The 57,671-nt window shown below is 72.0% G+C and carries 44 protein-coding genes (1 of these 44 running past the window's edge); 9 read left to right on the forward strand and 35 right to left on the reverse strand.

What is annotated here, in order from left to right; translation table 11 throughout:
- A partial coding sequence (locus AB0B66_RS19755; protein ID WP_360531430.1) for a family 43 glycosylhydrolase occupies positions 1-1,344 on the forward strand: 1,344 nt, incomplete at its 5' end.
- 71 nt (positions 1,345-1,415) lie between these two features.
- Here AB0B66_RS19755 and AB0B66_RS19760 read toward each other — a convergent pair.
- Entirely contained in the window at positions 1,416-2,009 is a 594-nt protein-coding gene (locus tag AB0B66_RS19760) for a pentapeptide repeat-containing protein (protein ID WP_360531433.1), read from the reverse strand.
- A 9-nt stretch (positions 2,010-2,018) separates the two neighbouring features.
- Entirely contained in the window at positions 2,019-3,284 is a 1,266-nt protein-coding gene (locus AB0B66_RS19765) for an MFS transporter (protein ID WP_360531436.1), read from the reverse strand.
- A 143-nt stretch (positions 3,285-3,427) separates the two neighbouring features.
- On the opposite strand from AB0B66_RS19765, the gene AB0B66_RS19770 reads away from it, so the two are divergent.
- Positions 3,428-3,994 carry a DUF4352 domain-containing protein gene (locus tag AB0B66_RS19770; protein ID WP_360531439.1) on the forward strand — a complete coding sequence of 189 codons (567 nt, stop codon included), beginning with the start codon at positions 3,428-3,430 and terminating at the stop codon, positions 3,992-3,994.
- Here AB0B66_RS19770 and AB0B66_RS19775 read toward each other — a convergent pair.
- Both AB0B66_RS19775 and AB0B66_RS19780 read right to left on the reverse strand, forming a co-directional pair.
- Positions 3,979-4,509 carry a pyridoxamine 5'-phosphate oxidase family protein gene (locus tag AB0B66_RS19775; protein WP_360531442.1) on the reverse strand — a complete coding sequence of 177 codons (531 nt, stop codon included), beginning with the start codon at positions 4,507-4,509 and terminating at the stop codon, positions 3,979-3,981. The genes AB0B66_RS19770 and AB0B66_RS19775 overlap by 16 nt on opposite strands.
- Positions 4,510-4,726: 217 nt before the next feature.
- Positions 4,727-5,326, reverse strand: coding sequence for a cadmium resistance transporter (locus tag AB0B66_RS19780; RefSeq protein WP_360531445.1), 600 nt, complete (start codon positions 5,324-5,326; stop codon positions 4,727-4,729).
- A gap of 174 nt (positions 5,327-5,500) precedes the next feature.
- Here AB0B66_RS19780 and AB0B66_RS19785 point away from each other — a divergent pair, with 174 nt between their 5' ends.
- The gene (locus tag AB0B66_RS19785) at positions 5,501-7,417 is read left to right on the forward strand and encodes a proprotein convertase P-domain-containing protein (RefSeq protein WP_360531882.1); all 1,917 of its coding nucleotides are present in this window, start codon (positions 5,501-5,503) and stop codon (positions 7,415-7,417) included.
- A 175-nt stretch (positions 7,418-7,592) separates the two neighbouring features.
- On the opposite strand, the gene AB0B66_RS19790 is transcribed toward AB0B66_RS19785, so the two are convergent.
- The 5 genes from AB0B66_RS19790 to AB0B66_RS19810 all read right to left on the reverse strand — a co-directional run bounded on the left by AB0B66_RS19790 (position 7,593) and on the right by AB0B66_RS19810 (position 13,129).
- Positions 7,593-8,180 carry an ATP/GTP-binding protein gene (locus AB0B66_RS19790; protein ID WP_360531448.1) on the reverse strand — a complete coding sequence of 196 codons (588 nt, stop codon included), beginning with the start codon at positions 8,178-8,180 and terminating at the stop codon, positions 7,593-7,595.
- A complete protein-coding gene (locus AB0B66_RS19795) occupies positions 8,161-8,568 on the reverse strand; it encodes a DUF742 domain-containing protein (RefSeq protein WP_360531450.1) in 408 nt (135 codons plus the stop codon). Before AB0B66_RS19795 ends, AB0B66_RS19790 begins: the two co-directional genes overlap by 20 nt.
- Positions 8,565-8,972, reverse strand: a complete 408-nt coding sequence (locus AB0B66_RS19800) for a roadblock/LC7 domain-containing protein (RefSeq protein WP_203692483.1) — start codon at positions 8,970-8,972, stop codon at positions 8,565-8,567. Before AB0B66_RS19800 ends, AB0B66_RS19795 begins: the two co-directional genes overlap by 4 nt.
- A gap of 2 nt (positions 8,973-8,974) precedes the next feature.
- Positions 8,975-11,722 (reverse strand): nitrate- and nitrite sensing domain-containing protein, encoded by a 2,748-nt coding sequence (locus AB0B66_RS19805; RefSeq protein ID WP_360531453.1) that lies wholly within the window; start codon positions 11,720-11,722, stop codon positions 8,975-8,977.
- A gap of 171 nt (positions 11,723-11,893) precedes the next feature.
- Complete coding sequence (locus tag AB0B66_RS19810; protein ID WP_360531456.1) at positions 11,894-13,129, reverse strand: M20 family metallopeptidase; 1,236 nt, start codon at positions 13,127-13,129, stop codon at positions 11,894-11,896.
- Positions 13,130-13,324: 195 nt separating this feature from the next.
- Here AB0B66_RS19810 and AB0B66_RS19815 point away from each other — a divergent pair, with 195 nt between their 5' ends.
- Together AB0B66_RS19815 and AB0B66_RS19820 are read left to right on the forward strand one after the other, a co-directional pair.
- Positions 13,325-13,807, forward strand: coding sequence for a cation:proton antiporter regulatory subunit (locus AB0B66_RS19815; RefSeq protein ID WP_360531459.1), 483 nt, complete (start codon positions 13,325-13,327; stop codon positions 13,805-13,807).
- A gap of 5 nt (positions 13,808-13,812) precedes the next feature.
- Entirely contained in the window at positions 13,813-15,063 is a 1,251-nt protein-coding gene (locus AB0B66_RS19820; RefSeq protein WP_360531462.1) for a cation:proton antiporter, read from the forward strand.
- Between the two features lie 161 nt (positions 15,064-15,224).
- On the opposite strand, the gene AB0B66_RS19825 is transcribed toward AB0B66_RS19820, so the two are convergent.
- The 4 genes from AB0B66_RS19825 to AB0B66_RS19840 form a co-directional block, all read right to left on the reverse strand.
- Positions 15,225-15,740, reverse strand: a complete 516-nt coding sequence (locus AB0B66_RS19825) for a DinB family protein (RefSeq protein WP_360531465.1) — start codon at positions 15,738-15,740, stop codon at positions 15,225-15,227.
- A gap of 220 nt (positions 15,741-15,960) precedes the next feature.
- Positions 15,961-16,176, reverse strand: a complete 216-nt coding sequence (locus tag AB0B66_RS19830) for a hypothetical protein (RefSeq protein ID WP_360531468.1) — start codon at positions 16,174-16,176, stop codon at positions 15,961-15,963.
- Positions 16,176-16,493: a helix-turn-helix domain-containing protein gene (locus tag AB0B66_RS19835; RefSeq protein ID WP_360531885.1), complete on the reverse strand. Its 318-nt coding sequence runs from the start codon at positions 16,491-16,493 to the stop codon at positions 16,176-16,178. The genes AB0B66_RS19830 and AB0B66_RS19835 overlap by 1 nt, the downstream gene beginning before the upstream one ends.
- Before the next feature lie 110 nt (positions 16,494-16,603).
- On the reverse strand, positions 16,604-17,404 hold the full coding sequence (locus AB0B66_RS19840) for a helix-turn-helix domain-containing protein (RefSeq protein WP_360531471.1): 801 nt from the start codon (positions 17,402-17,404) through the stop codon (positions 16,604-16,606).
- A gap of 105 nt (positions 17,405-17,509) precedes the next feature.
- On the opposite strand from AB0B66_RS19840, the gene AB0B66_RS19845 reads away from it, so the two are divergent.
- Together AB0B66_RS19845 and AB0B66_RS19850 are read left to right on the forward strand one after the other, a co-directional pair.
- On the forward strand, positions 17,510-18,775 hold the full coding sequence (locus AB0B66_RS19845) for an alpha-L-fucosidase (RefSeq protein WP_360531888.1): 1,266 nt from the start codon (positions 17,510-17,512) through the stop codon (positions 18,773-18,775).
- 165 nt (positions 18,776-18,940) lie between these two features.
- Positions 18,941-19,567, forward strand: a complete 627-nt coding sequence (locus tag AB0B66_RS19850) for an aspartate/glutamate racemase family protein (protein WP_360531474.1) — start codon at positions 18,941-18,943, stop codon at positions 19,565-19,567.
- Between the two features lie 35 nt (positions 19,568-19,602).
- Here AB0B66_RS19850 and AB0B66_RS19855 read toward each other — a convergent pair whose 3' ends face one another.
- The gene (locus AB0B66_RS19855; RefSeq protein ID WP_360531477.1) at positions 19,603-20,409 is read right to left on the reverse strand and encodes a TIGR02452 family protein; all 807 of its coding nucleotides are present in this window, start codon (positions 20,407-20,409) and stop codon (positions 19,603-19,605) included.
- A 209-nt stretch (positions 20,410-20,618) separates the two neighbouring features.
- On the reverse strand, positions 20,619-21,617 hold the full coding sequence (locus tag AB0B66_RS19860) for an aldo/keto reductase (protein WP_360531480.1): 999 nt from the start codon (positions 21,615-21,617) through the stop codon (positions 20,619-20,621).
- A 52-nt stretch (positions 21,618-21,669) separates the two neighbouring features.
- Between AB0B66_RS19860 and AB0B66_RS19865 the strand changes: the two genes are divergently transcribed.
- Positions 21,670-22,041, forward strand: coding sequence for a MerR family transcriptional regulator (locus tag AB0B66_RS19865; protein WP_360531483.1), 372 nt, complete (start codon positions 21,670-21,672; stop codon positions 22,039-22,041).
- A 3-nt stretch (positions 22,042-22,044) separates the two neighbouring features.
- On the opposite strand, the gene AB0B66_RS19870 is transcribed toward AB0B66_RS19865, so the two are convergent.
- The 8 genes from AB0B66_RS19870 to AB0B66_RS19905 form a co-directional block, all read right to left on the reverse strand.
- The gene (locus AB0B66_RS19870; RefSeq protein ID WP_360531486.1) at positions 22,045-22,791 is read right to left on the reverse strand and encodes a GntR family transcriptional regulator; all 747 of its coding nucleotides are present in this window, start codon (positions 22,789-22,791) and stop codon (positions 22,045-22,047) included.
- A gap of 63 nt (positions 22,792-22,854) precedes the next feature.
- Positions 22,855-23,670: a tryptophan synthase subunit alpha gene (gene trpA / locus AB0B66_RS19875; protein WP_360531489.1), complete on the reverse strand. Its 816-nt coding sequence runs from the start codon at positions 23,668-23,670 to the stop codon at positions 22,855-22,857.
- The gene (gene trpB, locus AB0B66_RS19880) at positions 23,667-24,824 is read right to left on the reverse strand and encodes a tryptophan synthase subunit beta (protein WP_360531891.1); all 1,158 of its coding nucleotides are present in this window, start codon (positions 24,822-24,824) and stop codon (positions 23,667-23,669) included. The genes trpA and trpB overlap by 4 nt, the downstream gene beginning before the upstream one ends.
- A 143-nt stretch (positions 24,825-24,967) precedes the next feature.
- Positions 24,968-28,207, reverse strand: a complete 3,240-nt coding sequence (locus AB0B66_RS19885; RefSeq protein ID WP_360531492.1) for a DUF87 domain-containing protein — start codon at positions 28,205-28,207, stop codon at positions 24,968-24,970.
- Positions 28,204-28,863: a hypothetical protein gene (locus tag AB0B66_RS19890; RefSeq protein ID WP_360531495.1), complete on the reverse strand. Its 660-nt coding sequence runs from the start codon at positions 28,861-28,863 to the stop codon at positions 28,204-28,206. Before AB0B66_RS19890 ends, AB0B66_RS19885 begins: the two co-directional genes overlap by 4 nt.
- Entirely contained in the window at positions 28,860-29,927 is a 1,068-nt protein-coding gene (locus tag AB0B66_RS19895; RefSeq protein WP_360531498.1) for a DUF559 domain-containing protein, read from the reverse strand. The genes AB0B66_RS19890 and AB0B66_RS19895 overlap by 4 nt, the downstream gene beginning before the upstream one ends.
- A 141-nt stretch (positions 29,928-30,068) precedes the next feature.
- Complete coding sequence (locus tag AB0B66_RS19900; protein WP_360531501.1) at positions 30,069-33,722, reverse strand: hypothetical protein; 3,654 nt, start codon at positions 33,720-33,722, stop codon at positions 30,069-30,071.
- A 31-nt stretch (positions 33,723-33,753) separates the two neighbouring features.
- Entirely contained in the window at positions 33,754-34,452 is a 699-nt protein-coding gene (locus tag AB0B66_RS19905) for a M23 family metallopeptidase (RefSeq protein ID WP_360531504.1), read from the reverse strand.
- A gap of 555 nt (positions 34,453-35,007) precedes the next feature.
- On the opposite strand from AB0B66_RS19905, the gene AB0B66_RS19910 reads away from it, so the two are divergent.
- Entirely contained in the window at positions 35,008-35,379 is a 372-nt protein-coding gene (locus AB0B66_RS19910; protein ID WP_360531507.1) for a TraR/DksA C4-type zinc finger protein, read from the forward strand.
- 63 nt (positions 35,380-35,442) lie between these two features.
- On the opposite strand, the gene AB0B66_RS19915 is transcribed toward AB0B66_RS19910, so the two are convergent.
- The 12 genes from AB0B66_RS19915 to eboE form a co-directional block, all read right to left on the reverse strand.
- Entirely contained in the window at positions 35,443-36,948 is a 1,506-nt protein-coding gene (locus AB0B66_RS19915; protein ID WP_360531510.1) for a sugar ABC transporter ATP-binding protein, read from the reverse strand.
- Positions 36,948-37,964: an ABC transporter permease gene (locus AB0B66_RS19920; RefSeq protein WP_360531513.1), complete on the reverse strand. Its 1,017-nt coding sequence runs from the start codon at positions 37,962-37,964 to the stop codon at positions 36,948-36,950. The genes AB0B66_RS19915 and AB0B66_RS19920 overlap by 1 nt, the downstream gene beginning before the upstream one ends.
- Positions 37,961-39,004: an ABC transporter permease gene (locus tag AB0B66_RS19925; RefSeq protein WP_360531516.1), complete on the reverse strand. Its 1,044-nt coding sequence runs from the start codon at positions 39,002-39,004 to the stop codon at positions 37,961-37,963. Before AB0B66_RS19925 ends, AB0B66_RS19920 begins: the two co-directional genes overlap by 4 nt.
- A 115-nt stretch (positions 39,005-39,119) precedes the next feature.
- Positions 39,120-40,169, reverse strand: a complete 1,050-nt coding sequence (locus AB0B66_RS19930; RefSeq protein ID WP_360531519.1) for a substrate-binding domain-containing protein — start codon at positions 40,167-40,169, stop codon at positions 39,120-39,122.
- A gap of 238 nt (positions 40,170-40,407) precedes the next feature.
- On the reverse strand, positions 40,408-41,901 hold the full coding sequence (locus AB0B66_RS19935) for a glycoside hydrolase family 99 protein (protein ID WP_360531522.1): 1,494 nt from the start codon (positions 41,899-41,901) through the stop codon (positions 40,408-40,410).
- Between the two features lie 27 nt (positions 41,902-41,928).
- Complete coding sequence (locus tag AB0B66_RS19940; RefSeq protein ID WP_360531525.1) at positions 41,929-44,763, reverse strand: PQQ-dependent sugar dehydrogenase; 2,835 nt, start codon at positions 44,761-44,763, stop codon at positions 41,929-41,931.
- An 80-nt stretch (positions 44,764-44,843) separates the two neighbouring features.
- On the reverse strand, positions 44,844-46,958 hold the full coding sequence (locus tag AB0B66_RS19945) for a ThuA domain-containing protein (protein ID WP_360531528.1): 2,115 nt from the start codon (positions 46,956-46,958) through the stop codon (positions 44,844-44,846).
- A gap of 60 nt (positions 46,959-47,018) precedes the next feature.
- A complete protein-coding gene (locus tag AB0B66_RS19950; RefSeq protein WP_360531531.1) occupies positions 47,019-50,294 on the reverse strand; it encodes a discoidin domain-containing protein in 3,276 nt (1,091 codons plus the stop codon).
- Positions 50,295-50,613: 319 nt separating this feature from the next.
- Positions 50,614-53,748: a carbohydrate-binding protein gene (locus AB0B66_RS19955; protein WP_360531534.1), complete on the reverse strand. Its 3,135-nt coding sequence runs from the start codon at positions 53,746-53,748 to the stop codon at positions 50,614-50,616.
- A gap of 156 nt (positions 53,749-53,904) precedes the next feature.
- Positions 53,905-54,987, reverse strand: a complete 1,083-nt coding sequence (locus tag AB0B66_RS19960; RefSeq protein WP_360531537.1) for a polyprenyl synthetase family protein — start codon at positions 54,985-54,987, stop codon at positions 53,905-53,907.
- Positions 54,988-55,264: 277 nt separating this feature from the next.
- The gene (locus AB0B66_RS19965; RefSeq protein ID WP_360531539.1) at positions 55,265-56,638 is read right to left on the reverse strand and encodes a nucleotide pyrophosphatase/phosphodiesterase family protein; all 1,374 of its coding nucleotides are present in this window, start codon (positions 56,636-56,638) and stop codon (positions 55,265-55,267) included.
- A protein-coding gene (eboE, locus tag AB0B66_RS19970; RefSeq protein WP_360531542.1) for a metabolite traffic protein EboE crosses the window boundary here: on the reverse strand, positions 56,635-57,671 show its 3' portion. Its footprint extends 82 nt past the window's final position; the window shows 1,037 of its 1,119 coding nt (coding positions 83-1,119); its start codon lies beyond the right edge, outside the window; it ends in the stop codon at positions 56,635-56,637. Before eboE ends, AB0B66_RS19965 begins: the two co-directional genes overlap by 4 nt.

Below are 57,671 nucleotides of genomic sequence, written 5' to 3' on the forward strand. Positions count from 1 at the left end.
CTCTTCCACCTCGTCTACAGCGACGTCGCCAGCTTCGCCAGCGGCTACTGGGACCCCCAGAACTACCTGATCACCGCCCCCGACATCACCGGCCCCTGGTCCGACCCCGTTCGGCTGCACGCCCACGGGTTCGACGCGTCGCTGTTCCACGACGAGGACGGCACGACCTGGCTGCTCAACATGAGCGCCGACTGGCGGCCGGGCCGCAATCGCTTCGGCGGCATCGAGATCCAGCAGTACGACCGCGAGCAGCGCCGGTTGGTCGGCGAGCGGCGCATCATCTTCACCGGCACTCCGGCCGGTCTGACCGAGGGCCCGCACCTGTACCGCCACGACGGCTGGTACTGGCTGGTCACCGCCGAGGGCGGCACCAGTTGGGACCACCAGGTGACGGTGGCGCGTTCGCGGGACCTGTTCGGTCCGTACGAGGTGGATCCGGTCGGGCCGCTGCTGACCTCGGTCGGACGGCCCGACCTCACGCTGCAGAAGGCCGGACACGGCAGCCTGGTGCAGACCCAGCACGGCGACTGGTACCTCGCCCACCTGGCCGCCCGCCCGTACACCCCGCTCGGCAACTGCGTGCTCGGCCGCGAGACCGCCATCCAGAAAGTCGACTGGACCCCCGGCGGCTGGCCGAGCATCCCCGGCGGCATCCCCGCCGACGAGATCACCGCGCCGGGCCTGCCGGAGCACCCGTGGCCCGCCGAACCCGCCACCGACCACTTCGACACGACCGAACTCGGCACCGCCTGGTCGACGCTGCGCCGTCCGGCCACGCCGGACTGGTTGGACCTGCACTCGCGGCCCTCGCACCTGCGCGTGTACGGCGGGCAGTCGCCGGTCGGCAAGCAGACCCCCAGCCTGGTCGCCCGCCGCGTCGGCGCGACCCGGTGCTCCCTGGAGACCGTCGTCGAGTTCGACCCCGCCGATCACCGGCAGCTCGCCGGGATCACCGGCTACTACAACACCCAGAACTGGTACTACGCGTACCTGACCCGGGCCGACGACGGCCGCCGTCTGCTGGAGGTGCTCAGCTCGAACAGCGGCAAGCGCACCGCCCACCCGGAGCTGGCCGTCGACGTGACCGGGGTGGAGCGGGTCGGCCTGCGGGTGGTGTTCGACGGTCCCGCGCTGCGGTTCGCGTACCACACGGGGGTCGGCTGGCAGGAGATCCCGGCGACGTTCGACGCGACGATCCTGTCCGACGAGCACGCCGCCCGCGAGGTCGACGGCGAACCCGCCGCCTGGGGCTTCACCGGCGCGTTCCTCGGCCTCTGGGTCCAGGACCTCGGCGCCGACGGTGCCTACGCCGACTACGACCACGCCAGCTACCTGGAGCACTGACCGCTCCCCCACCCGCAGGCGAAGGAAGGGCACCTTCATAACGGACGTCCGTGTAGAAGGTGCCCTTCCTATCAGCCGATGCGGAGGCCGAGGGTTTGGGCGAGGGTGATGGCCTGCGGGGCGTCGATGACGGCGTCGCGGAGTTCGACCTCGTTGGGGTGCAGGGCGGTGAGGTCGCTGCCGCGCAGGTCGCAGCGGTTGAGCTTGGCCTTGGCCAGGTGCGCGCCGGACAGGTCCACGGCGGTGATCGTCGCGCCGTCGCACTGGGCGGAGGTCAGGTCGGCTTCGCGCATGCGTACGCCGGAGAAGGTGACCCCGCGCAGGTCGGCGTCGGACAGGTTGACGAACGACCAGTCGCCGCCGGTCACCCGCAGCGGCCGCAGCGTGCACTGCTCGAACACGCTGCCGGTCAGCTTGCACCCGGTGAACTCGGCCTCGAACAGGTTGCAGCGCAGGAACTGGCAGCGCAGGAACGCGCTGTCGGCGTGCCGGGAGGCGTTGAACTTGACGTTGCCGAACACGCACTCCTCGAACACGGTGTTCTGGCTGGACAGCTCGGTCATGTCGACGTCGCGGAAGGTGCAGCGCACGAAGTGCCGCTCCACCAGCTCGTCGCCGTACCAGTCCTCGCCGGAGAAGCTCGCGTCCTCTGTCACCTCAGCCATCCGGCCAGCCTATGCCGCTACGGGAGCCGGCGGCACGACGGCCTGCGGAACCGGTTCCGGGGCGCGCATGCGGCGAACCGCCGGGACGGCGAGCAGGGCCAGCGCGGCGAGCACGCCCACCAGCGTCATGGTGTACAGGGTCGGGCGCAGGCCGAACTGCTGCGCGACCGGACCGGCGACGGCCAGCCCCAGCGGCATCAGGCCCGCGGTCAGCAGGTAGTCGTAGGAGCTGACCCGCGACAGCGCCGCCTGCGGCACGTTGGCCTGCAGCGACGTCTCCCACATCGTGAACGCCAACGACACCGCGACACCGGTGACGGCCTCCAGCGCGGCGATCACGGGGATGGTCGGACCGGCCCCGATGATCAGCGCCTGGCAGGACGCGACGGCCAGCGCCGCCGCGGCGACGACCAGCGGGCGGCTGATCCGCACCCGCAACGCGATGACGTCCCCGACGATCGAGCCGACGCCGAACGCCGCCACCACGACCGACCAGGCCGCCGCGCCGCCGAACTGCTGCTCGGACAGCACCGGGCCGAGCACGAACACCGACGGCAGCACTACCACGTGGTACACCGACAGCGTGGCGAGCATCGACCAGACCCAGGTCCGCGACACGACCTCGGTGAAGCCCTCGCGCAGCTGGGCGAAGAAGCCGCCCTGCGGCGCGTCCGCGGGGTCGGCGGCGCGCGGCGTGAGCCGGGCCAGGAACGCGGCGCTGACCGCGAAACTCAGCGCGTCGAGGGCGATCGCCCCGCCCGGACCGACCAGGAAGATCAGGCCGCCGGCCAGCGCCGGTCCGGCCACCAGCCCGGTCGACATCACCAGGCCGCGCAGCGCGTTGGCCTCCTGCAGCCGCTCCGGACCGACGATCAGCGGCATCAGGCCGCCGGCCGCCGGCGCGAAGAAGGCGTCGGCGGTGCCGAACACCGCCATCAGCACGACCAGGTGCCAGATCTGCGCGGTCCCGGCCAGCAGCAGCGCCGCGACCAGCGCCTGGCTCACGAAGCGGACCAGGTCGGAGACGAGCATCACCCGCTGCCGGGGCAGCCGGTCCGCCCATACGCCACCGGCCAGCGCGAACACCAGGAACGGGACGAGCGTGGCCGCGCTGACCAGGCCCACGTCGGCCGCGCCCGCGCCGTCGATGGACAGCACGGCGAACGGCATGATGACGAAGCTGATCCGGTCGCCGACCATGGACAGCGCCTGGCCGTAGAAGTAGCGGGCGAACTGGCGTTCCTCGCGCAGCACGGCCGGAAGCAGCGACCTCATGACTACCCTCTTCTCAGCTTTCGAGGACGGGCGGAAGCGGCCGCGTTCCTGCTGGTGACAGCCCAGGCTAGGAGGCCGGGCGGTCGCCCGGCAACGCATTTCCGCCGGTCGACCCCGGCCGGTGCGCGGTCTACGATGCGACGATGCCGCCCACTCGACCTGCCCCGCGCCGCCCGGTGCTCAGCGTCACGCTGGTCCTCGCCGCCGCCGTCGGCCTGGCCTGCGGGGTCAAGCCGCAGCAGTCGAACGTCACCGGTGCGGGCACGCCGGCCGCATCCGCGCCGACTGCCTCGGCGGAGTCCGCGCCGACCGCGAAACTCGGGCAGAGCATCGAGACCAGCGGCGGGCTGGGCGACAACCGGGTGGCGTACACGGTCAGCAAGCTGACCCGGCACACCGTCGCGCCGGACAGCGCGCTGGTGCGGCCGAAGAAGGGCGTGTTCGTCGCGATCACGGTCGAGGTGAAGGTGAGCGCGGGCAAGACGTACGCCTGCTTCTGCGACTTCGCGCTGGTCGCCGCGGACGGCACGCTGTTCGAGCCGGTGCTGCCGTTCGGCTTCGACACCGGCATGCAGTCGGTCACCCTCAACACCGGCGAGAAGGCGGGCGGGGTGGTCGTGTTCGACGTGCCCAAGGACGCCGCCGACGGGCTGCGGGTGCAGTTGCGGCCCGACATCACCAACGACGTCCGCGGTTACTGGACGGTCTGATCGACTTTGCGCCGCCAGAACTGGCGCGGGGCGTAGCCGTCGCGGCGCAGCCAGTGCTCGGTGTACACGATGCGCTCCGCCTCGACGACCACCAGCGGACCCGCCGGCGGCTCGGCCAGCGGGCGGGACCGCTCGACGTGGTCGCTCTGCCAGCGGAACGCCTCCCAGTGGTGGTCGAACTCCGGGTCGCCGGGCTCGAGCGTCCGCGCCCTGCCGAACAGCTGCGCGCCCCGGCTGCTGGCCTGCCCGACCAGCGGCGCGAACACGCCGACGGAGATCCGGGGGTCGGCGGCGAGGTTGCGCATCTTCGGCGAGGTCGCCACGGCGGTGAACATCACCGCGAAGTCGAGGTGGTAGTAGCGCACCGGGGTGGCCAGCGGGCCGTCCGGGCCGGTGGTGGCGAGCACGCACATGTTCTGCGCGGACAGCAGGTTGAGGATGCGCTCTTCGAGCCGTTCGCGCGGCAGCCGCCGGGTCGGCGACGGCCCGGCCAGCCAGGGGTTCGTCACAGCCATGATCGAGTCTCGCACGGCCGCGTGCGGTGGCAGGACATGGGTGCGGCCGCATTTGCTCTGCACCCAAAAGCTTGCTCTGCACCCGCGGACGCAACAGCACCGACCCGTTGCGCCGATGGGTGCAGAGCAAGGGAATGGGTGCAGAGCAAATGCGCTGCGGGAGGTATCCCCTTCGGCCGCGCCGCGGCGGCCGGGTCGTACCGCGCCAGGAATCGAGTCAGACGCCGGAGAACAATGGCGACTCCAGGATGATCAGCAGGCCGATGGTGATGAAGACGGCCGGAACCAGCCAGTGGCCATAGCGCTCGATGAAGGCCACGACGCGGGGGTGCGCGCCGAGCCAGGCCGCGGCGGCGCACCAGACAGCGACGAGGACCAGGAAGACGGCGATGGTGACGAGGCTGTCGGTGACGCCGATGGTGCGGAACACGGGTGTGTAGACGGCGATGTTGTCGGCGCCGTTGGCGACGGTGAGCCCGGCGACGGCCGGCGCGGTGGTGGCCACAGCCGGCGGCGGGCCGCCGTCGCCGCGGGAGCGCAGCGTCTGGATAAGGGCGCGTACGCCGAGCAGCAGTGGGATGAGGCCGAGCAGCCCGATCCAGTGGTCGGGCACCACGGTCAGGCCGGCGGCGGCCAGCGCGGATGCGCCGACCAGGGCGGCGATGCCAGCGTACTGGCCGGTCCAGATCTCCCAGCGGCGCGGGCGGCCGGTGGTGCGGCTGCTCAGGAACAGCACGGTGAGCACGATCAGGTCGTCGACGTTGGTGCCCGCGAACAGCGCGACGGCGGCGGCGACGGTTCCGGCCAGGTGATCCACGACCGGCAGCCTACGGCGACCGGCGCGCCCGGCCCCAGCGTGTCGTGTTCCACCTATTCAAATCTATCTACTTGACGTTCTATCCTCCTCAGGACCGGCAACCCCGGCGCACTCGACCCCGAGGAGTACGGCGTGAGAAGAAACCCCATCATCCGCGGCATTCTCGTCTTGTCCATGGCACTGGCCGGAGCCGTGGCCATTCCGGCCGCCCCGGCGCTCGCCCTGGCCCCGCCCGACATCTCGCTCACCGACATCCGCACCCACCTGCAGCAGTTCCAGACGATCGCGAGCAGCAACGGCGGCAACCGCCGTTCCAACACCGCGGGCTACACCGCGTCGGTGAACTACGTGTTCAACGCGCTGACCGCGGCCGGGTACAGCGTCGTCAAGCAGAACTGCACCTCGGGCTGCACCAGCGGCGCCGGGCCGAACATCATCGCGGACTGGCCAGGCGGCGACACCAACCAGGTGCTGATGCTGGGCGCGCACCTCGACGGCGTGTCCGCCGGACCGGGCATCAACGACAACGCCTCGGGCTCGTCGATGCTGCTGGAGCTGGCCCTGACGCTGGCCGAGCAGAACCCGACCATGGTCAAGCACGTGCGCTTCGGCTGGTGGACCGACGAGGAGCAGGGCCTCAACGGGTCCGAGTTCTACGTCAACTCGCTGTCGTCGGCCGACCGCGCGAAGATCACCGGTTACCTGAACTTCGACATGATCGCCTCCACCAACGGCGGCTACTTCATCAACCGCATCACGTCCAGCCTCGGCCAGACCATCAAGGCCTATTACGACGCCAACTTCCCGGGCCTGGCCCCGGAGGAGAACGTCGAGGGCGCGGGACGGTCCGACGACGCGTCGTTCAACTCCGCGGGCATCCAGACCAGCGGCATCGCGGCCGGCGCGAGCGCCAACAAGACCTCGTCGCAGGTCGCCAAGTGGGGCGGCACGACCGGGGACTACGACCCCTGCTACCACGCCTCGTGCGACACGTTCCCGAGCAACATCAACGACACGGTGCTGAACCGGGCGGCCGACGCGGCCGCGTACGCGCTGTGGACGCTGGCCGTGGGCACGCCCGCGGGCAACGACTTCTCGATGGCCGCCAGCCCCGCCTCGGGCAGCACCACCGCCGGCGGTTCGGTGACCTCCACCATCGGCACCACGGTCACCAACGGCAGCGCGCAGTCGGTCGCCCTGTCAGCGTCCGGCCTGCCCAGCGGCGCGACCGCGACGTTCAGCCCGTCGACGATCACCTCGGGCGGCTCGTCGACGCTGACGATCGCGACCAGTGCGAGCACGCCGGTCGGCACGTACACGGTGACCGTCACCGGCACCGGCAGCGCCGCGACCCGGACCACGACGTTCTCGCTCACGATCGCCGGGCCGCCCGGCTGTTCGGCCACCAACCCGACCGATGTGACCATCATCGACCAGGGCACCGTGGAGTCGTCGATCGCGATCACCGGCTGCACCGGCAACGCGGGTTCGGCCAGCACGGTCGAGGTGCACATCGTGCACACGTACGTCGGTGACCTGATCGTGAGCCTGGTCGCGCCCGACGGCACGCTCTACACGCTGCGCAACAAGACCGGCGGCAGCGCGGACAACATCGACCAGACGTTCACCGTCAACCTGTCGAGCGAGGTCGCCAACGGCACCTGGAAGCTGCGGGTGCAGGACGCGGGCCCGTCGGACGTCGGATACATCAACAGCTGGACGCTGAACCTGGGCGGGGCGCTCCCGCCGGGCTGCGGCGGCACCAACGCCACCGACGTGACCATCGTGGACCTCGGCACCGTCAACAGCCCGATCACCGTCTCGGGCTGCACCGGCAACGCCTCGTCGACGTCGACCGCCGAGGTGCACATCGTGCACACGTACAAGGGCGACCTGGTGGTGACCTTGGTGGCCCCGGACGGCAGCACCTACGTGCTGCACAACCGGAGCGGCGGCAGCACCGACAACATCGACCAGACGTACACCGTCAACCTGTCGACCGAGGTGCGCAACGGCACCTGGAACCTGCGGGTCCAGGACGCCGCATCGGGCGACGTCGGTTACGTCAACAGCTGGACGCTGACCCTGTGACCGGCTGACCGGAACTCCGCTGCCCCGGGCCCGCACCGCCCGGGGCAGCGGCGCCCTCCGACGGGGAACGGCGTCACCCCCCAGGCGTCGCCGTCCCCCGTCACCGCGGGCGTCACGGGTGTCTGCCCGGCGCGCCGCCCCTCCTGCGGCACGGCGGGCAGCTCCCCGCGCCGTCCTAGCCCACGGCGTGTGCCCCCTGTGCCATCACCTGCTCCAGCAGGGTGACCAGGACTTCCTTGACCGACTCGCGGCGTCGCGCGTCGCACAGCCGCACCGGAACGTGCGGGTCGAGGTTGAGCGCCTGCTCGACCTCCTGCGCCTGGTAGACCCGCGCCCCGTCGAAGCAGTTGACCGCCACCACGAACGGGGTGCCGCGCTGCTCGAAGTAGTCGATGGAGCCGAACGCGTCCTCCAGCCGCCGGGTGTCGGCCAGCACCACCGCGCCGATCGCGCCGTACGCCAGCTCGTCCCAGACGAACATGAACCGCTCCTGCCCGGGGGTGCCGAACAGGTAGAGCACCATGTCGTCGTTGATGGTGATCCGGCCGAAGTCGAGCGCGACCGTGGTGGTGGACTTGGTCTCCACGCCGGCGGTGTCGTCCACGCCGATGCTCTCGTCGGTGAGCAGCTCCTCGGTGAGCAGCGGCGAGATCTCGCTGACCGCACCGACCAGCGTGGTCTTGCCTACGCCGAACCCGCCCGCGACCAGGATCTTGAAGGCGGCCGGGATGCCGCCCTCGTCGTCATAGGGCTCGGATGCCATCGATGACCGCCTTGAGAATGTCCGCGCTGGGGAGCTGGTTGACGTTGACGGGGGCGCGCCGCCGGACGAGTCGGCGTTCGAGCAGGTCGCTGAGCAGCACGCGCACCGTGCCGGCGGGCAGCCGCAGGTACGAGGCGATCTCCGCGACCGACACGGGGCGCTGGCACACCGCCATGATCTCGGCGTACACCGAGCCCAGGCCCCCGTCGGAGGGCAGTGTGGGCCGGGTGGCCACGACGACCGCGATCAGGTCGAGGTCGCCGTGGCGCGGGCGGGTCCGGCCGGAGGTCATCGCATACGGGCGGATCAGCGGCCCGGCCTCCTCGTCGACCCACAGCAGCCCGTCGCCGGGCAAGCCGTCGGACGGCAACGGCTGTGCCACGTTCACGGGTGGCTGCCGCGGGCCGGTGCGGTCAGGTACTGGCCCACCCGCACCACGAGCATCGCCATCTCGTATGCCACCAGGCCCGCGTCGGCGTCCTTGCCCGCGACCACCGCCAGGCAGGCGCCGTTGCCCGCGGCCGTGACGAACAGGAAACCGCTGTCCATCTCGATGATCGCCTGGCGGGCCTTGCCCTTGCCGAAGCGCCGTCCCGCCCCGCGGGCCAGTCCGAACAGGCTCGCCGCGACGGCGGCGAGGTGCTCGGCGTCCTCCCTGCTCAACTCCGCGGACGCGGCCATGAGCAGGCCGTCGGCGGACAGCACGATGGCCTTCTGGGCCTGCGCCACCCGTTCGACGAAATCGTCGGCGAGCCAGGCCAGGTCGGACGCTGCTCTCGTCTTCTGCTCCACGGTCATTCCCCTCCGCCTTGCCCTTCCTCGTGCCGCGGCGCTGTGCGCGGGCTCGGCCATCGCGGCAGTGCGGGCCGGTCCTCGGGCTCCGGCTCGGGCTCGCCCAGGCCGGGTTCGGTGGCGATCTGTTCGGCGGCGAGCCGGCCCCGCCGGCTGCCCTGCTGGTATGCCGCGATCAGGCTGTAGACCTGGGACGCAGGGCGCTCGCCGGGTCCCGCGACGACGTCGCCGGACACCGGTTGCTGCGGTGCTCCCGCGGTCAGCCGTAACTCGACTCCCGGCGGCGATTCCGGCGAATCCACCTCCACCCGTAGGGCCTCGGCCCGCTGCTCCGCCAGGGGCACCGCGGGCACCGCCGGGCGGGCCCGCACCGGCAGGCCCGACGGGGTGTAGACGGTGCCCTCGACCGGGCCGCGCGGGGCGGGCACCACGCTGTCGACGGCCAGGGCGGCGTCCGAGGTGGAGCCGTTGACCCGGGCGGCGATGACGGTGGCGGCGGGGGTGGTGGCGGCTGCGGGCGCGGCGACGGCGGGCGCGGGAACGGCGGTCGGGCCGGTCGCGGGCGGCGCGGTCTCGCCCACGTCCACCGGGTCCGCGGGAGATTTCCCCGCGGGTGCCGCGGAAACCGGCACGCTGGGCGGCGCGGCCGTGGCCGGCTCGCCCGCGGCAGGGACGGCCGCCACCGGCTCGCGCTGCGACCGCTCGGCCGCAGGGCGGGGCGTGCGCACCGGCAGCGCGCCCGCGGGCTGCGCCGATAGGGAGGCGCGGCGGTCGTCGTTGTCGTCGGCGCTGACCGCGAGGTCGGCCACCGGCTGCGGCGACGTGCCGGTGATGAGGCGGTGCTCGCCGCTGTCGTGACCGGGCACGGGCGTCCAGGCGTCCGAGACCAGGCTCGACGGCAGCAGCACGATCGCCGTCGTGCCGCCGCCCGGTGAGGGCTGCAGCCGGACCTTGACGTGGTGGCGCTCTGCGAGTCGGCCGACGACGTACAGGCCGAGTCGCGGCGTGCCGGTGAGCAGGAACTCGGCGGGTTCGTGCAGCTGCGCATTGGCCTGTTCCAGGTCGGCGGCGGTCATCCCCAGGCCGTGGTCCTCGATCTCGATCACGTATCCGGCGCCCACCGCGGAACCGCCGACGTTGACCAGGGTGTGCCGGGGCGAGAACGCCAGCGCGTTCTCCATCAGCTCGGCCAGCAGGTGCACCACGTCGCCGACGGCGTGCCCGGCGAGCCCGGCGGCCTCGCTGGACAGCACGTTGACCCGCGGATACTCCTCCACCTCGGCGACCGCGGCGCGGATCACGTCGACGACGGGGATGGTGCGCCGCCAGCCGCGTCCGGGCACCGCCCCGGCGAGCACGATCAGGTTCTCCGCGTTGCGGCGCATGCGGGTGGCCAGGTGGTCGACCCGGAACAGCTCGTCGAGTTCGGCGGCGTCGGTGGCCCGGCGCTCCATCGCGTCGAGCATGGTGAGCTGGCGGTGCACCAGGGTCTGGCTGCGCCGGGCCAGGCTCAGGAACAGGTCGCGCACGCTGCGGCGCAGCTCGGCCTGCTCGACGGTGGCCCGGATCGCGGTCTCCTGCACGGCGTTGAACGCCTGGCCGACCTGGCCGATCTCGTCGTCGCCGAAGGCCAGCGGGGGCGCTTCGGCGATGACGTCGACCTCCTCACCCGCCCGCAGCCGCTGCACCACCCGGGGCAGCCGCTGCCCGGCCAGCTCGTCGGCGGCGTCGCGCAGCCGCCGCAGCTGGGTCACGATGGCCCGCGCGGTCGTGATCGACAGCACGATGGAGGCGACGACGGCGATGAGGCCGAGGCCGGCGGCCAGCACCAGCCGCACGATGACCAGGATGGTCGGGCCTTTCGCGCGGGCGATGGTCGCCTCGGCGAGGTCGATGTCGAGCTGTGCGAGCGCGGTCAGCGCCGGGTCGAACGCGGTCCGCCAGTCGGCGGCGGTGACCGGCGGCGCCTCGTTCGGCCGGGCGCGGGCGACGATCAGGTCCTCGATCTCGGTCAGCCGGGTCAGCGCGGGGCCTTCCAGCACGGGGTGGTAGATCGCCGTGTCGTCGGGCAGGCCCTCCAGTCCGGTGGCGCGGATGTTGCGCTGCGCGCCGACGAGCTGGGCGAACTCGGCCGCGTCACCGGCGGAGAAGCGGCCCGCGGCGAGCACGCCCGACATCAGCGCGTCCTCCTGCGACAGCAGCTCCCGGCCCCGGGACATGATCAGCAGGTGGCTGAGCTGGTCGTTGATGGCCTGGTCGTCGAAGCTGGCGATGGTCGCGAAGATGCGGTATCCGGCGCCGATGGTCTCGGTGTAGTAGGCCACCGCGGCACTGCGCTCGCCGATGCGCTGGTCGACGTCGGCGCGCACGGGGCCGAGGCCGTCGAGCATCCGGCCCAGGTCGGCGATGTTCCGCTCGGCGATGGGCGTGGCGGCCCAGCCGGCGGTGGTGCCCCGTACCGATTCGCGGAAGCGCGCCGCGGCGGCGTCGGTGGCGGCGCGGGAGGTGGCCAGCTCGGCGCGGTGGGCGGTGTCGTCGGCGGCCAGCACGACGGCGGAGATGCGGCGCTCGGCCTGCAGCGCGGCGACCAGCGAGTCGGTGGGGCGGCCCACCTCCTGGTCGAGCGTGCTGATCCAGAAGAGGTTGAGGCCCTCGCGCATGGTCACGAACGCGGCGAAGGCCCACAGCGCGGCGAGGGAGGCGAGCAGAAAGGCGATCTTCGCCCGCAGGTTCGAGGTCCGGGAGCTCATCACTTTCCCACCGACGCTAGAGGGCCGACCGCGACGGTCCGCGCCTGTCGGTGCTTTGACCGCCACGCAAGGTGACTGACATCCTGCACTCAACACGACGCGGCCGCCTCGGCGTCGCACCCCCTGTGCGACACGTCCGGACAGGTGCGCAAACCTCCTATGCGGAGCGTCCTAACGCGACAGCCGCCGCCAGGCGAGCTCGGCGAGCAGCACCGCCCCGTCGGGCACCACCGCGTCGTCGTAGCGGGCCTCGGGCGCGTGGTTGAGCGGCGCGGTCATCGGGTCGAGGCCGGGCGGGCAGGCGCCGAGGTAGACGAACGCGCCGGGCACCCGCTCCAGCACGTACGACATGTCCTCGGCGCCGGCCACCGGGTTGGCCGTCCACGCGAAGCGGTCCTCGCCGAACAGCTCCGCGGCGGTGCGCGCGGCGAATTCGGCCTCGCCGCCGTCGTTCATCGTCACCGGGTAGCCGGGCACGTAGTCGGCGTCGGCGGTCAGGCCGTGCGCGGCGGCGATGCCGTGCACCACGTCCAGCACGCCCTGGCGCACCCGTTCGCGGGTGGCCGGTGAGAACGAGCGCAGCGTCGCGCCGAACTCGGCCTGCGCGGGGATGACGTTCTCGACGGTGCCCGCGTGGAAGGTGCCGACCGTGATGACGGCGGGATCGAAGATGTCGATGCCGCGGGTGACGAAGGTCTGCAACGCGGTCACCATCTCGCACGCGGCGGGGATGGGGTCCTTGGCGAACTGGGGCGCTGACCCGTGGCCGCCCGCGCCGCGCACGGTCACCTTCAGCGTGTCCGCGGCCGCCAGCATCGGCCCGCGCCGGGTGGAGAAGCGCCCGAACGGTTCGAGCGCCGACAGCACGTGCAGGCAGTACGCCGCGATCGGGTGCTCGCCCGCGGCCTCCAGCAGGCCCTCGGCGATCATCGGCTCGGCGCCGCCGGGCCCCTCCTCGCCGGGCTGGAACATGAACACCACGCTGCCGGGCAGCCGGTCGCGTTTCCCGCACAGCAGCCGGGCCGCGCCGGCGAGCATCGCCACGTGCAGGTCGTGCCCGCAGGCGTGCATGGCGCCGTCGATCTCGGAGGCGTATTCCAGCCCGGTCAGCTCGGTGACCGGCAGCGCGTCCATGTCGGCGCGCAGCAGCACCACCGGCCCGGGAAGCCCGCCCTGCAGCACCGCGACCACCGAACTGAGCGAGTGCCCCGTGGTGATCTCCAGTGGGAGCCCGTCGAGTGCCTGGAGCACGGCGGCCTGGGTGTGCGGCAGGTGCAGCCCGATCTCGGGGTGGCGGTGCACGGCCTGGCGGAGCGCGATCAGGTCCGCGGCGTGGTCCCGCACCGCGGCTTGGAATCCGGAGTCGGGGGCGGCGTCGGCGGTGGCGGGCGAGGCGAGGGTCGACATGGCGGCACGTTATCCGAACCGGGCGGCCTGCGACAGACCTCACACCCGGTCACCCGTCAAGCGGGCTTGAAGTAGACATGAACTGACCTGCGGCTATGCCGACCTCGACCTGGTAACGGGCTAACCGCTAGTAGACCGGTTACCTATCAGTTCGGTAGGGTTACCTCAGTCGATCACGCACAGGAGGTTTGAGCCTTGGACGTCGAGAAGACCGCGTTGCCGGGCATCGGGCTGCGGCACGAGTTCCAGACCCAACGGGGACAGCACGCGGCCGTGGTGTCGCACGTCTCGGGACGGCGGGACATCGTGATCTACCACCCTGATGATCCGGATACCGCCGTCGCGACGTTGTCGCTCAACACCGACGAGGCCAACGGCATAGCCGAGCTGCTGGGCACCTCCCGCATCGTGGAGCGGCTGGCCGATCTGCGCCGCCAGGTCGTCGGCCTGCTGACCGTGCAGGTGCCGGTCATCGCCGGTTCGCCGTTCGACGGGCGCAGCCTCGGCGACACCCAGGCCCGCACCCGGACCGGCGCGTCCATCGTCGCGGTCATCCGCGGCGGCGAGATCCTCGCCAGCCCCCGCCCCGACTTCGTGTTCCAGCCCGGCGACCTCGCCGTCGCGGTGGGCACGGCCGAGGGCACCGCCGCCGTCACCGACATCCTCAACAACGGCTGACGCGTATGCACGGAGCCCTCGTACTGATCGAAATCGGCGCGGTCATCCTCGCCCTGGGCCTGCTCGGCGCGGTGTCGCTGCGGGTCGGCATCTCCCCCATCCCCCTGTACCTGCTCGCCGGTCTCGCCTTCGGCAAGGGCGGCCTGCTGCCCATCGACGAGGCGGGCGAGTTCGCCGCGACCGGCGCCGAGATCGGCGTCATCCTGCTGCTGTTCACCATGGGCCTGGAGTACACCGCGCCCGAACTGGTCAGCACGCTGCGCCACAACGCCCCCGCGGGTCTGGTCGACCTGGTGCTGAACTCGGCGCCCGGCGTCATCGTCGCGCTGATCCTGGGCTGGGGCCCGGTGGCGGCCGTCGCCCTGGGCGGCATCACGTACGTCACCTCGTCCGGCATCACCGCGAAGGTCCTGTCCGACCTGAACTGGCTGGGCAACCGCGAAGTGCCCATCGTGCTGTCGCTGCTGGTCTTCGAAGACCTGACCATGGCGATGTACCTGCCGATCCTGACCGCGATGCTGGCCGGCGCGAGCTTCGCCACCGGCCTGACCACGCTGGGCATCGCGGGCCTCACCATCACGGTCATCCTCGTCGTCGCGCTGAAGTTCGGCCGGTATGTGGAGAAGTTCGTCGCCTCGCCCAGCTCCGAGGTGCTGCTGCTCAAGGTGCTGGGCCTGACCGTGCTGGTCGCGGGCATCGCCCAGGAGCTGCAGGTCTCCGCCGCGGTGGGCGCGTTCCTGGTCGGCATCGCGCTGTCCGGGCCGCTCGCGCACACCGCCCGGGAACTGCTCACGCCCCTGCGGGACGTGTTCGCGGCGGTGTTCTTCGTCTTCTTCGGCCTGCAGACCGACCCGACGGCGCTGCCGCCGGTCGCCGGCATCGCCATCCTGCTGGCGCTGGCGGGCATCGCGACGAAGATGGCCACCGGCTGGTGGGCCGCCAAACGGGCGCACATCAGCGTCGCGGGCCGGCTGCGCGCGGGCGTGGCGCTGCTGCCGCGCGGGGAGTTCAACATCGTCATCGCCGGGCTGGCCGTCGCGGCGGGCATCGAACCGCAGCTCGGCCCGCTGGCCGCGGCGTACGTGCTGATGCTGGCCGTGCTCGGCCCGCTCACCGCCCGCGGCGTCGAGCCGCTGATCAACCGGATCAGCCGCCGTCGCCGCATCACCGAACCGGCCGTCGCCGCGCACCCCGACCGCGTCGAACTCCCCTCCCAGCGGGGCCCCGACCCCGACGCCTCCCCCGCCCAGGCCTGACCGCCCCGGCGACCCGGCGGCGCGACCCGCCTTCTCACAGACGTTGGCCTATCTCATCGACTCAGAACCCGGATTCTTCGATGAGATAGGCCAACGTCGTTCTCAAGCACGGCACGGCACGGCAAGACGCGGCGCGGCTGGGCGGGACGAGGCAGGGGCGGTCACTCCCAGAGGTAGGCGTGCCAGGGGCCGACCTCGGTGGTGTAGCGGGTGGCCAGGGCCTGGGTGACCTGGCCCAGGTGGACGTGGTCGTGGGTGGTCCAGGTGGCCAGGAGTTGGCCGAGGGTGACCGGGCCGAACGCCGGGTGGGTGCCCTCCCGGTCGAGGTCGTCGGCGGTCAGTTCGAAGCCGCGCAGCACGGCGAGGTTCTCCGCGCGCAGGGTGCGGAACAGGTCGAGCAGCTCGGCGGTGGAGCGGTCGGCCGCGATCGCGACGTGGCCGTCGCGGTCGAACGGGGTGAACGGCACCGACGTGCCGTGGTCGAGGATGATGCGGGCCCGCGGGATCCAGTCGGTGCGCTCGCCGTGGATGAAATGGCTGAGCACATCGTGCGCGCTCCACTCGCCCTCGGCCGGCCGCTGCCGCGTCCATCCGTCGTCCAGATCACCGAGCAGGGCGTCGAGCACATCGGGCGTACGGCTCAGCGCGGCGATCGCGTCAGGCAGCTGGAACGTCATGGTGATCAGACTAGGGCGATCGAACCCGGTCCCGCAGTTCTGCCCGGTAGGCAGGTGCGGCCGCCGCCCCGCCCTCCACTGCCCCCGGGTCTCCCCGCCGAGCAGGGCGTGACACGCGCCAAGACCACTCGACTTGCCAGGCACATGGGCGAATGCGCGCTCAAGATACGCACAGGTGCCCGGCAAGTCGGACGATCATGGGCGGTTGCCGCCAGCGGCGTCAGTCGACCGAGGCCAGCACCTTCTCGATCTTCGCGACGCGGGCCTGGAGGTCGGTCAGCTGGGCGGCGATCGCGGTCAGCTGGTCTGCGCCCGGCGACAGTGCCGCCTTGGCCTTCGCGTTCTGCTGGCGGTGCCAGAGCACCATGCCGATCACCGCGATGACCAGCATGCCGACGGTCCAGATCGTGCCCATGCTCATGGCGTACGAGTCCATCAGCTGTCTCCTTCCACGGTGGTGAGCGTGCGCGCGGCGAGCGCGATGCTCTGCGGGGTGAGCGTCACGGTGAACGGCACCGTGTCGTAGTACTTCATGGCCTTGCCGTCGGCGGACAGCTCGAACGCGGCGGTCACCAGGCCCGCCGCCTCCAGCTTGGCCAGGTGCAGCTGCAGCAGCGGCCGGCTGATGCCCAGCTCGCGGGCCAGCGCGCTCACGTAGTTGCGCCCATGCGCCAGTGCGGCGATGACGCGCATGCGGTGCGGGTTGGCCAGTGTCGCCAGGATCCGTGCCAGTTCGTCGCCACTGTGCGACATCTCCATCGGTCCTCCTAGCTCCAACTTTCACCTGCAAGAAAAAACTAGCACGTGCCCGCAAGAGCTGTCGATCGCTTTCCTGACGGAGCAGCAGACGATCTTGGGGGAGATCAGCGCGCGGCGCGTAGCGCTCGCGGGGACAGGCCGAACTCGCGGCGGCAGGCCTTGTTGAACGCCTGCAGGTCGGCGATGCCGACGGAGGCGGCGACGGCGGGGATCGACAGCGTCGAGCGGCGCAGCAGGTGCTCGGCCCGGGCCAGTCGGCGGCGGCGCAGGTACGCCACCACGGTGTCGCCGGTCTCTGCCCGGAACAGCCTGGTCAGGTGGTTGTGCGACACGCCCGCATGCCGGGCGGCGTCGGGCACCGACACCGGCTCGGCCAGCCGCGCCTCGAGGTAGGCCATCGCCGCGGCTACCGCAGGGTGCGGCACGCCGGATCGCCCGTCGGGTTCGGCGCGCGGGAGCTGGGCGACCCGCCACAGCACCGCCCACACCTCCGCCGCCGCCTGCGCGGGCCGGCGCGGCGCGGCCGCCACCGCCAGGCGCAGCATCGCCGACAGCGCCGCGGTCTGCGGCCCCGCGTCCTGCATGACCGGCACCGGCACCGGTGTCCCGGCACGCGGCAACCGCAGGTGGGCGTACAGGTGCTCGGAGCGGCCCCGGTAGTCGAACCGCACCTCGACCCCCGGCGGGACCAGGCTGACGTGCCCGGGACGGATCGGGTGGGCGACCCCGCCGACCGTGAGCTCGCCCTGGTAGCCGTATAGGTGCAACTGCCACAGCTCGGGCAGCAGGAACGACTCGCGGGCCACCGTGGTGCCGTGCACGCCCACCCCGATGTTCGCCACCTGCGGCGGGCCGTCCAGGCGCACGCGCACGCTCCGGCCGCCGGGCTCCGGCAACGCCGTCATGGTGAAAACGTACCAGCGATGGTGAGCAGAACCCACGCGCTGCCAGGCGATCCGGCCCTAGCCTTACCCACCGTCGACCAGAAAGACAGGAGCACCACCGTGGCCATGCAGCCGTGGTTCGCCGAGGCCAAGCTCGGCATCTTCCTCCACTGGGGGATCTACGCCGTCGACGGCACCCTGGAGTCGTGGGCCTTCTACGCCGGCGAGGTCCCGCACGAGCGGTACATGCGCCAGCAGGCCGGTTTCGCGGGCGAGAACTACGACCCGAAGGCGTGGGCGGAGCTGTTCGCCAGGGTCGGCGCCCGCTACGCGGTGCTCACCGCCCGCCACCACGACGGCATCGCGCTCTGGGACTCCACCCAGGGCGGCCGCAACGTCGTCGAGCACACCCCGGCCGGGCGCGACCTGATCGGCCCGTACGCGCAGGCGCTGCGCGAGCGCGGTCTCAAGGTGGGCCTCTACTACTCGCACTCGGACTGGAACCACCCCGACTACGCCTCGGTGCGCAGCCAGGGCGAGGCCCAGCACGTCAACGACAGCGAGTGGGTCGCGCCGCAGGACGGCAGGCCCGACGACGAGCGGGCCTGGGCCCGCTACCTGTCCTACCGCGACGGACAGGTCGGCGAGCTGATCGACCGCTACCGCCCGGACCTGCTCTGGTTCGACGGCGAGTGGGAGCGCAGCGAGCAGCAGTGGCGGATGCGGGAGCTGTCCGAGCAGATCCTGGCCGCCGAGCCGGGCACCGTCCTCAACGCGCGGATGATGTCCTACGGCGACTACGCCACCCCGGAGCAGGGCATCCCGATGCGGGCGCCGGACGGGCCGTGGGAGCTGTGCCTGACCGTCAACGACTCGTGGGGCTACCGCCACGGCGACACCAACCACAAGTCCGTGGCCCAGCTGGTGCGCTACTTCACCGAGACCATCGGCATGGGCGGCAACCTGCTGCTCGACGTCGGCCCGCGAGCCGACGGCACCATTCCCGCCGAGCAGGTCGAGCGGCTGGAAGGTCTCGGCACGTGGATCGCGCGACATGAGTCGGCCGTGTTCGGCACCGTCGCGGGCCTGCCCGCGGGCCACCACTACGGCCCGAGCACCCTGTCCCCCGACCGCCGCACCGTGCACCTGGTGGTGTTCGGCGCACCGGGCGAGCACATCGCGGTCAAGGGCCTGCGCACTCCGGTCAAGCGGGCGTACGTGCTGGGCACGGGCACGGAGCTCGGCCACCGGGTGACCGGCGGGCTCGGCGAGGTGCCCGGCGTGACCTGGATCGACGGGCCGAGCACGGCCGACCTCGACCCGCACGCCACGGTCGTCACCGTCGAACTCGACGGCGAGCTGGACCTCTATCGCGGCACCGGTCGCGACTGAGCGACGGCGTACGCGGCCGTGCCGGTGTCAGTCGCGCCGGTAGGGCCGCGTCACCCGCCGGGCCGGGTGGGGTGTGATGGCTGTCTCGCGGGGGGCCGGGCGGGACTCATCCGGTGCTACGGTGATCCGCCCTCGAATGTCCGACTCGCACGGAAACGAACGACGATGCTGGCTCTCCTGCACACCTCGCAGGCCCACATGCTCACCTTCGACCGGCTCCGCAACGAGGAGGCGCCGGCGCTGACGCTGTACCACATCGTCGCCGAACACCTGCTGGACGACGCCCGCCGCCACGGCGTGCCGGCGGTCGCCGACCAGGTGGCTCAGCAGATCGGCCTCGCCGCGGAAGCCGGTGCGCGGGCCGTGCTGTGCACCTGCTCCACCATCGGCGCACTCGCCGAGCAGGCCGCCGACCGGGCGGGCATCCCGGTGCTGCGTGTCGACCGGCCGATGGCAGCCGCGGCCGTGGCCGCCGGACCGCGGATCACGGTGCTGGCCGCGCTCGCCACCACCCTCGCGCCCACCACGGCGCTGATCGAGGAGGAGGCCGCTCGGGCGGGCCGCTCCGTCACGGTGTCCGCACGGATGATCTGCGGTGCGTGGGACCGGTTCGAGGCCGGGGACCTCGACGGTTACCTCGACCGGGTCGCCGCCGCACTGGCCGGGGTCACCGACGCCGACGTCGTCGTGCTCGCCCAGGCGTCGATGGCGCCGGTCACCGAGCGCCGCGTGACCGACATCCCCGTGCTGGCCTCGCCACGCCTTGGCCTACGCGCCGCCGCGGCGCTCTGAGGCGGCCCCGTTCGCCTCGCAGGACTGAGCACCTGTCAGCCGGCGGTGCCGAACACCCGCGCGAAGGTCGCGTGCACCGGGGTGCCGGACAGGTTGTCGTAGATCGCGAAGATGACCCGGTCGAAGCGGTCCACGGTGCGCAGCGCGTCGGCGAAGGCCTGCGCGACCACGGCCGGGTCGTTGCGGAACACCCCGCAGCCCCACGCGCCGAGCACCAGCGTGCGGTGCCCGTGCGCGGCCGCCACGGTGAGCACCCGGGTCGCCCGGCGCAGCAGCACCGCGGGCACGTCCGGCAGGTCCGCGGGCTGGTTGCGGGCGATCGCGCCCAGGTTGGGCGCGGCCGAGGTCAGGAACGAGGTCTGGTACGCCTCGTCGAGCAGGTTGCCCTTGTCGTCCCGGAACACCGGCACGCCCGGCGAGTAGATCACCCGGTCGCTGTAGCGCAGGTCGTGCTGCGCCCGGTGGTAGGCGTAGAAGTCCGGCGCGGCCAGCAGGCTCGGGTAGAGGGCCGACGCCCGGGCGATGCTCTCCTCCTGCGCCTTCGCCCCGCCGAGGAAGCCGCCGCCCGGGTTCTTGGCCGAGGCGAACACCAGGCAGGCCGCGGCCGGACCGGCCCGCCGCGCGGCGACGAGCGTCGACTCCCGGGTCACCTCGATCTCCGGCTGAGGATTCCGCTGCCCCGCCGGGCTCAGCTGCTCGTCCGGCTCGTAGTGCCGGGTGCCCGCAACGGCGGCCCGTACCGCCGCTCCGATCTCCACCCGCGCGCCGGCCGTGTTGCGGTAGTCGCCGCGCTCGGCGATCTCGACCGTCTGCCGTGCGATCTCCCGCAGCCGCCCGCTCACATTCCCACCCCGTCCGTCTTTCCCACGACGGCAACGGTGACAGGCGCATCCATGCGCGGCAACCGCATTGTCCGCGCCTCGCACCGGCGGTGCCGCCCAGCCGAGGAGGTGACCGGGTGGGTTTACATCTTTTTTGATGTGGCCACATCAAAAAAGATGTAAACCCACGGACACCGCCATGCCGCCGCGGACGCCGCGCCCGGCGTGTGTCAGCCGCGCAGGTCGGCCAGCAGGGACTCGACCTCGGCGAAGGCGTCGGCGGGCAGCGGGGTGCGGGCGAGCGGGGCGAAGTTCTCCTCGGCCTGGGCGACGGTGCGGCAGCCGGGGATCGGCACGTTGTGCGGGCTGCGGGCGAGCAGCCAGCCCAGCGCGCCCTGGGTGAGGGTGCGGCCGTCGGCGGTGAGCGCCTCGCGGACCCGGTCGACCCGCGCCGCCCACTCCGGCGTGGGCACGCCGTCGGTGAACCAGCGCAGCCACTCCGGGCTCTTGCCGCGTACGTCGTCGCCGCCCAGCGCGCCGACGGCGCCGTGGTACTTGCCGGTGAGCAGGCCCATGGCGAGCGGGCCGCGGTTGAGCCCGGCCAGGTTCCAGGTGGCCAGCACGTCGACCATGGCGGCGTTGTCGTTGAGCACCGAGGTGTCGTACTGCACCGCCGCGCAGTGCGCCCCGGCCTTGGCGAACGCGGCGGCGCGCTCGGCGTCGTCCGTGCTCCAGCCGTACGCGCGGATGCGGCCCTGGGCGACCAGGCCTTCGAGGGTCTCCACCAGGTCGAGCGCCTGGTTGACCGGCAGGTGGCCCAGGTGCAGCTGATAGAGGTCGAGGTGATCGGTGCCGAGGCGGTCGAGGATGCCGTCGAGGCAGCTCACCGCGTACGCGGCGGACGAGTCCTCGCCGGTGGCCAGCCGGGTCCGCTCCTCGACCGTGAAGCCGAACTTGCTGGCGAGGACCGCGCTGTCCCGCCGCCCGGCCAGGGCCCGGCCGAGCACCCGCTCGCTGTGGCCCGCGCCGTAGTTGCTGGAGGTGTCGAACAGGGTGATGCCGTGGTCGAGGGCCGCGTGCACGGTGCGGACCGACTCGTCGTCGTTTACCTCGCCCCAGCCGTAGGGCTGCCCGTCCTCGCCCCACAGCGGGCCGCCGATCGCCCAGCAGCCCATGCCCAGCGCGCCGACCTCGATCCCGCTGCGGCCCAATGTCCGTGTCGTCGTCATGCGGGCCAGCCTGACACCTGGAGCGCGCTCCAGGTCAAGCTATCGTGAGCGGATGAGCGCGTACACCCCCTCCGAGACGTCCCGGCGCAGCGGCTTCAGCCTGGACACGCTGCGCTACTACGAGCGCATCGGCCTGCTGAGCGAGGTCGACCGCACGCCCGGCGGGCAGCGGGTCTTCTCCGATCACGACCTGGGCTGGCTCGGGCTGCTGCGCTGCCTGCGCGACACCGGCATGCCCATCAACCAGATGTGCCGCTTCGCGGAGCTGGCCCGCACCGGCGACGACAGCATCGCCGACCGCGTCGAGCTGCTGCGCGCCCACGCCGAGGCGGTCGAGGAGCAGATGGCGCTGCTGGAGCGGCAGTACGGGCACCTGCGGGAGAAGATCCGCTACTACGAGCGCGAGCTGGCCGCCCGGTCGTAGCGCTCAGCGCGGCGGCGCGCCCCACTGCACGGACACCTGGTGCACCGTGCGCTCGGCGCGGACCTGCATCAGCCCGCCCGCGAGCACGGCCCGGTCGACGACCCCGACCGCGCCGTCGCGGGTGCGGGTGACCCGGTCGCTGACCAGCACCGGGCTGTCCGCGTCCTGGTGCAGCAGGGCCGCGCCCGCCGCGCCGAGCGTGGCGGCGGCGATGCGCTCGGACGCCGAGGCGATCTGCATACCGGCGTCGGCGAGCGCCGCGTACAGGGCCGTGGCGGTGAAGTCGGCGCCGCGCACCAGTTGCGCGTACGGCTGGTCCACCCAGGACACCTGGTGGATCGCGGGCACGCCGTCGAGCAGCCGGAGCCGTTCCAGCCGCAGCGCCTTGGCCGTGCCGTCGCGCTCGCCCCACAACGACGTGACCCAGGCGGGCATGGCCCGCAGCGAGCAGGACACGACCTCGGTGGTGACCTGGTGTCCCTGGTCGCGCAGGTCGTCGACGAAGCTGCGCAGCGTGTCCAGCCGGTACGCGGGCCGTGCGGGCGCGACGAAGGTGCCCCGGCCCGCCTCGACCACGATCAGCCCGTCGTCGATCAGGGCCTGCAGCGCCTGCCGCGCCGTCGCCAGCGCCACGTCATACCGGGCGCTCAGCTCCCGCTGCGCGGGCAGCGCGGTGCCCGGCGGGTACTCCCCGGCGCGGATGCGCTCGGCGAGGTCGGCGGCGATGACCCGGTAGCGGGGCCCGGCCATGCGGTGGCTCCTGTCGGTCGGCGGCGGGATCGCTCCAGTATCGGCGATCCCGCCCCCGCCGCGTCAGCCGTGCGCCGTGTCCAGCGCTGCACGCAGCTCGGCGACCAGCGCGCCGACCTCGGCCGGGGTGGCCCCGTCGAGGACGCGGCGCATCAGCGCCGACGCGACCACGACTCCGTCGGCGGCGTGCGCCCCGGCCACGGCGTGCTCGGGCGTGGAGACGCCGAACCCGAGCAGCACCGGCAGGTCCGCGTGGGTCTTGAGCCGGGCCGCGAACTCGCCGGCCGACGCGGGCAGCTCGGCCCGCTCCCCGGTGGTGACCATGCCGGTCATCGCGTACACGAAGCCGCGGCTGCGGGCCGCGATCTCCCGCAGCCGCGACGGTGCGCCGCTGGGCGCGGCGACCAGGGTCAGGTCCACCTCCGCAACGGCTGCGGCCTGCTCCAGCTCCGCCAGCTCCTCCAGGGGCAGGTCGGGCACGATCAGCCCGCGCACTCCGGCCTCGGCCAGCTCGGCGCAGAACCGCGCGGGCCCCTCGCGGGCCACCAGGTGGTAGTAGGTCATCACGACGAGCGGCACGTCCACCCGCACCCGGCGCAGGTCGGCGAGGATGCCGCGGACCGTCGCGCCCCGGTGCAGGGCCCGCTCGGAGGCCTCCTGCACGGTCGGGCCGTCGATCATCGGTTCGGAGAACGGCAGTCCGATCTCGACGGCATCTGCCCCGGCCTGCTCGTACGCCGTCAGGAAGTCGGTCCAGTCGGCGCTGATGCCGCCGGTCACGTAGGGCACGAGCAGCTTGCGGCCGGCGTCGCGGCGCTCGCGCAGGCGAGGCCCGACCGCCACGCCGGAAACGATGGTCACTGTGTCGACGGTCGTCACGGGATCTCCATCAGGGTCGTGGTGTCCTTGTCGCCGCGGCCGGACAGGGTGATCAGCACGGTCGCGCCGGGCGGCAGCTCGCCGTCGCGGGCGGCGCGCAGCACCCAGGCGATCGCGTGCGCCGACTCCAGCGCGGGCAGGATGCCCTCGCTGCGGGCCAGCCGCCGCACCGCGTCGATCACCTCGGCGTCGGTGACGGTGACGTACCGGGCCCGGCCGAGGTCGTGCAGGTGGGCGTGCTCCGGGCCGATGCCCGGGTAGTCCAGGCCGGCGGCGACCGACTCGGCCTCCAGGATCTGGCCGTGCTCGTCCTGGATCGCGTACGAGCGGTGCCCGTGCATGACGGCGACCTTGCCGCCCGCGATCGCCGCGCCGCCCGCGGCCTCGACGCCGACCAGCTGCGCGGAGGTGTTGGCGAACCCGGCGAAGGTGCCCGCGGCGTTGGAGCCGCCGCCGACGCAGGCGACGACGTAGTCGGGGATCGCGGCGGGCAGCTCGGTGGCGCACTGGGCGCGGGCCTCGGAGCCGATGACCCGCTGGAACTCGCGCACCATCCACGGGTACGGGTGCGGTCCCATCACCGAGCCGAGGCAGTAGTAGGCCTCGTCGGCGCAGGTAACCCAGTGCCGCATGGCCTCGCTCGTGGCGTCCTTGAGGGTGCGGCTGCCGCTGGTGACCTCGACGACCTCCGCGCCGAGCAGCCGCATCCGGTGCACGTTGAGCGCCTGGCGGACCATGTCCTTGTGCCCCATGAACACCGTCACCGAAAGGCCCAGCAGCGCGCCGGCGGTCGCGGTCGCCACGCCGTGCTGGCCCGCGCCGGTCTCGGCGATCAGCCGGGTGCGGCCCATCCGGCGGGCCAGCAGCGCCTGCCCGAGCACGTTATTGATCTTGTGGGAGCCGGTGTGGGCCAGGTCCTCCCGCTTGAGCAGGATGTCGACGCCCAGCTCGGCGGACAGGTTCCAGGCCGGGGTCAGCGGGGTGGGCCGCCCGGCGTACACGGTCAGCAGCCGGTCGAGGTCGCGCCGGAAGCCGGCGTCGGCCCACGCCTCCCGGAACGCCTGCTCGACCTGCGCGCAGGCCGGCATGAGCGCTTCGGGCACGTAGCGCCCGCCGTAGTCGCCGAACCGGCCGGCGGCGCCCGGGTCGTGCATCAGCCCTGCGGCGGGCAGCAGCGCGGGCAGGCCCGCGGCGGTGATGGCACCCACAGTTCCTCCAACTGTTCTAGAACTGTTGCCCATAGTGGCACAGCGAAGGGCCGCCCCGCCAGTCGGCGGGACGGCCCTTCGGAGATCCGTCAGCGCTTGGCGCGCTCGACGACCTCCTCCGTCGTCAGCGGGCTCTTCGGGTGGTGGCTCAGGCACAGCGAGCCGCGCATCTTGCGGAACGCGAAGCCCTCCCCCGAGGCGTAGAACTCGCCGGTCCCCAGCCGCGAGATGTCGGGCACGTCCGCGCCCTTGGCCCGCGCCATCTCCCGCGCCGCCTCGATCTGCGCCGGGGCGTTGAGCAGCCCGAAGAACTGCGTCGCGGCGTTGCCGGAGATGCGGTTGTGCAGCCCCTTGGGCGCCTGCGTGGCGAAGACCAGGCCCAGGCCGTACTTGCGCGCCTGCGAGGCCAGCGCCAGCGTGCTCTGCGTACACGCCGTCAGCGGCCCGGACGGGGCGAAGGTCTGCGCCTCGTCCATCACCAGCAGCCCGCCCAGCGGCCGGTCCCCGGCCGGGTTCTTCTTGATCCAGGCGAACAGCGCCAGCTGCAGCTGGTTGACGAAGCTCTGCCGCTGCTGCTCCGACGGCAGCCCGACCAGGCTGATCACCGACACCCGGGCGCGCTTGCCGGGCGCGGGCGTCAGCAGCAGGCCCGGGTCGACCGGTGCCCCGCCGCCGCCGAACAGGGCGTCGGTCACCATCGCCGCGGTCAGGTTCTGCGACAGCTCGAACGCGATCTTCTCGGCGTCCTCCAGCTGGCTCACCCCGTCCGGCAGCGCGCTGAGCACTCCGACGAACGCCCGGATGCCCTCGCCGCCGCTGCGCGCGAAGTGCCGCAGTGCCTCGTTGAGCACCGCCTGCCCGCGCATCGCCTTGGCGGTGCCGCCGTCCACCTTCGCCCGCGGCGCGAGGCTGGCCACCGCGGCGTCGATGGCGGCCCCGAACTCGTCGGCGTCGTCGCGGATGGTCGCGAACTCCGGCAGCGGCTGGAAGCTCAGCGGCCGCCCGGCCTCCCGCCGCGGCGTCCACACCACCACGTCGGTGTGCGCCAGGTACTCCGCCGAGCGCGCCGCGTCGCCGGCCGACCAGCCCGCGGGCGGCTCGGGCCAGGGGTCGCCCAGGCGCGCCAGGTCGTTGTTGGGGTCCAGCACGATCGTGGACACGCCCTGCAGCGCGCACTCCTCGACCAGCCGCCGGATCAGCACCGTCTTGCCGGACCCGCTGCCCGCGAAAATCGCGGTGTGCTTGCGCAGCGACTCCAGATCCAGCCGCACCGGCTCCCCGTCGTCGTAGCCCGCGCCGAGCGTGATCGTGTGCGCTGGCGCGGGCTCACGCGCGGCCGGCTCGCCCGCCGACCCGCCGGAGACGTTCACGCCGACGTCGGCGGCACCGTCTGCCTCGGCTCCGGCTTGCGCCGTCGCGCTCGGCTCCCGCGCCGTTTCGCCACTGCCGGTCTGCGCGTGTACCGCCTGGTCCCGGCGGCGTTCGGCGGCCTGCTCGGCCACGGCGATCTCGGCCACGATCTCGCCGAGCACCGTACGCAGCAGCATCGTGCGCCCGGCCGGGCGGCGGTCGGCCAGCCAGGCGGCCAGGCCGGAGTCCCGCTCGGCGAGCAGCTGCCGCAGCGCGGCGAAGGTGCGCAGGTCGTCCTCGCCGAGGCTCAGCCGGGTGCCGCCGTCGGCGGCGAACGCCTTCAGCACCTCCTGCGTCTTCGCGCCCTTGTTCCAGTCGATGTTGCGCAGCAGGAACAGTTTGCGTTTGCCGATGCCCCGGCTCAGGCCCGCGCTGGTGCGCGCAGCCTGCAGCCGCGACAGCGCGGCGATCGCGTTGGTGTGCGCGATCGCCCGGAACGACCAGTGCTGCTCGTCCTCGGTGGCCTCGTCCAGGCTGCGCCGCAGCCGGGCGTGCAGCGGCACCTTGCCGCCCTGCGGCGGGTCGACCCGGAACGCCCGCCCGGCCTCGCCCAGTTCCTCGATCCACGCGGACAGCCCGGCGGCCAGCAGCTCCGGCATCTCGCCGTCCTCGGTCGGCCCTGCCAGCGCCGGTCCCACGTCCGCGCTCTCGCGCAGCTCGGCGAAGCGCCGGTCCAGTTTGTCGTCGAGCACCTCGGCGGGCACGAGCACGGCGGCGCGGTCCTCGGACTCGGTGAAGCCGGCCAGCTCGCGCGCCGCGCCCTCGCGCAGGCAGGCCTGCACGTGCTCGTTGATCCGGTTGATGAGCAGCCGCGGGGTGAACACGGTCGCCTCGGCGAACGCCTCCTCCCGCACCGGCCAGGTCGCGTACGGCGGCACGAAGCCCAGCTCGCCGAAGCGCACCGCGAACCGCTTGGCGACGATGTCGCGGGCGATGTCGGCGCTGGCGATGCCCTTGAGTGTGACCGGCTCGCGGAACCGGTCGGCGACCGACTTGGTGGCCCGGGTGCGGATCAGCGTCCAGGTCGAAGGCAGGCAGGCCAGCACGGTCAGGGTGCGCCGGGTGGTCTGGCGCAGCGCCATCAGGCCGTCCGCGATCTGGTTGATCAGCTGGGTCTGCTCGGCGCTCTCCGTGCCCGCCTCCTTGAGCGCGGTGCTGTTCCACAGCTGGGCCACCAGCGTGTCGATCTGGTCGATGGCGACCACCGTAGGGCCGGTCAGCGCCAGCAGCTGCGACAGCTCCTGCATGACCAGCTGCGGTGGCTTCTGCACCGGGTGGATGCCCCACTCCTGGCGCTCGCCCGGCTCCATCTCCTGCATCGACTGCAGGTACGTGTAGCCGACGTCCTGCGCGGCCGGGTCGTCGGCGGCCCCGAGCAGCGCGAGCGCCCGCGCGGTGTGGTGGCAGGCCATGCCGACGGGGCCGTCGAAGCGGCGCAGCGCCGCGGCGAACTCGTCGAGGTGGGCCCGGGTCAGCGGAGCACGGCCGGTGACCGCCGCCGCGGCCTGCTCGGGCACGCCGGCCGCGGTGCACAGCCGATCCATGAACACCGACAGCTGGCTGCCCTGGCCGAGGTGGTCGCGCTGGAGCCCGTTGACCACGGCCAGCGTGGCGCTGGACCAGAACGCCGCCCCGTCCAGCAGCCCGACCAGGAAGAAGTAGCCGCCGCCGCGCTGGGTCTGCTCGCGTATCCAGCCGAGCAGGTGCGTCTTGCCCGAGCCGGGCTGGCCCTGCATGGCGATACCGATCGGACTGCCGTCGGGGCTGCGCCGGGCGTCGTCCAGACCGTGCAGGATGTGCCGCACCACGTCGTCGTGCAGCGCCTCGACGTGGAACGGCGAGCCGCGCCAGACGTCGTCGGGCACCGGGGCGACGTCGAAGCGCAGGTTCGCCAGCGCCCTGCGCTGCTCCGGGTTCATGCCGCCTCGATCGACAGCAGGTGCTTGTCCTCACCACCGATGTGGATCGCGGCCGCGCGGTCCTCGTCAGTGAGCGTCTTCTGGTTGTCCTCGGGCACCAGCACGATGGCCCCGCCGACCGCCATCTTCATCAGTGCCGCGTCGACCTCGGCGGCGGATGCCCCGGTCAGCTCCCGGCGCAGGTCGGTGAGGCTGACCCAGGCCTGCGGCGCGTCGGCGAGCTTGTCGTACGCGGTGCGCACCCGCTTCTCCAGCCCGCGCTTGACGACCGGCTTCACCTTGGCCACCGGCTGCGGCACGGGCGGCGGGGTGCTGGCGGTGAACAGGTCGGGCAGGCTCAGCTCCGCCCGGCGCAGGTAGCGGTCCACCGCGCCGAGCAGCGCGTGCAGCGCCGGGTAGGCCGGACCGGTGCCCTTGACGTACTCCGCCTCCAGCTCCCGCTTGCACTGCGCCCAGCCCTCGTCGGTCAGCTCGTGCACCAGCGCGCCCTTGGCACCCTTGCGCTTGGTGGCGAACTTGTTCTCGACCAGGGCGCGGCTGTCCGCGCCGGTGATCGAGACGCCGTAGCGCGCCAGCAGCTCGCTGTTGGAGACCTCGCGGGCCTCCGCCATCAGCAGCAGCAGGCACGCCTTCTCCGAGGGCTTGAGCTTGGTCATTTCTTCTCCTTGTGCGCGTCGGTGCGTCGGGATCGGAGGTACTGCTCCAGGTGTGCCAGCACCTGGCCGAGTTCGGTGAGGACCTGGTGGTTGGTGAAGCGCAGCACGGCGTAGCCGTCGAGTTGCAGCAGCACGTCGCGGCGGCGGTCGTGGGCGAACTTGCGCGGGCCGCGGTGCTCGTCGCCGTCGATCTCCACGGCACAGCGCTCGTCGTGCCACACCAGGTCGATGACGTAGTGCGGGCGGGCCGCGTACCGGCGGTTCCAGATGCGGCCGGCGGCCCAGGCCGCCTCGACCAGCGCCGCCTCCAGCGCGGTCTCCGCGGCGCTGTCCGCGCGCGGGCGGCCCTCGACCGGCGGATACGTCAGCGTCGCCGGGGGCGGCCCGGCCGCGGGAGCATCGTCCGCCGTCGCGACCAGCTCGGCGACGTGCTCAGGCAGCCGCACCGGCCGCACCGTGACGCGAGCCGCGTCGGGCAGGTCGGCTCCGGCCAGCCATACCGCGAATCCGCCGTGCGCGGCCAGCCATTCCCCGGCGGCGGCCAGCGCCAACTGCTGCGGCCCGGTCAGCCCCGCGGGCACGTCGACCAGCAGTGCGGCGCTCGCCCGCCGGTAGCTCTCGGCGACCACGCGGGCCAGTCCCGCGGCCCGCACCTCGGGCGCGAACCGGCCCGCGATCGGTCTCCGTCGCGCCGCGTGTGCCGGACCGGCACGCTCACGCAGCGCCTGCTCGGCCAGATCGGCCAGAAATGGCCCGAAGTGGCGTGATCCGGCGGCCTGCTCGATCGCCAGCGCCCGGACCGCGGGCACGCCGCCGCCACCCGGCCCTTCGAGCTGTTCGGCGGTGGGCAGCCAGGCCGGGAACAGCCGCGACGCGGCGGACTCCAGCTCGGTCAGCGCGCACGCCACGATCTCGGCGGCGGAGGCCGAGGCGGGTGGGCGGAAGGTCAGCACCGCGGGCGCGTCGTCCGGCAGCGGTGTCAGCGCGAGCTCGATCACCTCCGTGGACGCGCCCCGCAGGCGGGTGACCCGGCCTGCCGGTGAATGCGTCCAATGTGGTGTCATGCCTAGAGATCTCCCCAGCTGCGACTCCTGGTGATTCTGTCGCTGCACTGGGTAGACGGCAACCGGACATTCGGCCCTAGACAACGCTGTCGGGTCGGGAAGACTGCCGGTTCGTCCTATCCCGAACCGGCCCCGCCGCGCTCACTCCTCGAAGAGGTGGACGGCGCTGGGCCGAGGCTCGTCCGGCAGGTGGCGCAGCGTGGCGGTCACCTCGGCGAGCAGTTCGAGTTGCTCGGGCACCTGGATCGAGACCCATTCCGGGGCCAGCCCGGCGACGACCGGGAGCAGCCCGAACGCCACGGGAACCCACTGCTCGTACACCCGGCCTGCCTTCGCCGTGCGGTAGGAGGCCGCACGGTAGGCAGCGCCGTCGGGGAAGGCCAGCTCCAGCCAGAGTCCTTCGGCGAAGCGGGCCGCCGCCGACCCGGCGGGGGCGTCGTGGGCGAGGTGCACCCGCAGCCGGTACGGCGACACCGGGAAGTACTGCCCGCTGCCGAAGACCCCCAGGTGGTACCGGTCGATCTTGGCGGAGCGGGCGATCGGGTCACGGTCGTGCGCGTCGAGCAGGTAGCCCTCCTCGGGGCAGAACGGCGTCACCGCCTGGTACTCCAGCACCCGGGTGAACACGTCGATCTCCACGTCGAGGGTCACCGGGCCGTCCGGTGTGCCGACCGCGACCCGCTGCGACAGGTATCGGGTGCCCTTGCCGAAGAAGCCGTACTGGAAGCGCACCAGCGCGAACGGTTCGTCGAGCGCGGCCGCGGCGACGGGGTGCTCGGCGGCGCGCCGGGGTTCGGGCCGGTAGGAGCCGGTCACCTCCTCCCGCGCGGGCAGCCGCTCCGCCAGCCGCTCGGCCTGGGCGCGCAGTGCCGGCAGCCGGGGCGCGAACTGCTGCCGCCGGGTCTCGTACAGGTCCTTCGGCCGCCGCTGCGACCGCTGCCAGCGCTCGCCGGTGTGCCGGCGGATGTCCTCGAACTCGGCGGTGGTGGCCGGCTCGGCGCCCATGGCTCGGGCCACTCGACGGCCGATCTCCTCGCTGACGTAGAGGTAACGGTCGTCGTCGTAGATGCTGTCCGGCTTGGACGAGCGGAACCAGCGCCGGTGCGCGTGACTGAGGGCGACGTGCGTGGGCCAGTCGAACATGGTGTACCACTTGGCGTCGTCGTCGGAGGCGACGTAGACCCGGATGCGCTCCGGTGCGAGCCTGGCCGCCTTCGCCACCCAGCCCCGGCCCGACGCACTCACGCTGACCAGCTGGTATCCGCGCTCGCTGAGCTGCCGGTAGACCCGCTCGGCGGTGAACGGCTCGGTGTCGAACACCAGCGCGACCTCCTCTCCGAACGACACCCGGGCCACGTAACGGTAGCCGCAGAGCCGCTCGACGCGCTCGCTGAGCCGGGTGCCCGGCGGTTGGTGCAGGGTCGCGGGCCGAAGGCGCGACGGCGGCTCGCCGGGGGCCGGCTGCTCCAGGCAGAGCAGCCGGCGGCCGGTGGTGAGCAGATAGAGCCGATGGTCGGCGGCGGTCATCGCGCGCACGCCGAAGCCCTCGTCCCCGAACGCCGCCGGATGGCGGTCGGGGCGGGTACCGCCGTCGCCGATCAGCTCCTCCAGCCGCACTTCCCAGCACAGCGCGCCGTCGGCGGCCACGGCCCGGACGGCGGTCCCGGCGGCGTGGTAGGTCAGCGCACCGGCGCGGCACTCGGCCTGCACCACGAGGCCGTCGTGCGAGCGCAGCGGCGGCGGTGCGGGAGCGGGGCCGGGCAGTGGGCGGCCGGACACCTCGGCGTCGGTGATCACGTCAACCTGGAACGGCTGCCCACCCGACTCGGCGAACACCGTGCGGGCGGCGTACCCGACGAAGCGGCCGTGGCCGAGGCGGCGCTCGCGGCCGCTGTCCGGATCGTAGGAGTGATATCCGCGCTGCCCGTCCCGCCAGACGATCAGCCCGTGCCCGTTGACGGCGATGCCCGGCGGCGGCTCGGCGGGGTTGCCGTGCGCGGTGTGCGCGACCTGCCAGCGGAGCACCGGTGCGCCGCTGATCGGCGTGAGGTCGGTGTCGCCGGCCGGCCCGCGTACGGTCTCGCCGAGCGGCCATCGGCAGGTGCCGGGGGACCCGGCTTGCCAGGTCGCGTCGAGCCAGTCGGCGGGCAGGCCGTGCCGGTCGCCGAGCAGCCGCAGCGCGCGCAGCCCTTCGGCCAGGTCCGGTTCGGCCGCGAAGGCGCCCTCCCATGGGTTGCCCAGCATCCGGCCGTTGACCTCGTGCAGCGCGGCGGCGGCCCGGCTCGCGGCGCGGCCGCACATCACCGCCGCGTAGGACAGCAGGTCGCCGTCTTCCTGCTGCGGATGCACGCGGCAGGCCGACTCGACCTGGTCCGGCCCGGCCGGCTCGGGCAGGGCCGCCGCGACGTCGCGGGCGATCCTGCCCAGGTGGGTGCGGTGAGGGTCGGCCTTGTCCGCGGCCGTGGTCAGCACGTCGGACAGGTAGCGGGCCAGCTGCTCCGCCGACGCCGCGTACAGCCGGCCGAGCAGGTCGCCGGAGGGCGGCGCGGTCGGCTGCCGCGGGGCGAGCACGCTGGACGCGCCGAGAATGCGGCGACCTCCGGACGGGGGTGCCGCCGGGCCGCCCAGGGCGGCCAGCAGCCTGGCACGGTCGTGCTGGAGGTGGCGCGCTGCCACGTCCAGCACGGTGTCGTCGTCCACACCGGGGAAGAGATAGCCCAGTGCCACGCCGCCCGCCCACTGCGCGTCCACCAGCAGCCGTGCCGTCGTGAGCAGCCCGGCGTCGGTCTCCGCGTCGGCGGCATGCCCGGCGGTCGTGACGGCTCGGCACCGTGCCAGCGCCAGGTGTGCCCAGTCCAGCGCGGGTCGGCTGTCGGTGGGCCGACCGCGCCGATTGATGAGCGGCTCTGGCGCGGGTGAGGGCGCGCCCTCCACCGTGGTCCGGGCGGCCGGATCGACCAGTGCCCGCAACTCCTGCATCCGACCCCAGAGCGTGTCGGCACGGGCGACGAGTTCTGCGCGGCGGCCTGCCCGGTGCGCCGGGGCCAGCGCGGCGACCGCCTGCGCCAGCGCCTGCTCCCAGCCCGGCTCGGCGGCCGGCGGCGGAACGGCGGGCCGGGTGTCCGTGCGCGGCGGGCCGGCGTCGACAGCGAGCACCGGCGGCTGCCCGCCCTGGCGCAGCGCGCGGATCACGGCCAGCGGCCAGGCTTCGGCGTTGGTGAGCCGACGGTGCAGACCGGGGTCGCACCCGGCGGCGGTGTACAGCTCGGCAGTGACCCGCTCCCAGCTGACGCCGGTCGTGTACCGGTCGAGGACCTTTTCCCGCAGCGCCTTCGCGACGGGCTCGAACCGGTGCCGCAGGGCGAGCCGCCGCTGCGGCACGGTCCATCCGGCCGCGTCCGCATGTTCGCGGAGCCTGCTCGCCAGCGCGGCCAGCCGCAGCGCGTACTCGCGCAGGCGCAGTAGGGCGACCGTCTCCGAGCCGGGTGGTCCGGCGGCCCGCAGGATGATCGGTTCCGCCGGGCTGGCGCCCGTGTACCAGGCGCGCAGTTCGGCGGCGGCGACGGACAACGGGTGGTCCGGAGTGGACGCCGCGCCCAGGCGGAGCCGGTCGGCGCGCTCGGCGGCCGGGTGGAGTTCGGCGACGGTGTGCCGCAGCCAGCGGTCGAACTGCGCGGGGTGGAGCTCCAGCAGCAGGTTCGCGAGGTCGTCGGCGGAGGGTTCAGGCGCTCCGGGATACGGCGTGCCTGCCCGCTCGGCGATCAGCCGGTCGACGTCTTCCCACTCCCCCGCCATCCGAGGGAGTGTAGCGATCTCGGGTGCGGCGTCAGGTGCCGTAGACCTCTTCGAGTTCGAGCTCGAAGTCGACGCCGTGCTTCTTGAACCAGGTCAGCGGGTCGTGCGCAACGCCGTCGACGTGGATCTCCAGGTGCAGGTGGGTGCCGTACGAGTAGCCGGTGTTGCCGGCCATCCCGATCACGTCGCCGGCCTGGACCCGGTCGCCCGGCTTGACCAGCACCCGACTGGAGTGCCCGTACAGCGTCTGCAGGCCGTGCCCGTGGTCGACGATGATCGAGTTGCCGTAGCCGCCGTTCCAGCCGGCCTGCACCACCACCCCGCCGCGCACCGCCATGTACGGCGTGCCCTCGGCGATCCCGGCCAGGTCGAGCCCGCGGTGCGGCCGGCCCCAGCGCATGCCGTAGCGGGAGCTCAGCGTGTATCCGTGCAGCGGCAGCACCCACGCGTCGGGGGCGTCCTGGCTGATGGAGGTGCTGAGCTGGCGGTCGCCCCGGTTGGGGCGGGCGGCGGTGTCGCCCCGGGCCGCGTCGGCGAATGCCGTCAGGTGCTCGCCGGAGGTCTCCGCCTTCGCGTCGGGCACGACGGCCGCGGCGCCGAAGGCCACGATGCCCGCTCCGGCGGCGGCGGTGGCCAGCACGGTGGCGTACCTGCTCCGCGACGGGGTGCCCGCGCGGCGCCGCCCGCAGTAGCGGTCGGCCTCCCTGACCAGCTCTGGCCGATAGCGCACGACCACACCCTTCGGTCACGTCGGGCACCGGTCCGTCCGGAGCCCCATTCAGGCGAGTCGCCCTCGCCAGGGATGGCACTGCAGGACAACGTAACCAAATCGGGCACTAGACACAAGTCAGTAGACATGCCAAAAATGCAACTTAAATCCTAAATCAACTCACATTCACGTTCGGCCCACCGGTGCCCGAGCCTGTGCGGCCGCCGGGAAAAATCCGTCAGTGGGCAGCATCACGGGCCCCGTGGCGAAGGTTCTCGCCGAACGCGGCCGGGAGCCGGCACACCACCCGTCCACCCACCGGACTTCTTCGGGATCGATCGGGCATTTCGGCGCACCTCATGCGGCACGAATCCCCTGCCGTCGGCGCGGCGGGCAGGATAACGCGCCCGCGCCACCCACCGGTTCGGCGTTCAGCGAAAGCTCAGACATCCGACGCACGATGGCCGTGCTTCACCCGAAACCGCAGGGCCCCGTTTCCGTTGTCTCGCTTGACAACGGAGGTTTGGTCGGCGGCGGCATCGGGCAGCAACGATGCACCGAGACAGTGGAGGCATGATGACAACGCTGGAAGGCACGCTCGACAACGCACAACTCGGCGTGCTGTTGAAGGCACGCTACGAGGAGGCGGCCGAGCAGCTGCGGGTGCAGAGCGAGTCCGTCCGGCAGCTGCGCCGCTCCGGTGACCAGGGCCCCGGCGACGTCGCCGACGCGGGCACGATGGTCTCCGACACCGAGCAGCAGGACCTGCTCACGGCCGCGCTCGACGACCACATGCGCAAGCTGTCCGACGCGCTGGCCCGGTTCGAGCGCGGCTCGCTGGGCACCTGCGACGGCTGCGGGCAGCAGATCCCGCCCGCCCGCATGGAGATCATGCCCTGGTCGACGCACTGCGTGAAGTGCCAGGCGGCCGCCGAGCGCCGGCACTGACCGTCCGCTGACGCGAAGGCCCGTCCCCGCCGGCGGCGGTGGGGACGGGCCTTCGTCCTGGCGTCAGGCCGGCACGGGCGCGGCGTGGATGAGGCGGATGACCCGCTGGCTCACCGCGTCGTAGTCGTGGTCGTTGACCAGCTCGCCGCGTACGGCGGCCTCGCCCATCACCGCGATCCGGTCGGCCAGCGTGACGATCTCCGGCAGGTCGGACGAGATGAGCAGGATGGCCATGCCCTGTCCGGCAAGCCGTGCGATCAGCTCGTGGAACGCGGCCTTGGTGCGCACGTCGATGCCGACCGTCGGCTCGTCCACGATGAGGATGTCGCAGCTCGCGGCAAGCCACTTGGCGAGGCTGACCTTCTGCTGGTTGCCACCGGACAGCTGCCCGGCGAGCTGGTTCGGCGAGGCGGCCCGGATGCCCAGCAGCTCGGTGTACTCGGCGACGACGTCGCGCTCGGCGCGGTCCGGGATCAGCCCGAAGCGGGCCAGCCGCCGCCAGACGGTCACGCCGACGTTGCGGGTGATCGGCTGCTCCAGGAACAGGCCCTCGCCCTTGCGATCCTCGGGCACGTAGCCGATGCGGTGGCGGCGCAACGCCTGCCCGACGTCGCGGATGCGCACCGGCGTCCCGTGCACCCTGACCTCGCCGCCGGTGACCTCGTCCAGCCCGAGCAGCGCCTTGGCCAGCTCGGTGCGTCCCGCGCCGACCAGGCCGTACAGGCCAAGGATCTCGCCGCGGGCGACGGTGAGCGAGACGTCGCGGTGGCCGTGGCGGGTGCTGAGCCCGGCCAGCTCCAGCGCGGGGGTCGCGGTGCGGTCCACGGTGCGGGCGGTGAGTTCGACGGAGGCGTACGCCCGGCCGACCATCAGGTCCACGATCTCGTCGCGGGTGTACCCCGACAGCGGCTGGGCCTCGGCGACGCTGCGACCGTCGCGCAGCACGGTGACCGTGTCGGCGACCGCGAACACCTCTTCGAGCTTGTGGCTGACCAGCACCACGGCGTGGCCGGTGGCGGTCAGCTTGCGCACGATGGCGTACAGCCGGTCGGCCTCGTCCCCGGTCAGCGACGCCGTCGGTTCGTCGAGCAGCAGCACCCGGGTGTCCACCGACAGCGCCTTGGCGATCTCGACGAGCTGCGCCTGCGCCACCGACAGCTCCGCGACCCGGGTGTCCGGGTCGAGGTCCAGGTCGAGCAGGTCCAGGCAGCGGCGGGCCTGCGCCCGCATGCGGGTCCGGTCGACCATGCCGAGCCGGTTCGGCAGGTGCTGCAGGGCGATGTTCTCCGCGATGGAGAACTCCGGGACCAGGTTACGTTCCTGGTGCACCACGCCGATACCCGCGTGCAGCGCTTCGAGAGGACTGCCGAAGTGCACGTCGTCGCCGTCGAGCACGACCCGGCCCGCGTCGGGGCGGTACACCCCGGTCAGGATCTTCACCAGGGTGCTCTTGCCCGCGCCGTTCTCGCCGAGCAGCGCGTGCACGCTGCCCGCGGCCAGGCGCAACGTCGCGCCGTCCAGGGCCCGTACGCCCGGGAAGGCTTTGGTCAGGCCTTCGGCCAGCAGCATCACGACGACCTCCGGGACAGCTTGGCCCGGATCGCGCCGGACAGCACCACACCGAGCACGACCGCTCCGACGATGAGGTCGACCCAGCGCCGGTTGATGGCGAACTGGGCCTGTGCCACGTCGACCAGCCGCACGATGAACGCGGCCAGGCTGGTGCCCAGCACGCTGACCACGCCGCCGGCCAGTGCGACGCCGCCGATGATCGGCGCGGCGAAGCTGGGCAGCAGCAGGTCGTCGCCGATGGTGGCGTTGACCGAGCCGGACTGGGCCAGGGTGAGCACCGCGGCGACCCCGGCCAGCAGCCCGGACAGCGCGTGCGCGAGCACGATGGACCGGTCGTTGGACACCCCGGACAGCCGGGCGGCGAACGGGCTGCCGCCGCTGGCCAGCAGGTGCCGGCCGGGCACGGTGCGGGCGAAGAAGAACCACACCATGGCCGCGACGGCGCAGGCGATGAGGAAGACGACCGGCAGCCCGAGCAGCGAGGCCTGGCCCAGTTCTTCGAGCCCGGCGGAGTAGTCCTGATAGGTGCCGGGGCCGTTCACGCCGTACCGCAGGCCGTCGATGATCGTCATCGTGGCGAGCGTGACGATGAAGGCGTTGATCCTGGTGAACACGACCAGCAGCCCGTTGCCCAGACCGACGGCCGCGCCGAGCAGCATCGCGGCGAGCACGGCCAGCGGTGCGGGCAGCCCGGCCTCCAGCATGGCCCAGGCGGCGACCATGGCGCAGAAGCCGGTGAGCACGCCGACGGACAGGTTCATCTGGCCGATGGCCAGCACCACCATCTGGGCCAACCCGATGATCATCGGTACGGCGAGGAAACGGAAGAACGCCGCGAGGGTGCCCGCGGACAGCATGTTGCCGTCGGTGGTCAGCGTCAGCGCGACGAAGCCGATGACGGCGAGCGTCACCAGTGTGAACTCCGACGTGCGCACGGTGCGCCGCAGCCGGCTCGGGGCCGCCGCGGCCGGGGCCTTCGCCCGGGGCGCGGTCTTCTCGACGGTGCTGGTCATGCCGGGACCCCCCGCCGCTCGGCGAGCACGTGGCGCAGCCGGTCCAGGGACAGGGCGGCCAGCAGCACCAGGCCGATGTAGAGCTTCAGCTCGTCGACCTGGAACTGCAGCAGGTTAAGGCCCTTGTAGATGACCTGGGTGATGGCGGTGCCGAGCACCGTGCCGAGCACGCTGACCGCGCCGCCGACCAGCAGCGTGCCGCCGAGCACCGGGGCGAGGAAGGACGGCAGCAGGAAGCCGTCGCCGACCCCGGCCGAGAACGAGCCGTTGTTGGCCGACAGCAGGAACCCGGCGAGCCCGGCCAGCAGCCCCGACAGGGCGTGGGCCTGCACGACCCGCCAGCCGACTCCGATGCCGGACAGCTCCGCGGCCTTGGCGTTGGCCCCGGTCATCAGCACCTCGCGGCCGACCCGCGACCACCGGAACAGCAGTCCCACGCCGAGCACGGCAATGAGCGCGATCGGGGCGAGCAGCGGGATCTCCGGCCCGCACACGTCCCCGGCGCAGTAGTCGGCGAAGGTGTCGGTGCGCAGCGCGGACATGCCCGCGGGCAGTCCGTTGAAGGCCACGCCGTCGGTGAAGGTGGCGTACAGCAGCGACACCAGGCCGATCAGCGCGAAGTCCAGGGCCAGCGTGACCACGAACGAGTTGACGCCGGTACGCGAGATGATGAGCCCGGCCAGCGCGCCGAGCAGCGCGCCCACCGCCAGGCCGCCGGCCAGCGCCACCAGCAGCGGCGCGTCGAGCCGGTCGTGCAGCAGGCCGGAGGCGAACGCGCTCATCGCGGCCATCCGGCCGACGGCCATGTTCATGTGGCCCAGGGAGAGCACGGCGAGCTGGGACAGCCCGACGACGGCGTACACGCTGATGTCGGCCTGCATGGGCACCAGCGTGAGCTGGGTGTTCAGGAACGCGGGCCGCAGCGTGGTGAACAGCGCGATCAGCGCGATCAGCAGCACGACGAGCCCGATCCGGGGGTTGGCCCACAGCGGCAGGCGCGCGGGCGGCCGCTGCTCGGGGGTGGTTTCCTCTTGCTTCACTGCACTCTCCGGGTGGTGGGGCACGGCGGCGACGAACGCGCCCCGGCCGCGTGGGGGGTGAGGCCGGGGCGCGTCCGTCACCGGCCGGGGCCCGCTCGCCCCGGCCGTCAGCGGATCACTTGGCGCAGGTGAGGTACTTGCTGTCGAAGTCGGACTTGAGCGAGTCGGTCTTGGCGGCGCGGTCGTTGTCGTAGGTCGCGACGTTGGCCGTGGTGACCACGAAGGAACCGGAGTCGATGATGACACCGGGGGTGGCCATGGTGCAGCCCTCGGACAGCTTCACCAGCGCGTACGAGCCGACGTACGCCTGGCCGACCGGGTTCTGCAGGACGGTCGCGGCGACCTCGCCGGCCTTGATGCCCGCGATGATGGTCGGGTCGTCGTCGATGGCGATCACCTTGATCGGCAGCTTGGCCTGCTTCACGCCGCCGGCCGCGGCCACGGCCGGGTTGTAGGCGGTGGTGACGATCGCGTTGACCTGGCTGCCCTTGGCGGCGAGCAGGTCGGCGACGGCCTTCTGCGCGGTTTGCAGGTCCTTGTCGATGTCGGTGATGGTGTCCAGCAGCTTGACCTTGCCGCCGGTCTCGTCGACGGCCTTGCTCACGCCCGCGATGCGGCGCTGGGTGTTGGAGTCGACCTTGTTGCCGGTGAGGTGGACCAGGTTGCCCGCGCCGCCCATGGCGTCCACGGCCGCCTTGGCCGCCTTGTACGCCGCCTCCTGCACGTCGGTGGACAGGCAGAAGTCGGCGAGGTTCTTGTCGCCCGCCGGGCAGGAGGCCAGCGAGCCGACGTGGAAGCCCTGCTTCTTGAGGTTCTCGAAGGTGGAGTTGATGCTCTCCGGCGCGACGCCGAAGATGCCGAACGCGTTGTAGCCCTGCGCGGCCAGCGAGGTGAGCACGTCGTTCTGCTTGGTCTGGTCCCAGCCGGCGGTCTCGTTGAACGTCACGTCGCCGAACGCGAAGTCGGTCTTGGCCTTGCCGCCGGCGTCCTTCCACGGCTGGAAGTACGGGTGCGCGCCACCGGGAACCAGCGCCACCTTCACCTGGGCGGCGGTCAGCGCGGTCGCGCCGCCGTCGGGGGTTTCTTCCTTCTTGGTGCAGGCCGCCGCCGCGATCACCAAAGCGAGCACGCCGACGGTGGAGCCCAGTCGAACAAGCGGCCTCATGCCGAGTTCCTTCCCTAGTCAGGCACTTCGAGTCGTCAAAATCCTATAGGATATTTCCTAGATGTTTACTCGGTCACGTAGCGGCAGTCAAGCCCTGCGCCGTAACGACCTGATCGGACATGGAAATACGAAAACGCTCTCCAGGCAACAGTTCGCCGCCCCCGCGAAACAATCACGAGGGCGGCGAGCTGCGGTGCGGTGGGTGACGCGGGACGAGGCCTCCACGCCACCCACCCGGTCAGCCGGGGACGATGTCGAACTTCTCCCATCCCCCGATGGCGGTGCGGTTGGCGACCAGCGCCGCCGCGCCCGCGTTCTCGGCGGCGACGTAGCGGTTGTTGGCCGTGGCCAGCAGGCTGACGCTGCCGTCGCTGTTGGCCACCACGCGGAAGGTCTCCCACGTCCCGGCCGCCGTCGCGTTCGCGATCAGCGGCGCGGTGCTGTCGGCGTGCACGAACCGGGTGTTGACCCGGGCGCGCAGTGCGATGAGGCCGCCGCCCAGGTCGACACGGTCGAACTGCTCCCACGGGCCGACCGAGGTGCGGTTGGCGATGAGCGGGGCCGCGCCCGCGCTCTCCGCAGCCACGTACCGGTTGTTGACCCGGGCCCGCAGGCTCACCACGGACGAGGGCGCGGGCGGGTTGTAGCGGTCCACCCAGTACTTGGTGCGGGTGAGGTAGGCCGTCTCGGCGGCCGTACCGGTGAGGCCGTACGCGCCCGAGAAGGTCTGGTAGTTGTTGCCCGCGGGCGGGGTGGCGTGCGCCGGTTCGATGGACGAGCCCTCGTGCCACTCGTTGAACGAGGTGATCGACACCCAGCTCGGCGGGCCGCCGTTGGCCGCGGCCAGGGCGTTGCCCCACTCGCGGTCGTAGGTCGCGCCGTTGTCGCGCCCGAGCGTGGGCGTGGTGTTGCCGGGCACGGCCCGGTCGTCGATGTAGCCGGGCCCGACGGACGGGGCCCAGACCAGGCCGTTGGCCTTGCAGAAGGCGCTGGCGTCGGCCCAGCCGGGCGCGGTCGTCCCGGCGATGGCGTCATAGGTGTACATGCCGCCGAAGTGCGCCACCTTCGAGGTGTCGGTGGTCTGCGCCAGGATGATGTTGGCGCTGCGCAGCGGCGCGATCGGGGCCCAGTCGGCGGTGCGCAGGCTCTCGAACACGTAGAACGCGGGCCGGTTGCCGTTGGCGGCGTCGCGGTGGTACGCCGGGTGCGAGCCGTACCGGCTGTTGAGGTAGTTGACGTCGGCGACCGTGGACGCGGCGGTGCGCCCGGCGTAGGGCTCCAGGTGCCACGCGACCTTGATGCCGTGCTGATCGGCCGCGTTGAGCACCCCGGGAACGAGGCGGTCCTCGTAGGAATTCTGGCCCCACCAGCTGTAGACGATGACACCCACCCCGGCCTGGGCGATCCAGGCCATGTGCTGGTTGACGGCCCCGGCGTAGTCGCCGGAGTCGTACGCGCCGAGCTTCGGGTACAGGTTGGCCCCGATCGCGTTGGGCGGGGTGAAGCCGCCCTGCTGCCAGTGCCGGTAGGAGCCGTTCACGGCGGGGCTGCCGTACCAGGAGTAGTAGAAGATGTGCACGTTGGACGCGAGCGGGGCGGCGGCCGCCTGGGCCGCCGCGATGACCGGTGCCGCCACCGGCGGGGGCGCCGACGCCGCGGGTGTCCCCGACAGCGCCAGCGCCAGCCCGACGGCCGGCAGCAGGACGGACCAGGTCCGCCTGATGCGATTCATGAGGTGTCCCCTTCCGGGACGCGGGCGTTACTGCGTGATCAGGTCGAACTTCTCCCAGGGGCCGATCGCGGTCCGGTTGGCGATCAGTGATCCGGCGCCGCTGTTCTCGGCCACGACGTACATGCCGTTGACCGTCGCGCGCAGGCTGACGCTGCCGTCGGAGTTGTTGACCAGGGTGAACGTCTCCCACGAGCCGGCCGCCGCCCGGTTGGCGAGCAACGGGTTCGCGCCCGCGTTCTCCGCGCAGACGAACATGTTGTTGGCCTTGGAACGCAGGGCGTAGTTGCCGCCGCCCAGGCTGACCAGGTCGTACAGCTGCGTGGTGCCGACGGTGGTGGAGTTGGCGATCAGCGCCGTGGTGGCGTTGGCCGCGGTGACGTACTGGCTGTTGACCCGGGCCCGCCACGCGACCACCGGGTTGGCCGGCGGTGTGCCGGTGGTGAAGGTGAACGAGTCGACGTCGAACAGGTTGCCCGAGCCGCCCTTGAACACCAGGTACAGCGTCGTCGTGCCGGACGGCGCGCCGGACAGGTTGGCGGTGACGTTGGTGAACGTCTCCCAGCTGCCGGTCACCGGCACGGTGACGGTGCCGAGCAGGGTGCCGGTGGCCGAGCCGGTGCGCACCTCGATGGTGCCGCCCGCGCCCGCCGAGGAGACCCGTGCGGTGAACTGGGTCGCGTTGCCCACGATGTACGGGTTGTACGAGATCCAGTCGTTGTTCTCGATGAACCCGGCGGTGCGCCCGCCCTCGGCCGCCGCGTGGTCGGCCGGCTGCACGCCCGAGGTCGCGCCGTAGTGCTCGCCCTGGCGCTTCTTGGGCTGCAGGGTGCGGGTGCTGCGCGAGGTCAGCCCGCCGTTGTCGGTGTAGGCCGCGTCGATGACGCCGAAGATGTTCGCCGCGGCGTCGTGCTCGCCGTCGACCGGGATGGTGATGGTGCCCGAGCAGCCCGTCTTCGAGGTGATCTGGTGGGCGTGGCTGTCGTGGCCGAGCGAGTACGTTACCGTCACCCGGGAACAGTTGATCGTGCCGTCCTCCGGGTCGCTGACGGTGACGTTGAACGACACCGTGTCGCCGAAGGTGAACAGCTGGCCGTTGCCCGGAGTGGTCAGGTTGATCGTCGGGGCGGTGTTGCCGACCGTGACGACCAGGCTGGCCGTGCCGGTCAGGCCGCCCGGGTCGGTGACCCGCAGGGTCGGGCTGTACGTGCCGTTGGCCGTGTACGTCTTGGTCGGGTTGGCCGCCGTCGACGTCGTGCCGTCGCCGAACGTCCACAGGTAGCTCAGCGCCCCGCCCTCGGGGTCGGAGCTGCCCGCCGAGGAGAAGTTCACGGTCAGCGGGGCGGCCCCGGAGGTCTTGTCCGCGGCGGCCTTGGCGACCGGGTTGCGGTTGGCCCCGCCGATGTACTCGATGCGGAACAGGCCCTGGTTGTTGGAGCCGGTGCCGTAGTCGAGCACGTACAGCGCCCCGTCCGGGCCGAAGGCCATGTCCATGACCTGGGTGCCGGTCCACGGGAACGCCGAGATCTCGCCGGGCGTGCCGTCGGCGTTCAGCGCGATCGCCTTGATCCAGCGGCGGCCGTACTCACCGGCGAAGTAGCGCCCGTCCATGGACTGCGGGAACTTCACCGTCGAGGTGGAGGAGGCGTTGTAGCGGTACACCGGGCCGCCCATCGGCGACTCGGAGCCGCTGCCGAACTCCGGCGGGCTGCCGGCGTCACCGCCGTAGCGGATCCAGCTGGGCCGGGCCGCGGGCAGGGTGGCCTGGCCGGTGTTGCGGAACGAGTTGTTGGCCGGGCCGCTCGCGCAGTTGTACTTCGCGCCGGTGCTGTTGGTGGCGAAGTTCCACTCGTTGTACGTCTCGCTGGTGGTGTTCGTGCCCGTGCAGTACGGCCAGCCGTAGTTGCCCGCCGAGGTGATCCGGTTGAACTCGACCTGCCCGCTCGGGCCCCGGTTGGCGTCCGTGGTGCCCGAGTCGGGGCCGTAGTCGCCGAGGTAGACGATGCCGGTGGCCTTGTCCACGCTCATCCGGAACGGGTTGCGGAAGCCCATCGCGTAGATCTCGGGCCGGGTGTTGGCGGTGCCGGGCGCGAACAGGTTGCCCGACGGGATGGTGTAGCTGCCGTCGGCCTGCGGCTTGATGCGCAGCAGCTTGCCGCGCAGGTCGTTGGTGTTGGACGAGGAGCGCTGCGCGTCGAACTGCGGGTTGCGGTTGGTGCGCTCGTCGATCGGGCTGTAACCGGCCGACTCGAACGGGTTCGTGTCGTCGCCGGTGGTCAGGTACAGGTTGCCCGCGGCGTCGAAGTCGATGTCGCCGCCGACGTGGCAGCACTGGCCGCGGTCGTTGTCGACCTGCAGGGTGATGCGCTCGCTGCCGGTGTTGACGGTGTCGTCGGCGTTGAGGGTGAACCGGGACAGCCGCAGGTGGCCCTTCCACGGCGCGAAGTCCGCGGCGGTGCCGGTGACCGGGGCGTCGCCGCCGGGGGTGCTCAGCGGCGGCGAGTAGTACACCCAGATGTAGCGGTTGCTCGCGAAGTTCGGGTCGACCGCGATGCCCTGCAGACCCTCCTCGTCATGGGTGTACACCGACAGCTTGGCCGCCTGCTTGGTGTTGCCGTTGACGTCGGTGACCCGGATCGTGCCGTCCCGGGCCGTGTGGATCACCGACCGGTTCGGCAGCACCGCCAGCGACATCGGCTCGCCCAGCTCGGCCGAGCCGGTGGCCAGCGACACCTGCTGGTAGTCGGCCGCCGGGATCGGCGCGGCCTGCGCGGCGGGCGCGCCCGCCGTCACCGACACCGCGGCGCTCGCGGCGAGGGTGGCGGCGGCGGTGAGCCACAACCGCCACCGGGGGATCTTTCTCATGGGCTTCCTTCCGAGGGGGGTGGGGGTGCCCCGGCGCGCAGGGGCGTGCGCGCCGGGGGTGGGACGGGGAAGGGGGCTGCTCAACTGCCGTAGACGTCCAGCTCCCAGATCGAGTAGCCGTACTGGGTGAGGCCGCGCTGGGTGCCGTTGACGCGCACGTAGCGGCCCGTGCCGGTGACGGTCAGGTCGTCCACGCCGCCATCACCGGCGGTGGTGGAGTAAACGGTGGTCCACGTGCTGTTGTCGGGCGAGGTCTGCACCTGGTAGGCCCGCCCGTAGGCCGCTTCCCAGCTGATCCGGACGCGGCTGATGCTCTTGCTCGCGCCGAGGTCCACCGAGATCCACTGCGGGTCGGCGTAGGCGCTGCCCCAGCGGGTGCCGGTGTTGCCGTCCACGGCGTTCGCGCCGTTGTGCGCGCTGCCGGGCTCCACGCTGGACACGGTCACCGGCCGGTTGCGCGACAGCAGGACCGGTCCGGTCCCGGCGGGGGTGCCGTAGACGTTGAAGTCCCACAGCGAGTAACCCCACTGGGTGGCCCGCTGCGTGCCGTACAAACGCACGTAGCGGCCGGTGCCGGTCAGGGTCACGTCGTCCACGCCGCCGTCGCCGGTGGTCGTGGAGTAGACGGTGGTCCAGGTGCTGTTGTCGGGCGAGGTCTGCAGCTGGTACGCCCGGCCGTAGGCCGTCTCCCAGTTCAGCCGGACCCGGGTCAGGTTGTACGACTGCCCGAGGTCCACGGTGATCCAGGACGGGTCGGTGTACAGGCTGCTCCAGCGGGAGGCCGCGTTGCCGTCCACGGCGTTGGCCGCGACGTTGCCGCCCGCCTCGGTGCTGGACGCGGTCACCGGCTTGCCCTGGGCGACATCGGTGGCCGGGGGCTGGGTGCCGTCGGTCTTGATCCGGATGTTGCGGTAGTTGATGTCCGCGCCGGTGCCGTCGTTCTGCACGCCGATGTAGCCGGTCGCGATGGCCCGGGTGCTCGTGTAGTCGTTGATCTTCACGCCGTTGAGCCAGATCTCGACCCGCTGCCCGTGCAGCCCGATCTCGTAGGTGTTCCACTGGCCGGGCGGGTTGAGCGCGGCCGTGCGGGCGGTGGTGTTGGGCGCCTGGAAGCTGTACACGCTGCCGGTGGTGCGGCTCGGGTCGGCGTCGGTGGCGTCGATCTGGATCTCGTGCCCGGCGTTGACCGGACCCCACGGGTCGTTGCCGGGGTCGGGGAAGCCGATGAACACGCCGCCGTTGTCGTCGCCCGGCATCATCCAGTCGACCTTCAGCGAGTAGTTGCTGTACGTGCGCACCGGGAACCACAGCAGGCCCATGCCGCCGAACGAGGTCAGCGTCTCGTTGGCCAGCGTGAACCCGCCCGGCCCGGCCATGCGCCACTGGTTGAGGCTCGCCTGCGTGCCGTCGAAGATCGCGGTGTAGCCGGTCTCCGGGCGGCAGTCGGCGGGCTTGGCCCCGGCCGCTACCTGGATGCCGCCGAGCAGCATGGTGCGGAAGTTCGCGTCGGCGTACGTCTCCTCGGTGTGGCCGAGGCCGGTGTACCAGGAGCGCCCGCCGCCGTAGTTCTGGCACCAGGTGATCGGGTGGTCGCCCATGCTGCCGCCGCTGTACGACGACTCGTTGAGGCTGGCCAGCACCTTGACGTTGGCGCGCGGGTTGGCGCGGTAGTTGTACCACTCGTCGGTGCGCGTCCACGTCGGCGGCAGGTGCGAGGTGGAGATGTTGGACCGGTCCTCGACCCGGATGGTGGCCTGCTGGGTCGCCGGGTGCGAGGCGAAGTACGCCCCGACCAGGCCGCCGTACCAGGCCCAGTCGTACTCGGTGTCGGCCGCCGCGTGCACGCCGACGTAGCCGCCGCCCGCGGCGATGTAGCTCTGGAACGCCGCCTCCTGCGTCGCGTTGAGCACGTCGCCGGTCGTCGACAGCCAGATGACGGCCTGGTACTGGGCCAGGTTGGCGGTGGTGAACTGGGCGGCGTCCTCGGTGGCGGTGACGGTGAAGCCGTTGGCCGTGCCGAGTGCCTGGATCGCGGCGATGCCGTTGGGGATGGACGAGTGGCGGAAGCCGGCGGTCTTGGAGAAGACCAGCACCTTGGTCAGCGGCGCGGCCTGCGCCGTGGCAGGCAGCGCCAGCGCCGCCGACCCGACCGCCAATGCCAGGCCGGTGAGCAGGGACAGAAACCTTCTGCGCATCGTTGCTCCTTCGAGAGGGTGCGCCGGAGGCGACGGACGGCCGCCTCCGGCGCGAGAGGGTCAGGACCCGTAGACGTCGAACTCCCACAGCGAGTAGCCCCACTGGGTGGCCCTGGCCGTGCCGTTGACGCGCACGTAGCGGCCGGAGCCGGAGACCGCCAGGTCGTCCACTGCCCCGTTGCCGGTGGTGGTGGACGAGATCGTGGTCCAGGTGCTGTTGTCGTTGGAGACCTGCACCTGGTAGGCGGTCGCGTAGGCCGTCTCCCAGTTCAGGACCACCCGGCTGACGTTGCGGGTCTGGCCGAGGTCGACGGTGATCCACTGCGGGTCGGCGTACAGGCTGCTCCACCGGGTGGTGGTGCTGCCGTCGACGGCGTTCGCGGCGACGTTGCTCCCGGCCTCGGTGCTGGACACCGTCACCGGCCGGTTTCGCGACAGCAGCGTCGCGCCTGACGCCGGGGTCCCGTAGACGTTCAGATCGAACAGCGAGTAGCCGTACTGGGTCAGGCCGCGCTGGGTGCCGTAGACGCGCACGTAGCGGCCGGTGCCGGTGACGCTCAGGTCGTCGACGCCGCCGTCGCCGGTGGCCGTCGAGAAGATCGACGTCCAGGAGCTATTGTCCGGCGACACCTCGACCCGGTAAGCCCGGCCGAACGCGGCCTCCCAGTTGATCCGGACCCGGTTGACGTTGTACGACGCGCCGAGGTCCACGGTGATCCACTGCGGGTCGGCGTAGAGGCTGCTCCAGCGGGTGGCGGCGTTGCCGTCGACCGCGTTGGCGGCCACGTTCGCGCCGGCCTCGGTGCTGGACACCGTCACCGGGCGGCCCTGCGCCAGGTCCTGGCCGCCGCCCGGCGGGGTGCTGCCGACGCCGCTGCCGACGAACGTGTAGCTGTCCACGTCGTAGAGCGCGCCGGTCCCCGACCCGGTGAACACGAGGTACAGGTCGTGCGTGCCGTCGTCGGGCTTGGTGATCGGGGCGGTGACCTCGGTGTAGTTGTCCCAGCCGCCGGTGCCGGGCACCGTGATCCTGGCCACCTCGGGGCCGGTCGTGGAGTCGTACCGGAAGGACAGCACGCCGCCCGCCCCGGCCGAGGAGACCCGGGCCTTGACGCTGGTGATGCCCTTCAGGCTGACCCCGTGGTGGCGGACGTACTCGCCGTTCTGGATGTCGCCCAGCCGCTTGCCGCCCTCGGCCGCGGCCTGGTCGACGACCTTGGGCCCGTTGAGGGTCACGTAGTGCTCGGCCTGCCACTGCTTGGGCCACAGGGTGAGCTGCTGCTCGCCGGTCAGCGGGACCGTGCCGGACGCGCCGCTGTCGGTGTAGCTGCCCCGGACGACGAAGAACTGCACCGCGTCCAGCCCGGCATGGATCGGGCCGGTGTTGAAGGTGAAGCCGCAGCCGGTGCCCTGGCCCTCCTCGTGCGCGTGCTCCTGGTGCCCGAGCGCCACCCGGACCACCACGTTGCCGCAGGCGATCGTGCCGTCCTGGGCGTCGGTGGAGGCCGCGGTCGCGGTGACGTTGTCGCCCCAGCCGTAGATGCCGCCGTTGGGAATGGACCCGACGGTGGTTGTCGGCCGGTTGTTGCCGACGACGATCGGGATGACGGTGGTGCCGGAGCGGCCGGTGCCGTCGTTGACGGTCAGCCGGGCCCGCTTGTCGCCGACCGTGGTGTACGTGTAACTCGGGTTGGCGGCGGTGGAGTCGGTGGTGCCGTTGTTGTCGAAGTCCCAGGCGTAGGTCAGCGGGTCGCCGTCGGGATCGCTGCTGCCCGCGCTGGAGAAGGTCACCGCGAGCGGTGCGAGGCCGTTGTCCCGGTTGACCGTGGCCACCGCGGTCGGCGAGCGCCCGCCCGCCACGTAGTTGATTTTGTACAGGCCGGCGGCGGCGTCGCCGGAGAAGTAGCCGTTGCCGTACTCCAGCAGGTAGAGCGACCCGTCCGGGCCGAACTCCATGTCGATCGGGTGCACCAGCTGCATGCCGGACACCACCGGCTCGATGACGGTCGGGGTGCCGGTCGCCGGGTTGCCGTTGTTGAACTGGACCTCCTTGATCCAGTTACGGCAGTACTCGGTGATGATCAGCTTGTTGTCGTAGTAGGCGGGCCACTTCACGTCCGAGACCAGGTTCGGGTTGTAGTGGTAGACCTCGGCGTGGTTGGGCGAGCCGCAGCCGCCCGGGTTGTCCAGCGCGGGCCAGTCGACACTGCCGCCGTGCTGCTCCCAGACCAGCGCGCCCTTGGTGGGCGGGAGCTGCTGCAGGCCGGTGTTGCGCGGCGAATTGTTGACCGGGCCGGTGGACCCGCCGCACGGGAACCAGCCGCGCGGGGCGTTGGCCGCGAAGTCCCAGTCGTTGTAGGCGACGTTCGGGCCGCCGCAGTACGGCCAGCCGTAGTTGCCGGGGCCGGTGGCGCGGTTGTACTCGTCGTAGGCGGCCGGTCCCCGGTTCGGGATCGTCGCGCCCGCGTCAGGCCCGACCTCGCCCCAGTACAGGGTGTTGTTCGCCTGCTTGTCGACCCAGATCCGGTACGGGTTCCGGTTGCCCATGGTGTAGATCTCGGGCCGGGTGTTGGCCGTGCCGACCGGGAACAGGTTGCCCGACGGGATCGTGTAGGTCCCGTTGTTCTCCGGGTGGATCCGGTTGATCTTCCCGCGCAGGTCGTTGGTGTTGCCCGAGGTTCGCTGGGCGTCGTATTGGGCGTCGCGCGAGGTGCGCTCGTCGATCGGGGCCATGCCGGCGGAGTCGCCGCCGGAGTTGGTGTTGTCGCCGACCGCGAAGTACAGGTTGTTGTTGCTGTCCCAGGTCATCGAGCCCGCGCTGTGGCAGCACAGCCGCCGCTCGGTCGGCCACTCGATGAGCTTGGTCTCGCTGGCCGCGTCCAGCACGTTCGTGGACGTGTTGAAGGTGAACCGGGAGATCCGGTTGACCAGCGGCGTGGCCACCGGCGAGTAGAACAGGTACACCCAGCGGTTCACGGCGAACTGCGGGTGCAGCGTGATGCCGATCAGGCCGTCCTCGAACCGGGCGTCGAGCTGCAGCGTCAGCGCCACGGTGGTGGAGTTGGTGGCCGGGTTGTAGAGCCGGACCTGCCCGCCGCCGGAGCTGGTGCCCCGATTGATGTAGAGGACCTTGCCGTCGGGCAGCACGGACAGCTCGATGGGCTCGCCCATGGACAGCCCGCCGTCGAGCTTCACCTTCTCGAAGCTGGACGTGGGCGGCGGCGCGGCGGCCGCGGGGGCGGGGGTGGCGACGACGTTGACGACGGCCGCCGTCACGCTCGCGAGCATGAGCAGGGCCAGACCCGCGGCAAGGCGCGGGCGCTTACTTCGTGGCATGGGTCGCTCCGGATCAGTGGGGGTCGGCTGGTGCGGGACGGGGGCCGAAGGCGCGCGCGACGGTCCCGGCGACCGGCCACTGTTCAGGCGCGGAGCACGGTGGTTCTCGGCGACGGGTGCCATGACGCGTTCCCTCGGGGTCGGGCGTCCGGGCGGTCCGCGGCGTGCCGCCCGCGGAGGCGGAACGCCCGGTGCCGTCCGGGCCACCGGGTTCCCGTGAGAAACGGGAACCCGGACGGTCGGCTCGGAGCCGGGTCGCCGAATGCTCGGCTCCGAAATGGCTGGTGGCGGGCCGGACCGGGGTCCGGCCCGCCTCGGGTCAGAGTGTGATCATTTCGAACTTCTCCCAGGGGCCGATCGAGGCGCGGTTGGCGATGAGCGAAGCCGCGCCGCCGTTCTCGGCCACGACGTACTGGTTGTTGACGGTGGCCCGCAGGCTCACCGTGTTGTCGGAGTTGCGGACCAGGGCGAAGGTCTCCCAGGAGCCCGCCGAGGCCCGGTTGGCCAGCAGCGGGTTGGCTCCGGCGTTCTCCGCGCAGACGAACTGGCTGTTCGACCGCGCGCGCAGGGCGATGTTGCCGTTGCCGAGGTCGGTCACCTGGAACTGCTGCGCCGTGCCGACCGTGGCCGAGTTGGCGATCAGTGCCGTGGTGGCGTTGGCCGCGGTCACGTACTGCCCGTTGGCCTGCGCCTTGAGGGCGACGTAACCGGTGGGCTGCGGTGTGCCGCCGGTGGTGATGCGCAGCGCGTCCACGATCGCCACGGACGTGGTCTTGTTGACGATCCGGATGGTGTGCTGCCCGTTGCTCAGGCCGGTCTTGGACCAGACGACCACCTGCGCCTGCCGCGCGCCGGACACGTTCAGGTTGACGTTGGCCTGGAACACGTTGTCCAGGTACACGTCGACGTTGCCCATGTCGCTGAACCGCTCGGACAGGTACTCGACGCCGGTGCCGGTGAACGTGTACGAGGCCGCCGCGTTGACAGTGTTGGTGTGGTGGGTGTCGTCGTTGTAGTCGCCGTAGCCGCGGGCCGTGGTGTGGTACCAGCCGGCGTCGTAGGTCAGGTCGGTGTTGTTGACCAGGCCTCCGCCGCCGCCCGTGCCCAGGCCCAGCACCGAGGCGGTGTTGCGCAGCGACTTGGCGTCGTTGTTCTGCGTGCCCGTCAGCGTGGTCGCCGAGTAGTTGCTCAGCGGCTTGGCGGTGCGCTCGACCACGTACACCGTGTTCGCGGCCGTGGCGAAGCTGATCTCCGCGGCCGACGACGTCGTGATGATCGCGTTGTCGCTGGTGCGGCGCACCCGGACCTGCTGGGTGCCCCACGGGTTGACCACGACGGCGTTCTTGCCAAACTGGCTGCGCAGACCGACGTACTTGATCTCACCGGCCTCGCGCTCCGAGCTGACCAGGAAACCGTCCTTGGCCAGCAGGGTGAACTTGCCGACGAACGAGGAGTCGGTCGGGACCGCCGGGAACACCCGGATCTTGTCGTTGTAGCTCTGCAGCAGCGCCTCGTTCATGGCGACCAGGTGGATGCCCAGGTACTCGAACACCCCGTTGGTGTTGTTGGTCATGCCGTTGGGGTAGTTCTGGTAGCGCTGAAGCATGGTCCGCATGCCGTTGAACGCCTGGTCGCCCAGGCCGAGGCGGGCCGCCTGAGCGTGGTCGTTGGCCCACACGTTGCTGTACGGGTTGGGACGCACGTTCCACGTGTTCAGCGCCGTGCCGTAGTCGGCGTAGCCGATGCCGGTGCGGTCGTACGGCCAGATCAGCTCCGCCGAGACGTTCTCACCGTTGCGCGTGGGCGAGGTGGGCGGGTCGTGCGGCAGGTAGGCGTTGTTGCTCACCTGGTACGGCCAGAGGTTGTCGACCAGGTTCTGCCAGCCCGCGCGCAGGCCGCTGTCCAGGCCGAGCTGGGTGCTGACCTGGATGGTCAGCGGGGCGAGCAGCCGGACCGCGGCCAGGTCGGTGATCGCGTTGCGCACGTCCCAGTAGGTCTCGTGCGCGTTGCTGTTGACCATCTGGTACTTGCCGTCGATCAGCTGGAACCGGTTCTGGTAGAAGCGCAGCGCGTCCTTCATGTACGGGTACACCGTGTTCTGCAGGTACGCGGTGTCGTTGGTGTACCGGTACTGCAGGTACATGTTGTACGCGGCCTCGGTGCCGGTGGAGTAGATGTCGTTGACGTAGTCGCTGTTGATCGTGCCGCGGGCGTTGCCGTCCCAGCCCATCGTCTCCGGCACCCACAGCGAGTCCGTACCGTACCTGGTCTGCGTGTACGCCTTCAGCGCGGCGTAGTTGCGGCTGTAGAGCCGGTTGAACCCCGCGAACAGGTCGGCATGGTTGCTGGCCAGGAACGAGTTGTAGACGTCGCGCTGGTTCCAGTACCAGTAGCCGTTGCTCCACTTGGTCTGGTCGCCGGTGGCCCGGAACACGCCGTTGATGAAGTGCACCGGGTAGTTGCCGAACCCGCCCGCCGCGATCATGTACGTGGACAGGTAGTACACGTTCTCCAGGTAGTCGGCGTCGCCGGCGGAGTTCGAGTACTGCACGAACGACTTGCCCCAGAAGTTGTGCCACCAGTTCTTGTAGTTCGTGAACGTGGTGCTGTACCCCGTGGACTTGGCCGAGGCGAGCTGGCTCTTGGCCTGGGTGACCGAGTCGAGGTTCGGGGAGTTGATCCGGCTGGCCGCGGTGAACCAGATGGTGTAGCTCGACGTCGGGGTGATGCTCAGCCGCACCCGGGTGCCGTTGACCACCGAGGCGCTGTAGGACGCGCCCTCGACGGTGGCGGCGAAGGTGTAGCCGAAGTTGTTCGGGTCGGCCTGGCCGCGACTGAACCAGGCGGCCGCGCTGTCGCTGCCGGTGGACACCGTGCGCCAGGTGGTCAGGTTGGGCACGTCGGCGCTGTTGGAGACCCCGTTCGGGTCCCACAGGCTCAGCTCCAGCGTCGCGGCCGACACCCCGCCGCGGCTGTCGTCGACGTGGATGCCCATCACCTCGGAGTTGGGCGAACCCATGATCGTGACGGTGCGGTTGCTGTCGTACTTCGTGGTCAGCGTGCCGTCGTAGAGCGACAGCCGCTGCTGGAAGGTGCTCGACCCGCTGTCCAGCGCCGGGCTCGTGTTGAAGTTGAGCAGACCCGCCGCGAACGCCGACTGCTGCGACAGGTCGACGCCGGAGACCTGGGCGGTGATCCCGTTCTGGGACCAGACCATGGCGCCGGTGCGGCCGTTGCCGACGGTCAAGCCGTGCAGCGGGTTGGTGTTCTGGCGGTTGTAGACGATGTCGTGCTTGGACAGGTAGCCGGCGTAGTTGACGTTGAGGGCGCCGGTGGCGGAGTTGAACGCCGCATCGGTGGGTGATGCCAGGGCGGGCGCGGTGGGGACGGCCGCGCTCAGGCCCGCGGCGACGACCGCCGCCAGGGCCAGGCGCAACGACTTGCTGAGGTTCATGGGGGAAAACCTCCGCGAATGTGGGGGCAGAGTTTCCGGCCTGTTACCGGACCGTGTATGAAATATCCTATAGGATAGATGAAGATCAGGTTAAGGCATGTCTCTGCTTATATCGAAATTGGTGTCCTCAGTGGAAATGTGATCGATCCTGTTGGTTCACACCGATCTGCTCGCCACGAAGTCGGCCAGCGCCCCCAGCGCTTGCCGCGACTCCTCCGCCACATCCAGGAACTCCAGCGCCCGCAGCGCCTCGGCGCGAGCCGCCGCGATCCGCTCCTCCACCACGGCCAGCGCCCCCGACTCGTCCAGCACCGCCCGCACCCGGGCCGCGCCGGCCTCGTCCAGCACCGGATCCCCCACGTGCGCCGACAGCACCGCACGCGATCGCACATCGCCGCGCGCGAACGCCTCCGCCAGCAGCGTCGTCGGCTTGGCCTGGCGCAGGTCGTCGAGCACCGACTTGCCGGTGCGCGCCGGGTCGCCGAAGACCCCCAGCACGTCGTCGCGCAGCTGGAACGCCTCCCCCAGCGGCTCCCCGAACGCCGCCAGCCCGTCCAGCACCGCATCCGACGCCCCGGCCAGCACCGCCCCGATCTGCAGCGGGCGCACCACCGAGTACCGGGCCGTCTTCAGCTGCACCACCCGGGCCGCCCGCCGCCGCGCGGCATCCCCGAAGTCGCCCATCGCCTGCGCGACGACCTCCAGGTACTCCCCCGCCACCGCCTCGGCCCGCATCACCGCGAACAGCCGCTGCGCCTGCGCCAGCCGCACCGGCGTCGTCGGGCACCCGGTCAGCAGCTCCTCCGCCCACATCGCGCACAGGTCCCCGCACAGCAGCGCGGTGTTGCGCCCGAACGAGCGCGCGTCCCCGCGCCAGCCGTGCCGGGCGTGCGCCGCGGCGAACTCCTCGTGCATCGACGCCTGCCCCCGGCGGCGGCTGCCCGCGTCGATGATGTCGTCGTGGATCAGCGCGAAGCAGTGGAACAGCTCCAGCGCCGCCCCCGCGGTCACCGCCGCCTGGTCCTCGCCGCGCTCCTCGGGTGCGGCCACCCCCCGCCAGGCCCAGTAGCAGAACGCCGGCCGCAGCCGCTTGCCACCGGTCAGGATGAACCGCCGCACCGTGTCCAGCATCGGCCGCAGATCGTCGTCGGGCCACAGCAACCGCTGCCCGTCCACGAACCCGGCCAGCACCGCATCGATCCGCGCGGCCAGCGGCGTCGGCGCGGGCGCGACCGTCACGACACACCCCCCGCCCACACCCCGCGTCCATCCTCCGCACGCCCCCGTGCGGCACCCACCCGCATCACGCGCCGCCCCCGTGTTGCGCCGGTGGGTGCAGAGCAAGCAAATGGGTGCAGAGCAAAGTCACCCGGCCGGTACACCCCATCCCCCGCCGCCCGCCCGAGCCCGCAGTGCCCGAGCTGCAGTTTCAAGGAAACTGCAGCTTCCACCGTCGGGATTCGCGCAGTTTCCGCGAAACTGCACGAGCGCAGCCCCGCGCGAGGACCGCGGCGCGTCATGACGGGCCGCCGGCCAGGCGGAGGAGGAGGGCCTTGACGTCGGTGGCGGCGATGCGGTCGACGGCGGGGGCGGGGTCGGTGCACAGGAGCAGGGGGGCGTCGTCGGCGCCGGGTGGGAGCAGGCCGTGCGAGCCGCGGATCGCGTCCGCGCCCGCGTCCAGGCCGACCACGTTCATCCGGTATCGCATGCCGAGCTTCTTGCGCACCAGCGCCTTGGCCGCCCGGCCCTTCGCCGCGCCCGGCCCGGCCGGGTCGAACAGCAGCTCCGCGGGGTCGTAGCCGGGTTTGCGGTGGATCTCCACGTGGGTGGCGAAGTCCGGCGCGTGCTGGTCGTCGAGCCAGTAGTAGTAGGTGAACCACGAGTCCGGTTCGGCCAGCAGCACCAGCTCACCGCTGCGCGGGTGGTCCAGACCCTGCCCGGCCTTGCCGGACTCGTCGAGCACCTGCCCGACGCCCGGCAGCTCGGCGCAGATCTTCGCGACCGCCGCCACGTCCGCCGGGTCGCGCACGTACACGTGGGCGATCTGGTGGTCGGCGACCGCGAAGGCGCGGGAGGTGAACGGGTCCAGGTACTCCATGCCGTCCTGGGTGTGCACGGTCAGCAGCCCGGCGGCGCGCAGCGCCCGGTTGACGTGCACGGGGCGGGACACGTCGGTGATGCCGTACTCCGACAGCGCGACGACCGTCGCGCCCCGGGCGGCAGCGGCGTCGAGCAGCGGGACCAGCGTGGAGTCCAGCTCGGCGGCGGCGGCTGCGGCCTGCGGCGCGGACGGGCCGAAGCGCTGCAGGTCATAGTCGAGGTGCGGGACGTACACCAGGGTGAGGTCCGGATTGCGGGTGCTCATGACATGCACCGCCGCCGCGGCGATCCACGCCGAGGAGGCGATCCCGGCACCCGGTCCCCAGTAGCTGAACAGCGGGAACACGGGCAGCTCGTCGTGCAGCTCGGCGGGGATGGTGTAGCAGTCGGGCTCCTTGCGGCCGTCGGCCCGGTAGATCGGCCGGGGCGTGATCGTCCAGTCGACGTCGGCGCCCATGGCGTACCACCAGCAGATGTTGGCCACGGTGTAGCCGGGGCGGTCGCGGCGGATCGCGTCCCAGACCCGCTCCCCGCCGACCAGCGCGTGGCTCTGCCGCCACAGCAGCACCTCGCCGAGGTCGCGGAAGTACCAGCCGTTGCCGACGACGCCGTGCCCGGCCGGAGTCTCGCCGGTGAGGAACGTCGCCTGCACCGAGCAGGTCACCGCGGGCACGACCGGGTCGAGCCGGGCGGTGAACCCGTTGTCGAACGCGGCGCGCAGCCGCGGCATGTGCGCCAGCAGCCGGGGGGTCAGCCCGACCACGTTCAGCACGACGAGTGGCTTGTTCACGAGACCCCCAGGGCGGCGAACTGGTCGCGGGCGAAGGCGAGTTCGGCCGCGATGCCCTCGGCCAGCCCGGCGTCGTCGGTGGGCCGGGCCGAGGGCGGCAGCACGTCCCAGGTGTACGTCTCGACCTCGAAGTGGTCGCAGTCGCTGTTGGTCAGCAGCGCCGCCAGACCCTCGCGCAGCACCGTGGTGCTGGTGCGCAGCGGGTCGAGCGCGGCAGCGTGCAGCGGCGCGTGGAAGTGGATGCGCCACGGGCCGGGCGCGTCGGAGGCCAGGGCCTGCGGCAGGTCGTCGAAGCGCTCACCGGCCGAGCTGCGGGTCTGGTGCAGGAACCGCGGTTCGGCGTACGCCGCCAGCACCTGCCGGGCCGCCTCCGGGTCCTCGACCTCCAGGGCCTGCGACACCTGCACCTTGACCACGGAGACCCCGGCCGCCTTCAGCTTGGCGACCGCGTCGACCGGGTCCTCCCAGCCGCAGGCCAGGTGCGCCAGGTCGACGCAGACGCCGAGGTGCTCGCTGGCGACCGCGGACAGCGCGGCGACGGCCTGGTCGGTGGACTCGACCACGCAGCCGGGTTCGGGTTCCAGCGCGACCCGGATCGGCCGCTCGCCCCGGGCCAGGCCCGCGGCCAGCTCGTCGAGCTGCGCCTTGGCCGCGCCGAACCGGCGGCGGTCCCACGGCTCGCGCCAGGCCAGCGGCAGGGTCGAGATCGACCCGCGGGCCGCGTCGTCGGGCAGCAGCTCGGCGAGCACCAGCGCCAGGTCGAGGGTATACCGCAGCCGCCGCGGGTCGGTCCAGTCCGGCAGGTACACGTCGTGCTTGACCACCGGTGCCTGGAACGCCTGGTACGGGAAACCGTTGAGGGTCACCGTCTCCAGCCCGCGCGCGCTCAGCTCACGGCGCAGCCGCCCGCGCAGCTCCGGCTGCTCGGCCAGGGCCCGGGCGACCGGGGCGGCCAGCCACAGGCCGAGCCCGAGCACGTCGGCCCCGAGCCGCTCGCGCACCGGCACCGCGAAGCGGTCCAGCTGGGACAGCA

Source organism: Catellatospora sp. NPDC049111, from assembly GCF_040648615.1.
Lineage (GTDB): Bacteria > Actinomycetota > Actinomycetes > Mycobacteriales > Micromonosporaceae > Catellatospora > Catellatospora aurea.

Bases quoted from the DNA above. Each gene is read 5' to 3' on its own strand.
- AB0B66_RS19760 (WP_360531433.1), bottom strand. From the start codon at position 2,009: ATGGCTGAGGTGACAGAGGACGCGAGCTTCTCCGGCGAGGACTGGTAC.
- AB0B66_RS19765 (WP_360531436.1), bottom strand. From the start codon at position 3,284: ATGAGGTCGCTGCTTCCGGCCGTGCTGCGCGAGGAACGCCAGTTCGCC.
- AB0B66_RS19770 (WP_360531439.1), top strand. From the start codon at position 3,428: ATGCCGCCCACTCGACCTGCCCCGCGCCGCCCGGTGCTCAGCGTCACG.
- AB0B66_RS19775 (WP_360531442.1), bottom strand. From the start codon at position 4,509: ATGGCTGTGACGAACCCCTGGCTGGCCGGGCCGTCGCCGACCCGGCGG.
- AB0B66_RS19785 (WP_360531882.1), top strand. From the start codon at position 5,501: ATGGCACTGGCCGGAGCCGTGGCCATTCCGGCCGCCCCGGCGCTCGCC.
- AB0B66_RS19790 (WP_360531448.1), bottom strand. From the start codon at position 8,180: ATGGCATCCGAGCCCTATGACGACGAGGGCGGCATCCCGGCCGCCTTC.
- AB0B66_RS19805 (WP_360531453.1), bottom strand. From the start codon at position 11,722: ATGAGCTCCCGGACCTCGAACCTGCGGGCGAAGATCGCCTTTCTGCTC.
- AB0B66_RS19810 (WP_360531456.1), bottom strand. From the start codon at position 13,129: ATGTCGACCCTCGCCTCGCCCGCCACCGCCGACGCCGCCCCCGACTCC.
- AB0B66_RS19820 (WP_360531462.1), top strand. From the start codon at position 13,813: ATGCACGGAGCCCTCGTACTGATCGAAATCGGCGCGGTCATCCTCGCC.
- AB0B66_RS19825 (WP_360531465.1), bottom strand. From the start codon at position 15,740: ATGACGTTCCAGCTGCCTGACGCGATCGCCGCGCTGAGCCGTACGCCC.
- AB0B66_RS19830 (WP_360531468.1), bottom strand. From the start codon at position 16,176: ATGGACTCGTACGCCATGAGCATGGGCACGATCTGGACCGTCGGCATG.
- AB0B66_RS19835 (WP_360531885.1), bottom strand. From the start codon at position 16,493: ATGTCGCACAGTGGCGACGAACTGGCACGGATCCTGGCGACACTGGCC.
- AB0B66_RS19840 (WP_360531471.1), bottom strand. From the start codon at position 17,404: ATGACGGCGTTGCCGGAGCCCGGCGGCCGGAGCGTGCGCGTGCGCCTG.
- AB0B66_RS19845 (WP_360531888.1), top strand. From the start codon at position 17,510: ATGCAGCCGTGGTTCGCCGAGGCCAAGCTCGGCATCTTCCTCCACTGG.
- AB0B66_RS19850 (WP_360531474.1), top strand. From the start codon at position 18,941: ATGCTGGCTCTCCTGCACACCTCGCAGGCCCACATGCTCACCTTCGAC.
- AB0B66_RS19860 (WP_360531480.1), bottom strand. From the start codon at position 21,617: ATGACGACGACACGGACATTGGGCCGCAGCGGGATCGAGGTCGGCGCG.
- AB0B66_RS19865 (WP_360531483.1), top strand. From the start codon at position 21,670: ATGAGCGCGTACACCCCCTCCGAGACGTCCCGGCGCAGCGGCTTCAGC.
- AB0B66_RS19870 (WP_360531486.1), bottom strand. From the start codon at position 22,791: ATGGCCGGGCCCCGCTACCGGGTCATCGCCGCCGACCTCGCCGAGCGC.
- trpB (WP_360531891.1), bottom strand. From the start codon at position 24,824: ATGCACGACCCGGGCGCCGCCGGCCGGTTCGGCGACTACGGCGGGCGC.
- AB0B66_RS19885 (WP_360531492.1), bottom strand. From the start codon at position 28,207: ATGAACCCGGAGCAGCGCAGGGCGCTGGCGAACCTGCGCTTCGACGTC.
- AB0B66_RS19890 (WP_360531495.1), bottom strand. From the start codon at position 28,863: ATGACCAAGCTCAAGCCCTCGGAGAAGGCGTGCCTGCTGCTGCTGATG.
- AB0B66_RS19895 (WP_360531498.1), bottom strand. From the start codon at position 29,927: ATGACACCACATTGGACGCATTCACCGGCAGGCCGGGTCACCCGCCTG.
- AB0B66_RS19900 (WP_360531501.1), bottom strand. From the start codon at position 33,722: ATGGCGGGGGAGTGGGAAGACGTCGACCGGCTGATCGCCGAGCGGGCA.
- AB0B66_RS19910 (WP_360531507.1), top strand. From the start codon at position 35,008: ATGACAACGCTGGAAGGCACGCTCGACAACGCACAACTCGGCGTGCTG.
- AB0B66_RS19915 (WP_360531510.1), bottom strand. From the start codon at position 36,948: ATGCTGCTGGCCGAAGGCCTGACCAAAGCCTTCCCGGGCGTACGGGCC.
- AB0B66_RS19920 (WP_360531513.1), bottom strand. From the start codon at position 37,964: ATGACCAGCACCGTCGAGAAGACCGCGCCCCGGGCGAAGGCCCCGGCC.
- AB0B66_RS19930 (WP_360531519.1), bottom strand. From the start codon at position 40,169: ATGAGGCCGCTTGTTCGACTGGGCTCCACCGTCGGCGTGCTCGCTTTG.
- AB0B66_RS19935 (WP_360531522.1), bottom strand. From the start codon at position 41,901: ATGAATCGCATCAGGCGGACCTGGTCCGTCCTGCTGCCGGCCGTCGGG.
- AB0B66_RS19940 (WP_360531525.1), bottom strand. From the start codon at position 44,763: ATGAGAAAGATCCCCCGGTGGCGGTTGTGGCTCACCGCCGCCGCCACC.
- AB0B66_RS19945 (WP_360531528.1), bottom strand. From the start codon at position 46,958: ATGCGCAGAAGGTTTCTGTCCCTGCTCACCGGCCTGGCATTGGCGGTC.
- AB0B66_RS19950 (WP_360531531.1), bottom strand. From the start codon at position 50,294: ATGCCACGAAGTAAGCGCCCGCGCCTTGCCGCGGGTCTGGCCCTGCTC.
- AB0B66_RS19955 (WP_360531534.1), bottom strand. From the start codon at position 53,748: ATGAACCTCAGCAAGTCGTTGCGCCTGGCCCTGGCGGCGGTCGTCGCC.